Below are 57671 nucleotides of genomic sequence, written 5' to 3' on the forward strand. Positions count from 1 at the left end.
GCGCGGCACCGCCTATCGCGGTTACTTTATCGACATCGGCATTCCCGACGATTTTGCGCGCGCCGACCGCGAATTGCGGGACAAGCTGCGGCGGCCGGCCGTGTTTTTCGATCGCGACGGCGTGCTCAACCATGATTCAGGATACACTTTCGAGGCGCACAAGCTCGAATGGATCGAGGGCGCACGCGAGGCCGTGAAGGCCGTCAACGACGCCGGCTATTTTGCCTTCGTCATCACCAATCAATCTGGAGTCGCACGCGGCTATTACGAGGAGCATCACGTGGTCGCGCTGCACCGCTGGATGGCGGACCAGATGGCACTGATCGGCGCGCATGTCGATGCGTTCGAATATTGCCCCGATCACCCTGAAGGAACCGTCGCGCGCTATTGCCGCACTAGCGACCGGCGCAAGCCGGCGCCGGGCATGATCACCGATCTCGCGCAGCGCTTTCGGATCGACATGACGCGCAGCATGGTGATCGGCGACAAGCCGAGCGACATCGAAGCCGCTCGTGCAGCCGGCCTCGCCGGCCACTTGTTCGAGGGCGGCAATCTGGAGACCTTCGTGAGACAGCGCCTCATCCCGGCCGGCCAAGCCTAGGCGCGTATCACGAAAACTGCTGCATCCCCCGGCATTTGGCAGCTTTCCAGTGCTGCTCTGTTGCGCGCAACCGCCAGTGTGCTATAGCGCACATCTTCTTGTGAACACAGGCTTAATCGCCTTCTGGGGTCCGGCATGGCAGATCTAAGTGGCGCCCGCGTCCTCGTTACCGGCAGCGACGGCTTCATCGGTTCGCATGTCGTCGAGGAGCTGGTGAAGGCCGGGGCCCGCGTCAAGGCGATCGTCTACTACAACTCCTTCAATTCCTGGGGCTGGCTGGACACGGTTCCCGCCGACATCATGAAGTCGGTGGAGGTGGTCGCCGGCGACATCCGCGATCCGCATTTCATGATCGCAACCGCCAGCGGCTGCACCGACGTGCTACACTTGGCGGCGCTGATCGCGATCCCCTTCTCCTACGTTGCGCCCGACTCCTATGTCGACACCAACGTGAAGGGCACTGTGAATGTGCTTCAGGCGGCGCGCATGGCTGGCGTGCGGCGCTTCGTGCAGACCTCGACCAGCGAGGTCTACGGCACGGCGCAGATCGTCCCGATCAAGGAGAACCATCCGCTGGCGGGCCAATCGCCCTACTCCGCCTCGAAGATCGCGTCCGATCAGATGGCGCTGTCGTTCCACGCCTCGTTCGACATGCCGGTCGTTGTGATCCGCCCGTTCAACACCTTCGGCCCGCGGCAGTCGGCGCGCGCGGTGATCCCTACCATCATCAGCCAGATCGCGACCGGCAAGCGCAAGATCCGTCTCGGCGCCGTCAGTCCGACGCGGGACTTCTCCTTCGTCACCGACACCGCGCGTGGCCTCATCGCAGGCCTCAGCGCGCCGGCCGAGCAATGCGTCGGCCAGACCATCAATCTCGGCAGCGGCTTCGAGATCTCGGTCGGTGCGACCGTCGAGATGATCGCCGATGTCATGGGGACCACGATCGAAATCGAGACCGACGAGGCGCGCCTGCGTCCCGCCAACAGCGAGGTCGAGCGGCTCTGGGCCGACAATTCCAAGGCACGCCAGCAGCTCGGTTGGAGCCCTGAATTCGGCGGTGTCGAGGGCATGCGTCGCGGCATGGTCAAGACCGTCAACTGGTTCACCAATCCCGCAAACCTCAACCGCTACAAGGCTGACGTCTACAATGTCTGAGGTGATGGTGGACAGTGTCGTGACCAGCTCAGACTTCAAGGCGGAGACGATCGTGGACGCCGTGCGGCACGCGGTGGGAACGCCGAACGGCGTCCTCGGCCTGCACGAACCGGTGTTCGCCGGAAACGAGATTGCCTACCTCGAAGAGTGCATCAAGAGCACCTTCGTTTCCTCGGTCGGCCCCTTTGTCGATCGGTTCGAGCGCATGCTGGAGGAGCTCACCGGCGCCAAACGTGCGGTCGCCGTCGTCAATGGCACGGCCGCCTTGCATGCCTGCTTCAGACTCGCCGGCGTCGAGCCCGACGACGAGGTCATCTCGCCAGCGCTGACCTTCATCGCGACGACGAACGCGATCGCTTATTGCGGCGCAAGGCCGCATTTCGTCGACAGCTCGCTTGCCACGCTCGGCATGGATCCCAACGCCCTCGCGGTGCGCCTTGGGGCGATTGCGGAGCGGACCGCAAGAGGCACGATCAATCGCGAGACCGGACGCCGCATCGCGGCGATCTCGCCGATGCACACGTTCGGGCATCCCGTTGCACTCGACGAGATCGCAGCCATCGCGCACGACTGGGGCATTGCGCTGGTGGAGGATGCCGCGGAATCGCTCGGCTCGACCTACAAGGGTCACGCCGTCGGATCGCGGGCACGGCTCGCGGCGCTGAGCTTCAACGGCAACAAGATCGTCACCACAGGCGGCGGTGGTGCCATCCTCACCAATGACGAGGAATTGGGACGACGCGCGAAGCATCTCACCACGACCGCGAAGCTGCCGCACAAATGGGCCTTCGTGCACGACGAGATCGGCTTCAACTACCGCCTGCCCAATCTGAACGCCGCGCTCGGCTGCGCGCAGCTCGAGCAGCTCGAAGGCTTCCTGGCGAGCAAGCGCCGGCTGGCGGCTACCTATGAACGTGCGTTCGCGCATGTCCCGGGGGTACGCTTCTCGCGGGAGCCGAAGGACACCACGAGCAACTACTGGCTGAATGCGATCCTGCTCGACGAGGCGCATGCCGAGCGGCGCGACGACGTGCTCACGGCGCTAAACGAAGCGGGCTTCGGCGCGCGCCCGGCCTGGACCCTGATGCACAGGCTGCCGATGTTCGCGCAAAGCCCCCGCGGCGATCTTTCCGTCGCAGAATCCATCGAACGCCGGCTGATCAACCTGCCCAGCAGCGCAAGCATCAGGCCTCGCGATGAGTAGTGGCGGACGAAAAATCTGCTTCGTCACCGGGAGCCGGGCCGATTTCGGGCTGCTGGTCTGGCCGATGCGTGCCATCCGTCAGACGCCAGGCCTAACGCTTCAGCTCATCGCCACCGGCATGCATCTCGCGCCGGAATTCGGCTACACCTTCAATGTCATCCACGAGGAGGGGTTTGAGGTCGACGAGCGCATCGAGACGCTGCTGAGCAGCGACAGCGGCGCCGGCGTCGCCAAATCGGTCGGACTCGGCGTGATCGGCTTTGCCGACGCCTTCACGCGGTTGCAACCAGATCTCGTGGTCGTGCTCGGCGACCGCTTTGAGATGTTCGCGGCCGCGCAGGCCGCAATGTTCATGCGACTGCCGATGGCGCATCTGTTCGGCGGAGACGTCACCGAAGGCGCCGTCGACGAATCCACGCGCCACGCCATCAGCAAGATGTCGCATCTCCATTTCACCAGCAATCAGGGTTCGACCCGGCGGTTGATGCAACTTGGCGAGCACCCGTCCCGTATCCATACCATCGGCTCGGTTGGCATCGACGCCATCAAGCATCTCGATCTGATGAACCGCGACGACATAGGCGACGCGATCGGAATGCCGCTCGGCGAACGCAATGCACTCATCACGTTTCACCCCGTCACAGTCGAAGCCGGGCGGTCGGTGGCCGAGCTGGACGAGTTGTTTGCTGCGTTGTCGACACTCGATCCCGCTTTCCGTCTTATCTTCACGCTCGCCAATGCCGATGCCGAAGGCCGCGCGCTGAACGAGCGGACCAAGGCCTTCGCGTCGGGCCGACCGAACACGATCGCGGTCGCCTCGCTCGGACAGCTCCGCTACCTCAGTCTGATGAGCCAAGTAGACCTGGTGATCGGCAACTCCTCGAGTGGCGTGCTCGAAGCACCTTCCTTCGGCGTTCCCACGGTGGATATCGGCGACCGTCAGAAAGGGCGTGAGCGCGCGGTCTCGGTGTTTCACGCCGCGCCCGAACGTGGCGCAATTGCCGCCGCCATCGCGGCGGGGCTCCAGCGTGGCCGCGAAGACACCGTCAACCCCTACGGCGACGGCGAATCCAGCCGGCGATTTGCCGACATTGTCGCTAAAATCCCCGATTTCAGGCGGCTTCTTGCCAAGGGCTTCTACGAACTTCCCGCAAGCGGAGCGCGGCCATGACGACGCACACGCTGATCATCGCGGAAGCCGGCGTCAATCACGACGGCAGCCTGGAAAAGGCGCTGGCCCTAGTCGATGCGGCAGCCGATGCCGGTGCCGACATCGTCAAGTTCCAGACGTTCAATGCGAAGGCATTGGCGGGCGGCGCGGCGAAGAAGGCCGACTATCAGCAGCGCACCACCGATGCCGGCGAGAGCCAGCTGGCCATGCTGAAGCGTCTCGAGCTGCCGCAGGCTGCGCATGATACGCTGATCGCGCGCGCCAAGGAGCGCGGCCTCGAATTCCTGTCGACGCCGTTCGATGATGCGTCGCTCGGCTTCCTCTTGTCGCTGAAACTGCCGCGGGTCAAGATCGGTTCGGGCGATCTCACCAATGCGCCGCTGCTCCATGCAGCGGCGAGGGCCGGCGCCATGCTGATCCTGTCGACCGGCATGGCAACGCTCAGTGAGGTCGAGGAAGCGCTGGGCGTATTGGCCCATGGCTATGCGCAGCGCAAGGATCCCGCAGGCGTCGCCTCATTCCGCGCAGCATGGCGCGATCCGGCGGCGCGCGCCGCGCTGGCGCGGCACGTCAGCCTGCTCCATTGCACGACCGAATATCCCTGCCCCATCGCCGATGTGAACCTCGCCGCGATGGCGACGATGCGATCGGCGTTCCAGCTTCCGGTCGGCTATTCCGATCACACCGATGGGTTCGAGATTTCGATCGCCGCAGTCGCGCTCGGCGCGGCCATCATCGAGAAGCACCTGACGCTGGATCGCGATGCGCCCGGCCCCGACCACGCAGCCTCACTCGAGCCGGACGATTTCAAGCGCATGGTCAGCGCCATCCGCAATGTCGAGGCCGCGCTCGGCGACGGCGTGAAGACGCCAAAGGAATCCGAGATCAGGAACGTCCCGGTGGCGCGCAAGAGCATCGTGGCGGCGCGCGCGCTGAGGGCCGGCGAGATCATCGGACCGGCCGACATCACGGCCAAGCGGCCGGGCACCGGACGGCCGCCTATCGATTATTGGTCCTTGATCGGAACAGCGGCGCCGCGGGCGCTCGAACCGGACGATCTGGTTTAACGACGAGGCTTTGCAGGAATCCCGCGCAGTACGGAGCCGGGCGGCCATGAAGCCGTGACGACAGAACCCATCGCCACCAGCGTATCATTGCCGAGAGAAATGTGATCGCGGACACGGCTGCCGAGCCCCACAAAGCTGTTGTCGCCGATCTCTGCCCCGCCGCCGATTACGGTTCCGGGAGACAGATGCGTGCAGTGCCCGACTCGCACGTCGTGCTCGACGATCGCGCCGGAATTGATGATGCAGTGATGGCCGATCATGCTGCGCGCATTGACGATCGCACCCGGCATGATGACGCTGCCTGCACCGATCGTTGCCGACGGCGAGACGAACGCGCGCGGATGAATTACCGACGCCCAGCGCTTGAGCTGCAGCCGGCCGACCATCTGCCGGCGCGCAGGCCCCGCCTGCATCGTTCCTATCCCGACCACGAAGGCAGCATCCGGATAGTTCGACGCATCGTCGTCGGTTCCGAGATAGCGCGCATCGCCCAATGTTCCCGGCTGGCGATCTAGAAAACCCATGACGTTGAACTGGCCCGACAGGAGAGCGGCCTCGTAGACCATGAAGGCATGCTCACCGCCACCGATGATGATCAGATCGTCCATCGCGATTCCCCTGCACCGATCAACCCTAGCGACCGGGCTGCGGCACTTCAAACCGCCCGGCCTGACCAGAAAAACACTAGGATTAACAAGGTCCGCGCCGGGGCCCCTGGCGGGGTTGACGCCGCCTCTCGCAGCCGCGATATAGCAGGCTCAGCCGTGGGCCGCCCCCAATATCTTGCGTATACGAGGCAGATTGCCATGAAATCCTGGCGCAAAGCCGTCGTCGGTACCCAGGCGACCGTGGGCGAGGCCATCGCCGCGATCGAGAGCGGAAGCATCCAGATTGCGCTGGTGCTCGACGACCAGAACCGTCTGCTCGGCGTGGTCACCGACGGCGACGTCAGGCGCGGACTGCTGCGCGGCATTCCCCTCACCGGACTTGCGACCGAGATCATGAACCGGGCACCGGTGTCGGCCCCTGCGACGTTGCCGCGCGAGGATCGCCTGCAGCTGATGCGGCAGAGGTCGATCAAGCAGCTGCCGCTTGTCGACGGGGGCGGCCATCTGGTTGTGGTCGAGACGCTCGATGAGCTGCTCGAACCGCGTCATTATCCGAACCCTGTGTTGATCATGGCCGGCGGGCTCGGTGAGCGTCTGGGCGCGCTGACGCGCGATGTGCCGAAGCCGATGCTCAATGTCGGCGGCCGACCACTGCTCGAGACGATCGTCCGTAACGTTGTGCAGCAGGGTTTTGCGAACATCTTCATTTCGGTCAACTACAAGGCCGAGACGATCAAAGACTACTTTGCCGATGGCGCCGCCTTCGGTGCCAACATCCAATACGTGCACGAGACCGAGCGACTCGGTACCGCCGGTGCGCTCGGACTGTTTTCGACTCCGCCGGATCTGCCGATGATCGTCACCAACGGCGACATCCTCACCACAATCAACTACGGAGCGCTTCTCGACTTCCACAACGGAACGCCGGCGGAAGCGACGATGGCCGTTCGTGAGCACAAGGTGCACGTCCCCTATGGCGTGGTTTCCACGTCGGAGGGCTTTCTCCAGACCATTCGCGAGAAGCCGACCGAGAGCTGGTTCGTCAGTGCCGGCATATATGTGATTGGAAGCTCCGTCTTCCGCCATGTCGCCCCAGGGGTCAGCATCGATATGCCGACCGTGTTGGAGCGCGTGATCGCCGATAAGGGACGCGTCGCCGTCTTTCCCATTCGCGAGTACTGGCTCGATATCGGCCGCCTGGAGGATTTCGAGCAGGCGCATGCCGAGTTTCACGAGGTCTTTCCGTGACCTCTACAACCGCCGTCGTGGTTGGCCTCGGCTCGATCGGCGCAAGGCATGCGCGGGTCCTGCACGAGCTCGGCCTTCGAGTCGCGACAGTCAGCCGGCGCGAAGGCGGCGACTACGGATCGATCGCGCAGGCCGTCGCGGCGGCGCATCCGGACTACGTGGTGATCGCTACCGAAACTGCACGCCATGCGGACAATCTGCAAGAGCTTGCGCAGATCGGGTTCCATGGCAGAGTCCTCGTCGAAAAGCCGCTGTTCGCAACACCGGCACCGGCCCCGAAATATCCCTTTGCCCATGTCAGCGTCGGATACAATCTGCGCTTTCACCCCGTGATGACGGCGCTGGCGGAAAGATTGCGCGGGCGCGACGTGATCACGGTCGGCGCCTATGTCGGCCAGGACATCAGGGACTGGCGGCCGGGCCGCGATCACCGCGCGACTGCATCCGCCACGGCCGATGCCGGCGGCGGCGTGCTGCGGGATCTCAGCCACGAGCTGGACTATCTTTTGTGGCTGTTCGGGCCATGGCATCGCGTCGCAGCGCTCGGCGGGGCCTCCGGAGCTCGCGACGTCGACGTCGACGACCACCTCGACCTGTTGCTGGATATGCAGCGGGCGCCATCGGTGCACGTCCACATGGACTATCTCGATCGCCAGGGCATCCGCCGCATTCGCGTCAATGTCGACGACGACACCATCGAGGCCGATCTCGTCGGCAGCCGTCTCACGGTCAACGGCAGGGCAACAGAGATCCCCAGCGAGCGCGACCAGAGCTATCGCGATATGCATGTCGCGGCGATGCGTGGCGCGAGACCGGTCTGCTCGCTGCCCGAGGCGCTCGGTGTCGTGCATCTGATCGACGCCAGCGAGCGCGCGCTGCGCACCAAGACCTGGGTATCGCCATGAGTGTCGTCTGCACCATCTGCGCGCGCGGCGGCTCTAAAGGCGTCGTCGGCAAGAACGCGCGAGACCTCCTGGGCAGGCCAGTGCTCGCGTGGAGCATCGCGCAGGCGCGCGAGACCGGCCTATTCGATGCGATCGCTTTCAGCAGCGATTCGGACGGCCTGCTCGACGCCGCGCTGAAGGCCGGCGCCGACATCGCGGTCAGGCGTCCCGACGAGATGGCGACCGATACCGCGCCAAAGCTGCCGGCGATCCGCCATTGTCTCGAGCAGGCGATCGCGCAAATAGGCACGACGCCGGAGATCTTCGTCGATCTCGACGTCACGTCGCCGCTCAGGCTGCCCTCAGACATCGCAGGTGCAGTGGCACTGCTGCGCGAGAGCGGCGCCCGCAACGTCATTACCGGGGCGCCGGCGCGGCGCTCGCCCTATTTCAACCTTGTCGAACAGCGCGCCGACGGCAGCGTCGGCCTCTCCAAATCGGCCGATCCCCCGGTTACGCGACGGCAGGATGCGCCTCGCTGCTTCGACATGAACGCGTCGATCTATGTCTGGCGCGTCGCGTCCTTTCTGGAGCAGCCCGCAGTGTTCTACCCGGACACGCGCTTGTTCGAAATGCCGGAAGAGCGCTCGATCGACATCGATTCCGATCTCGATTTTGCGCTGGTGGAACTGTTACTGCGCCAACGACTGCCGGCCTGAGGAGGCTCAAGCGATGACCACGAGCTTCAAGGCTCTGTTCGATCTGACCGGGCGCACTGCCGTCGTCACCGGCGGGTGCGGTATCCTGGGGCGCCGCTTTGCCGATGGCCTTGCCGAGTTCGGCGCCAACGTTGCGATCGTCGATCTCGATCAGGCCGCAACCGATGCCGCGGCAGCCGACGTCGCCTCACGCCATGCCGTGCGCGCCGGGGGCTACGGCTGCGACATCACCAACCCTGATGCGGTGCGCAACACGGCCGATGCGATCGAGGCCGACCTCGGACCGGTCTCGATTCTGCTCAACAACGCGGCCAGCAAGACCCGCGACGTGGACGCCTTCTTCGCGCCAGTCGAGGAATTCTCGCAGAAGACCTGGCGCGAGATCATGGCTGTCAATCTCGACGGCATGTTCACCGTCGCGCAGGTGTTCGGCGGCCGAATGGCCGAGCGCGGCTACGGCTCCATCGTGCAGACCGCATCGATCTACGGCCTGATGGCCCCCGACCAGCGTATCTACGAAGGCTCCGAATATCTCGGCCGCGCCATCAACACGCCCGCGGTCTACACGGCGTCCAAAGCCGGCGTTATCGGCCTGACCAAGCACCTGGCGACCTACTGGGCAGCGAAGGGCGTTCGCGTCAACACGCTGACCCCGGGCGGAGTCGAGAGCGGACAGAATGAGACCTTCAAGGCGCGCTATGGTGCCCGTATCCCGCTTGGCCGCATGGCCCGCGCCGACGAGATGGTTGGGACGATACTGTTCCTGGTGTCCGACGCGGCGTCCTACGTCACCGGCCAGAACATCGCCGTCGATGGCGGCCTGAGCGCGTGGTGAGCCGGGCCATGCCATGCTGAAGCGCCTTGTCCAGAACACCGTGGTGTCGGCGATCGTCTTCGGACTTGTCGCCGTCCTCGGCGTCATCGTCATCCCGATCATCATTCGCACCTGGGGCGTCGCCGAGTTCGGATTGATCGTTCTGACGCGCCTCTTCCTACCGTCCGGGCTGATCGGGGTCATCGATTTTGGCCTGGCGGAAGTGACCACGCAGGTGGTGGCGCGCGCCAGGGAGCACCGCGATTGGCGGCTGGCCGGCGGTCAGCTCCTGTTGCTGACGGTGGTCTCGCTGCTGCTGGCCATCGTGCTCAGCGCTGCGATGTGGCTGACGGTGCCGTTAATCGTTGCTCAGTTCAAGGTCGAGCCGGCTCACGCCGCGAGCTTCACCAACATGCTGCTCGCGACGGCGGCGAGTAACCTCGTGCTGTTTCCGGCGCTGGTGTGGGAAGGCGTCGTCAAGGGCTTCGAACGTTACGGGCTGCTGCGGCTCTGCGAATTCTTGACAACCCTGCTCTACGTGGGCGCCACCATCCACGCTGCGCGATCCGGGCAACCCTACGAGGTGGTGACTTACTATTTCCTCGGCAGCGGCTTGTTGCGCGCGCTGATCCTGCTCGGCGCCTCGATCGCCGCGCTCAGTCGCACGCGGATCAGGCTGTCGGTACCTGTCGCGGCGGTCAGCCGCGAGGTGATGACGCGCTGCATCCTTGTGATGCAGGGCAAGTTGATCGGCGGCATCATTGCGCCGATCCAGCCGTTCCTGATCGGCATCTATATCGGTCCGCAGAGCGTCGGCATCTATGATACGCTGGTCAGAATTCCGCGGCTCGCCAAAGTGGTCGCGAGCCTGCTCATCTCGGCGATGCTCCCGGTGGTCAGCCGGCTTGATCAGCGCGACAACCACCGCCAGTTCAACCGGTTTGGTGAAACGGGCATCATGATGCTGCCGATCGTAACCGTGCCGCCCTTGGTCGCGGCCGCGGTGATGTCACCCGCGATCATGCATATCTGGATCGGACCGCAGATTGTTCCTTACGCCCACTGGATGGGCCTGATGTTCGTGGTCACGATGTGCTTTCAATATGTGATCTTCGGTAACACGCTGTTCATGACGCGCACGAAGGTTCAGGGGCGGCTGAACATGCTGATGATGATCCATCTGGCGGTCTGGGCGGTTGTGACCCTTGCGGCCGTCAACGTCTTGTCCGAGCGGGCCTTCATTCTCGGACAGACCATTGGAACCGCAGCGATCGTACCATGGCAGCTCATGATCTTCGTCAAGGAACTCGCAATGGATGCGAAGCGCTTCTGGGTTGCCATCCTGATCCACTGGACGATCCTTGCGATCGCTGCGCTTCTGCTCGCCGCCATCCTCTATTTCGCGCCCGAGCCGGGGATCGTCACCCTGACGGGGCTGATGGGTGCGTTTTGCGCCGCCACATGGGCAGCACAATACTTCCTGGTCCTGAGCGAGGATCAACGCGGCCAGATTGGCTCTCTTGGACGGACCTATTTCGGCCGAAAGGGCGTCTCACCGGCCACACTTTAGGGTGGCAAAGGAGGGCGCCTTGAGGTTAAAGAGACTTGCTTTCCTGCGATCGGGCAACCCCACATGACGACCATCGATGCCGGCGTGAAAACACCGAAGAAGCAGAAGATCAACCAGTTTCGGCGCCTGTTGTGGCACATCAACCGGACGGATCTCGGCTGGGTCACCAAGGCGGCCCTGACAACTCTGCAACCGGGCGCACGGGCAAAGCGCGTCGCACTGCTCAATCAGCTTCCCTCGAAAGCGGAGTGGAGCGAGGCAAGCCGGAAGCTCGACCGGGAGGGCTACGTCGACGTATCCACGCTGGTGGACCGCGGCCTTGCTGAAGCGGTCGCGGCAGTCGCGGACAACAAGGTGAGCCGGCTGAACGAGCTCTCCGACAAACAGCAGCTCGGTCACAAATCCTTCTGGGTGAGCCTCCTGGACGAGGATCTCGTCGACGGTGCTTTCGCGACCGACCATCCCTTCGTTCGCTATGCGCTGCAGCCGGCGGCGCTGCGCATCATCGGCGATTTCATGCGTGATCTGCCGCAACTCTCCGACGTACTGCTGACGCTGTCCCAGCCGACTCCGAACCAAGCGCTGAGCTATTCCCAGCTCTGGCATCTCGATCACGACGACAAGCGTGTCTGCAAGCTCTTCATCTACCTGACCGACGTCCGCGACACCGCCGACGGTCCGTTCACGTTCATTCCCGCCGGCCCCTCCAGGCCGTTCCGAAACACGCTGAAGAGCCACATGAACGATGCGACGGTGTTCGCCAAGACCGGGCCCGACGCGGTCAAGGAGATGGTTGCGCCGCGCCTGTCGTCCTTCATCGTCAATACGGCCCGCTGTCTGCACATGGGAAGCCGGATCCAGTCCGACCACAGCCGCCTGCTCTACACCGCGACATACATCCAGCAGCCGCGCATCTATCCCGAACCGCGCCCGCGCTTCCGGGCGAGCGGAGCCCTGACGGACGTCGAGCGCGCCGCGATGCGCCTGTGAGCCGCACCTGCCTGGAGCTCACATCTTGCGCATAGGCCTGGTGGTCGATCACCCCAAGCGTGACCTGCCGGGGGCAGTCATGCTCGGCTATCAATTGGCGCGGCGCGGCGTCTCCGTCGTGCTGGTGCCGATGTACGAGCAAGCTGTCGACGTTCCGCGGCTTGGGCTCGACGCGCTCGTCGTCAACTACGCGCGTCCCGTCAATCTCGATCTGATGCGCAGCTTTGCGCGGGCCGGGCTCGCATTGTACGTGCTCGATACCGAAGGCGGCGTGCTCGCGGAAAAGGGCGGCAACTCGCCGCGGGCAATGGCCGCCCACATCAAGGACAGCGGCTACGCCGACATCCTGGCGGGCTATTTCTTCTGGGGCAGCCGGCTGCACGAGGCCTTCCTCGCGGCCGGAACCATGAAGCCGGAGCAGCTTCACCTCACCGGATGCCCGCGCTTCGACTTTGCGGCGCCGCGCTGGCGCGCGCTGCTCGATGGCGAACCGCGCGACTACCTGCTGGTCAACGCCAATTTCCCATTGGTCAATTCACGCTTCACCGGCAAGCCGGGCGGCGAGCGCGAAGCGATGGTGCGGGCCGGCTGGGATGGGGCCTATGTCGATCGCTTCATCGCGGACCTGAAGCAGGTCTTCGCCAACTATCTCGCCGAGATCGACCGGCTCGCCGCGGCGCGGCCCGATCGCACCATTCTGGTGCGTCCGCATCCCTTCGAGAGCGAGGAGGTCTATCGCAACGCGCTTGCGCGCCACGCCAACGTCCTGATCGACGGCAGCGGCAGCGTACTCGACCGCATCCGCAATGCGGCCGCGGTCGTTCATCTCAACTGCGGCACGGCCGTCGAATCGGTCCTGCTCGGAAAGCTTCCGCTCCAGCTCGAATATCTGAACACGCCGATCACCGCCGGACATGCAGCGCTGCCCGCGCGCGTGAGCAGGCCGGTCGCCTCGTTCGAGGAGCTGCTTGGCGCGATCGACCGCATCGAGCGCGAGACCGAGACATTCGATTTCGCCCGGGTTCATGCCGCCGATATCGAGGCCTTCTTTCATCTCAACGACGGGCAAGCCGCCGAACGCGTCGCTGATGTCCTGACGCACGCTGGGGCGACGCGCCGGCCCTACGTGTCGTTGCTGGCGACCGTGAAGGGCACGCGCGACAAGCCGAGTGTCGGTCAGATCGTCAAAGGCGCTGCCAGCGCCGCGCTCGGATCGGCCGTGACGGAACGGCTGCGCAGCCGGTTCAACCCGGCCCGGCGTGACAAGCAGATCGGGCCGGTCTTCGTCAAAACCCTGCTGCAGCGTATCGCAACTCATGACCGTGCGAGCCCGGCGCAATTCACCGCAAGACGCGCGCACTGCGCGACGACAGGCCTGCCGCTCGCGAGCATCGCCATCGAACCCGCCCGATAGAGTCATGACCACATCCGCAAAGACCATTCTCATCACCACGCTTGCCGAATACCAGACCCGGTTCTGGATTCCGGTCGCGCAGCGGCTGCGTGCGGCAGGCAACGACGTCGAATTGCTCGCCTTTGACGATCGCAGCGCCGAGATGTCGGCGGCAGAAGGCGTGCCGGTCACGAACATGTATCGCGACGGCCTCAAGACCGGTCCGTCGCCCGACGATCGCCGCGCGTTCGACGCGCGCGTCGTCGCCTACGGACTCGACGGGACCAATTTCCTGTTCAGCCATGAGCGGTTCACGTTCGGCATCCGCGACACCGCCGCGCTTCGCCGGCGGTTCATGATCTATGCCAACGCGATGGAGGCGTTGCTCGACCGCCTGGACACGCAGGGCAAGCGCGTCGAGCTGGTTCAGGAGCTCGGGGGCTTCCTCTCCGTCATCGCGAGCTTCTACGCCGCCAGGCGTCGCAACATCCGCAACTGGTTCATCGAGCCATCGTTCTTTCGTGGCCGGATGTATTTCACGCCCGACAGTCTCGCCGCGCCCGACGTGATGCCGACACCGGCGGATACGGTGTCGGCAGAGGTACGCGCCTATCTCGACGACACGCTGAAGCAGCGGGCGATCGTCATCCCCAAAAAAGACCAGCATCATTATTCGGCGGCCTTCAAGAAGGTCGTGAACCTGCGCAACGCCCGCCGCCTCTCCGAAAAGCTGTGGGACCAATTCGCGCTCGGTAAGCATCAGGAGTTCGGACACAATCTGCGTCACGCCCGCGTGCACGCGGCGATGGCGCTCAACGCGACGCGGCTGCGCAAGCTCTACAAGCCGATCCCCGGGGCGCCCTTCGTCTACTATCCATTCCACGTTCCGGCCGACATGGCGCTGACGCTGCGCTCGCCCGATTATCTCGACCAGGTCGCGACCGTCGATTTCCTGCTGCGGACGATTCCGGACTCGCATGTGCTGGTGGTGAAGGAACACCCCGCCCAGATCGGTGCGATCTCGGCCGATCGCCTGTTCGAGCTGGCGCGCCGCTTCGACAATTTCGTGTTGCTGCCGCCACAGACCAACAATTACACAGTGCTCAACCGCGCCGATGCGGTCATCTCCGTCAACAGCAAATCGGGCGCCGAGGCCTTGCTGCTCGGCAAGCCGGTCGTGGTGATGGGCGATGCGTTCTATCGCTCCTGCCCGCTGGTCTACGCGGTCGACCGACTGGCGGACGTGCCCGCGCGGCTGCGCGAGGCGCTCTCCGCCGGCCCATTCGATCCAGCCAAGGGCGCACCCTATTTCGAATCGGCCTGGCGCAAGTCTTATCCGGGCGAACTCTATATCAGCGATCCCAAGCTGCTCGACACGTTCGCGGCCTCCTTGTGCGCCGCGATCGCCGAGCCCGCTCGCGCGCATTGAACGGACCCGTCATGCCGCTCGTCTCGATCATCACCCCATCCTGGAACGTCGAAGGTCTGATCGAGGAGACCATCCGCTCGGTGCAGAGCCAGAGCTTCTCCGATTGGGAGCTCCTGATCGCCGACGACTGCTCGACCGACAGGACACCGCAGATCATCGCTGACATCGGCGAGCGCGATCCCCGCGTCAAGCTGATCCGGCAGGCGAAGAACGGCGGGCCGGCGCTGGCGCGCCAGGCCGCGATCGACCGGGCGCAGGGCCGCTATCTCGCCTTCCTCGACAGCGACGATCTGTGGCTGCCCGAAAAGCTGGAGCGGCAGCTCGCCTTCGCGAAGGCGAAGCAGGCGGCGCTGAGCTACACCGCCTTCCGCCGCATCAACGAGACCAGCACCGTCACCGGACGGCTGATCGAGGTGCCGGCCTCGCTCACTTACGGGCAACTCCTGAAGAACACCGCGATCGCGACTCTGACCGCGATGGTCGATCGTGAGATCTCAGGCCCCATCGCGATGAAGAACGAGGGTTACGACGATTTCTGCCTGTGGCTCTCGATCCTCAAGCGCGGCCATACCGCATACGGCCTCAACGAGGATCTTGCTCGTTACCGCGTCAGGGGGTCCTCAGTGTCGAGCCGCCCGATGCGCTCGGCCAAATGGGTCTGGCAGATCTACCGCAATGTCGAGCACCTCTCCCTGGTCCGATCGGCCTGGTGCTTCGGCCATTGGGGCGTGCGGGCCTGGTTGAAGCGGCGGGAATTCTAGGCTGATCGCGGCCCCCCCGGCGCGCCCACCGTGTAAAAAGCGCGAAAACAACCCCATGCGCAGTAGAGGTGTTTAGATACCTCGATCCAAGGCATTTGGCTATTGGCGAGTCCGGCCGTTGCCGATACCACTCAGCCGCTCCCTTGCGAACAATCTGGAACCGATCATGCCGTTTGAAAACTACAGGAACAGCCGCATCCTCGTGACCGGGGGAGCCGGGTTTATCGGATCGCACCTTTGCGAGCGACTGCTTAGTTCGGGAGCCGAGGTGGTGTCCGCGGACAATTATTTCACAGGCAGCCGGCGCAACATTGCGCATCTGATCGCAAATCCGCTGTTCGAGGCTGTCCGGCACGACGTCACCTTCCCGCTCTACATCGAGGTGGACGCGATCTTCAACCTGGCCTGCCCGGCCTCGCCGATCCACTACCAGCGCGATCCCGTGCAGACCACCAAGACCTCGGTGCACGGCGCCATCAACATGCTGGGGCTCGCCAAGCGACTCAAGGCGCGCATCTTCCAGGCCTCCACCAGCGAGGTCTATGGCGATCCGCTGATCCATCCGCAGACCGAGGATTACTGGGGCAACGTCAATCCCATCGGCATCCGCTCCTGCTACGACGAAGGCAAGCGCTGCGCCGAGACGTTGTTCTTCGACTATTGGCGTCAGCATGGCCTGCCGATCAAGGTCGCGCGCATCTTCAACACTTACGGCCCGCGCATGCAGCCCAACGACGGTCGCGTGGTGTCGTCCTTCATCGTCCAGGCGCTCAAGGGCGAGCCGATCACCGTGTTCGGCGACGGCGGTCAGACCCGCTCATTCTGCTATGTCGACGACCTCGTCGAGGCCATCATGCGGTTGATGGTGAGTGCAGAAGACGTCACCGGACCGATCAATCTCGGCAACAATTCCGAGTTCACCATCCGCGAGCTCGCCGAGAAGGTCATCAAGCTCACCGGCTCGCGCTCCCGGCTCGAGTTCAAGCCGCTGCCGCAGGATGACCCGCGTCAGCGCCAGCCCGACCTCGCCAAGGCGAAGGCTGTCCTGAACTGGGAGCCCAAGGTCGCGCTCGAGGACGGGCTGAAGGAGACGATCGCCTATTTCAAGCACTCGCTCGAAATCGCCTGATCCGGCTCGCAACGTCTCTCGTCCGCAGCGAGCCTGTTCGCCATCAGCGAGCCGTCCGACATCATCAGCCATCTCCGATCGCGGCTGACTCGAAGGCCGCACTGGCGTCAAGCGAGCAGCAAACCGCTGCCGTGCAGATCGTGGAGAAGGTCAACGGGGCTGACGGGTACGGGAACATCCTGATTTACCACCGCCTCAGCGGGCATCGACGGCGCGGACGTGACCTCCGCGCCAACCCACCCGGGCATCGGATCTGGCGCCTCCGGCGGGCCGGACAGTGGCGCCTCATCGAACTTGAACACGAGAGCACTGTCACTGGGCGGCGCAGCGCCGACGGCGCCATCGCCGTTGAGATCCTGCTGGAGCGTCGGCTCCAGGGCTTTCAGAGACGGATCGGACCCGAGCACTTCGGAGGCCGCGGCGAGCGTGCTCAGGAAGTTGCCGTTGCTGTCCGTGCTCCACACCGAATAATGCTGGTTCGATGAACTCTTCCAGACGACGTCGTAGCCGCCGCCCGCTACCTGCTCGGCGCCAATGACCGTCCACACGCCCCAATTCGCCGCGACCACCGCAGACCCTGCATATTTCAGGACAGGTCCGGTGCCGCTCGAGATGCTGTTCAGGTGGTAGTTGTCGCCGGACAGGACTACGCTGGTCGACCCGAACGTCTCGATCGTGGTGTCACTGACGGCCGGCACGCCAATCGTGCCATCGCCATTGAGATCCTGCTGGAGCGTCGGCTCCAGGGCTTTCAGAGACGGATCGGACCCGGGCACTTCGGACGCCGCGGCGAGCGTGCTCAGGAAGTTGCCGTTGCTGTCCGTGCTCCACACCGAATAATGCTGGTTCGATGAACTCTTCCAGACGACGTCGTAGCCGCCGCCCGACACCTGCTCGGCGCCAATGACCGTCCACACGCCCCAATTCGCCGCGACCACCGCAGACCCCGCATATTTCAGGACAGGTCCGGTGCCGCTCGAGATGCTGTTCAGGTGGTAGTTGTCGCCGGACAGGACCACGCTGGTCGACCCGAACGTCTCGATCGTGGTGTCACTGACGGCAGGCACGCCAATCGTGCCATCGCCGTTGAGATCCTGCTGGAGCGTCGGCTCCAGCGCTTTCAGAGACGGATCGGACCCGAGCACTTCGGAGGCCGCGGCGAGCGTGGTCAGGAAGTTGCCGTTGCTGTCCGTGCTCCACACCGAATAATGCTGGTTCGATGAACTCTTCCAGACGACGTCGTAGCCGCCGCCCGACACCTGCTCGGCGCCAATGACCGTCCACACACCCCAATTCGCCGCGACCACCGCAGACCCCGCATATTTCAGGACAGGTCCGGTGCCGCTCGAGATGTTGTTCAGGTGGTAGTTGTCGCCGGACAGGACCACGCTGGTCGACCCGAACGTCTCGATCGTGGTGTCACTGACGGCCGGCACGCCAATCGTGCCATCGCCATTGAGATCCTGCTGGAGCGTCGGCTCCAGCGCTTTCAGAGACGGATCGGACCCAAGCACTTCGGGGGCCGCCGCGAGCGTGGTCAGGAAGTTGCCATTGGCGTCCGTGCTCCACACCGAATAGTGCTGGTTCGATGAACTCTTCCAGACCACGTCGTAGCCGCCGCCCGACACCTGCTCCGCGCCAATGACCGTCCACACACCCCACTTTGCCGCGATCACCGCAGATCCCGCATATTTCAGGACAGGTCCAGTGCCGGTCGAGATGCTGTCCAGGTGGTAGTTGCCGCCAGACAGAATCACGCTGGTCGCCCCGAACGTCTCGAGCACAGTCGTCGTCAGGCTGGCGCTACCGGCCGTGCCATCCGCGAACCGGAAATACTCGACCGCGGCAACGGTATCGGTGCCGTCGGGTGAGCCACCGCGCAGGTCAGTCAGGGTGAAGGTCTGTGCCGCCGTGTTGTACGAAATCGTATAATTGGCTTGGCCGCCCGAATACACCGCCGTGTCGGTGCCCGAACCGCCATTGATGGTATCGTTCCCCGCACCGCCGGTGATCGTATCGCTGCCGCCACCGCCGTTCAGCATGTTGGCGATGGCATTGCCAACAATCGTATCGTTGCCGGACCCGCCGATGGCGTTGTCGATGTAGGAACGCGCATCGCCATTGTAGAGATAGGCGTTGTAGACGTTGCCCGACGCGTAATGGCCATTGCCGAGATAGGCCAGCTGCACGGAGGAGAACACCGACGAGGCGCCGGGATTGAGATTGATGCTCAGGCCCGTCGTGTAGTTCGACAGGTCGTAGGTATCGACGCCGCCGCCATCCCAGACGGTCTCGTAGATGCGGTTGGCCGAGCCGCCGACGCCTCCGCCCGGTGCGAGCTGCCCGACCCCGTTGATGAACTCCTGCCCGGTGGTCGGATTCCAGGTGTAGACGGTGTTGCTGCTCTGGGTCGCGAAGTCCGCGCCGTACATGGTCTGGAGCGCGAGGATATCGTTGGCCATGTAGGTCTGCGGATACCCGTACGCTTCGTTGGTGTAGCCGCTCGTGGTCGAAGCGCCGACATAGCTGCGATAGCTCATGACGGTGTATTCGCTGTCGTCATGCGCGCTCGGCACCGCGACGTTGGCGGGGCCACCGGTCTCCTGGCTGTGTTTGAGACCCACGGCATGGCCGAGCTCGTGCAGCGCGGTGGTGAAGTAGTAATTGCCGAGCTTAGCCAGCGAGAAATCGTATTGGGTGCCGAACCAGATGTCGCCGCCGGACGCATAATTGCCGGGATAGTAGGCGTAGGCGGTCGGATTGGCCGCCGGCGACTGCGCGATCATGATATCGGCACCGTTCGTGCCGGCATATTGGATGTCGGCGTTGGTGTAGCTGAGGATCAGTCCGATTGCGTAATTGATTGCGGCCTGTATCTGCGTGGGTGCCGAGGCAAAGCCCGAGGTGGTCGGCTCGCTGCTGCCACCGTAATAAGGATTGGAATAGTCGCTGGGTGCGTCGGGAAAACTATAGGTGATCGCGCCGGACCATTTATAGCCCGACAGCAGGCCGTCGATTTCGGCGTTATTGGTGGCACTGACGTAAACAGCGGTGGCCAATCGACTCTCCAGAGCAAAGCGTCGCAAATTCGCGGCGAAGGCACATGATTCTAGCTTGAGAGTTAAACGTTTGGTTTAATTTGGGCAGCGGCGTTCGTTCCATTTCATAAGGACTCGTCAGCCATCAAATTCCGTAGTCCTACGGACAGGAACAAGAGCTTGGTTCCCACGGCATCGTCATTTGCAGGCTTTCATGAGACGACGTTCATCCTCGGCCGGTCTGCTGGGAGCGCTGATGACGCTCGCCGGATTCGGTCACATCACCCTCGGAGGACTGCCCGTCATGGTGCAAAACGCCAACGCGGATGACAACGGCAAGGCGGCGCGCGCGCCCTCCATGCCAATGGCCCGCGATCCTGCCGTCGCGGTGGCAGAGGAATACGAAGCCGCCCGCCGGAAGGGAACGCGGGAAGCCTTCGAGCTCTTCATTGCGCGCCACGGCGACGATCCCTCGGCCGAGCAGGCGCGCGCGGAACTGAAGCGCCTGTCGCGCTGAGCCTTTGCGCAGCGCAGCAAAGCCGCGTCAGGCATGGCATTTCGGCAGGCAGCATCCGCATTGGACCAGGGTTGCCGCAAGGGCTTTCGGCACTATGGTAGCCCCGCAATCTGTCCCGGAGCCGCTCAAAATGCCCTTTCCGCATGCCTCGGAAGCCCTGTCGCGTTTCACCGTGCTCGACCTGACCCGCGTCCGTTCTGGGCCCACCTGCGTGCGGCAGCTCGCGGACTGGGGCGCCAATGTCGTCAAGATCGACGCACTCACCGAGGATGCCGGCGGTGAGCAGCCGGGCGGCCCCCGGCGGGGTTCCGACTTCCAGAATTTGCACCGCAACAAGCGGGCGATGACGCTGAACCTGAAGGACGAGCGCGGACTCGCCGTATTCAAGCGCCTGGCCGCCAAGGCCGACGTCGTGGTCGAGAACTTCCGTCCCGACGTGAAGAAGAAGCTCGGCATCGACTATGACAGCCTCGCCGCGATCAACCCGCGCATCGTCTATGGCAGCATCTCCGGCTTCGGCCAGGACGGCCCCTACCATAAGCGCCCCGGCTTCGATCAGATCGCGCAAGGCATGGGCGGGCTGATGTCGATCACCGGCGCGCCGGGCGGAGGCCCGATGCGGGTCGGCATTCCGGTCGCCGACCTCACCGCCGGCCTGTTCTGCGCCATGGGCATCCTCACCGCGCTGCTCGAACGCGAGGTCTCCGGCAAGGGCCAGTGGGTGCAGACCTCGCTGCTCCAGGCCCAGATCTTCATGCTCGACTTCCAGGCCGCGCGCTGGCTGATGGAGAAGGAGGTCGCCCGGCAGGCCGGCAACAACCACCCGACCAGCATCCCCACCGGCGTGTTCAGGACCTCCGACGGCTACATAAACATCGCGACCACCGGCGGGCGGATCTGGGAGCGTTGCGCGCAGGCGATCGGTGCGCCGGAGCTCTTTGGCCACCCCGACTACGCAACAGCCCCTGCCCGCTCCAAGAACCGTGATGCCCTCAACGCCGAGATCGAGAAGCGCACCGTGACGAAGTCGACCGAGACCTGGGTCCGCGAACTCAACGACGCCGGTGTGCCCTGCGGTCCCATCTACGCCATCGACCAGATGTTCGACGACGCGCAGGTGAAGCATCTCGGCATTGCGCAGGACGTGCCGAACGACGAGGGCCGCCATATCCGCCTGATCGGTCAGCCCGTGACGCTGTCGCGCACGCCGAGCAGGATGGTGGCGCGGCCGCCGGAATTCGGCGAGCAGACCGACGAGGTGCTGAAGGAGTTCGGTTTCGGCGCCGACGAGATCGCGGGGCTCAGGGACGCCAAGGTGGTGTGAGTATCGCTGACTTTGACACCATCAGCCCTTCGGCCGTTGAAGCACGAAGCCTCTCTGGTGCGCTCCCTCTCGCGCTTGCTTGCGGGACGGGGCTGGGAAGAGGATGCTTCCGCAATGGGACGATCCCCAAGAGGAGAAAGTCCTCACCCGGCGCGCGGGACGATGCTTCGCATCGCCCGGAACGTGCCGACCTCTCCCGCAAGCCAAGCGGGAGAGGTGAACGACCCGCCGCAATCAATTCAACCTAGGGCAGTCCGGCTTATTGCGATGTCGCTCTCGCCCCCTGTGTCAGTCCGACACGAGCAAGCACACCGTCGATGACCGGCCAGAACAGCAGCACGATCGCCAGCGTCGTGATCGAACCGACCAGACCGTTCGACCAGAACACCTTCAAGGTCCCGCCGGAGCCGATCATCGACAGGCGAAAGGCATCCTCGGCGCGGTTGCCCAGCACGAGCGCGAGGGTGAACGGCGCCAAGGGAATGCCGATCTTCTTGAAGACGTAGCCGACTACGCCGAAGCCGAGCATCAGCCAGATGTCGAACATCGCGTTCTGGATCGCATAGGCGCCGATCGCGCAGGACACCACGATCATCGGCGCCACCGCGGCAAAGGGCACGCGCAGGATCGAGGCGAAGATCGGCACTGTCGTCAGCACAAGGACGAGACCGACGACGTTGCCGAGATACATCGAAGCGATCAGGCCCCAGACGAAGTCCTTGTGTTCGACGAACAGCAGCGGTCCCGGATTGAGCCCCCACACCATCAGGCCGCCGAGCAGGATCGCAGCAGTGCCCGAGCCGGGGATGCCGAGCGCAAGCATCGGCAGCAGGGCCGAGGTGCCGGAGGCGTGCGCTGCCGTCTCCGGCGCGAACACGCCCTCGATGCGGCCCTTGCCGAAGCTTTCGGGCTCCTTGGCGAAGCGCTTGGCGAGGTTGTAGCCCATGAACGAGGCCGCGATCGCGCCTCCGGGGGTGATGCCGAGCCAGCAGCCGATGAAGGAGGAGCGCAGCAGCGTCACCCAGTATTTCGGCAGGTCCTTCCAGACGCTGAGCACGACGCGCAGCGAAATGCCCGCCGCATGCCCCCGCAGCGCCAGCCGCTCCTCCATCGTCAGCAGGATCTCGCTGATGCCGAACAGGCCGATGACGGCGACCAGGAAGTTGATGCCGCGAAGCAACTCGGGCGAGCCGAACGTCATCCGCAGATTGCCCGACACGGTATCCATGCCGATGCCGGCCAGCAGCAGCCCCAGCGACATCGAGATGACCGTCTTGTGCTTGGCCTCGCGCCCGAGGCCGACGAAAGAGCAAAAGGTCAACAGATAGACCGCGAAAAACTCCGGCGGGCCGAACTTCAGCGCAAAGGACGAGATCATCGGCGCAAGGAACGTGATCAGCAGCACCGCGACCAGCGAGCCGATGAAGGAGGAGGTGAACGCCGCAGTCAGCGCCTCCGCCGCCCTGCCCTGCTGCGCCATCGGATAGCCGTCGAATGTGGTCGCGACCGACCAGGCTTCGCCCGGGATGTTGAACAGGATCGAGGTGATCGCGCCGCCGAACAGCGCGCCCCAATAGATGCAGGACAGCATCACGATCGCCGAGGTCGGGTCCATCGTGAAGGTGAGCGGCAACAGGATCGCGACGCCATTGGGGCCGCCGAGCCCAGGCAGCACGCCGACGAAGATGCCGAGCACCAGCCCGACCATCATCAACACGAGCGTCTTCCATGTCAGCAGGACGGCAAAGCCGTGGAGCAGGAGCCCGAGAGCTTCCATCGCGCGCGCCCGCCTAGCGGCCGAGGGCCGCTTCGAGCGGCCCTTTCGGCATGATGACGTCGAAGGCGATATCGAAGGTGACGAACATGATCGCCGTGAACACAACAGCGGTGAGCAGCGACTTCCACAGCGCGATCTTGCCGACGAGCCGCATGAAGCCCGCGATCAGGAGGAAGCTCGCGACATAGAGGCCGAGGAACTGCGTCGCCAGGCAGAATAGCAAGGTCGGCACGAACACCGCCAGCACGCGCCGGCCCTGCGCACGCGTGACGAAGGACTCGCGCGCGGCGCGGTGCGAAACCAGCGCCGCGACCAGGCCGTAGAGGCTGCCGCCGCCGAGGATGATGGAGAGATAGAACGGGAAGTAACCGGGCTCTGGCCCGGTCGCATCCCAGGACGCGCCGGTGCGCCAATTGTCGTAGCCGAGCGTGACGGCGAGCGCGAGCAGGAGGAGGCAGACCACGATCTCGATCGTGCTGGAGGAGACGACGGAGGGGGAGTCGTCCTCGGGAGCGGTCGGATCCTCGACGATGATTTCAATATCGGTTTGGGACATGGGCTCTGTAAGGGACGCAGTGCGTCAATTCTCCCTCTTGCCGCTTGCGGGGCCGCGACGAGCGACACTCGCGCTGAGAGGGCTGGGATGAGGCGAAGTCTCCGCAGGGAGGTGAAAGTCAGACTCGCGGAGAGAGCCCCTCACCCCGACCCTCTCTCCGTAAGAACGCGGAGAGGGAGAAAAGAGCGCTACTTCGCGACGAAACCGGCTTCCGTCATCAGCGACTTGTTCAGCGCATCGTCCTCCTCGAGGAACTGCAGCATGTCCTTGCCGGTGAGGAAGATCGGCTTCAGCGCCTGCTTCTCCATGTATTCCCTGTATTCCGCGGTCTGTGTCACCTTATGGAACAGATCGACATAGAACGCCTGCTGCTCCGGCGTGACCTTGCCGGGCAGGAACATCGCGCGCAGCATCAGATACTGAACGTCGACGCCCTCCTCCTTGCAGGTCGGAATGTCGGCCCAGGACTGGGTGTCCGTCACCTTGCTGGTGTAGGAGATGCGCTCCTTGTCGAACACGCAGAGCGGGCGTACCTGGCCAGCGCGCCAGACTTCGAGATTTTCAGATGGATTGTTGACGTTTGCTTCGGTGTGGTTGCCGACCAGCTGGGTCGCGGCCTCGCCGCCGGACTTGTAGGGCAGATAGGAGAATTTCGCGCCGGTCTTCTGCTCCAGGAACACGGTCAGCACGTGATCCTCGCGCTTGGAGCCGGTGCCGCCCATCTTGAACGGCGCGCTCGCGGCCTTCGCGGCTGCAACGAACTCCTTCACCGTCTTGGGACCCGCACTGTTGTCCCAGAGAACGAACTGATCGAGCGCAACCACGGAAACCGGGGTCAGCTCACGCCAGTTGAAGGGGATCTTGGCCGATAGCGGCAGCATGTAGATGAGCGAATAGGCGATCAGCACCTTGTTCGGGTCGCCCTCGCTGGATTTCATGTACATCAGCGCTTCCGCGCCCGAAGCACCGCCCTTGAGCGAGACGACCATCGGCTGCTTCATCAGATTGTTCTTCTGGATCGCGGCCTGCATCATCCGCGCCATCTGGTCGGAGGCGCCGCCCGCGCCCGCCGCAACCACAATCTCGACGGGCTTCGTCGGTTCCCAGCCGGCGATGGCCGGCGTGCTCAACAACAGCGCCACCGCGGCGCCGACGGTTTTCACTGGAATTCGCACGAGTTTCGCCCCCTGATGTTTTTTTGGCTTTATAGTGCGGAGAATTCTATCCCTGCATTGTGCGGACTAATATTGACGAGTTCAAGCAGACTGGCAATTCAACGCATATGACTTTCGACTGACGAAGCCGAAAGCTCATGACGCTTCTACCTGCCCTTCCAGATGGGCGTCCGCTTGTTGAGGAAGGCGTCCATGCCTTCGCGGAAATCTTCGCTCATATAGGCCTTCAGGATCAGGTCCTCGCCCTCCTCGCGCGATAGCGTGCGACGGATGCGGCGCACCGCTTCCTTGGTCGCTTCCAGTGTGAGCGGCGCGTGGCTGGCAACGAGCTTTGCGGTCTCGTCGGCGCGACGTTGCAGCGTCTCCACGTCGGGCACGACCTCGTTGAGCAGGCCGAGCGCCAGCGCTTCCTGCGCCTCGACGAGGCGCGCCTTGAAAATCATGTCCTTGGTGCGAGCGGGGCCGACCAGCGCGACGACGCGGCTGATGTTGGACATCGACAGGCAGTTGCCGAGCGTGCGCGCGATTGGAAAACCCATCCGCGTCGTCTCGGTGCCGATGCGCAGGTCGCAGCAGGCCGCGATGCCGGCGCCGCCTCCGGTGCAGGCTCCGGCAATGGCCGCAATCACCGGAACGCGGCACTGCTCGAGCGTGCCGAGCACGCGGTCGATCCGCGCTTCGTAGTCGAGCGCATCCTGCGCGGTCTTGAAGGCGCGAAATTGCGAAATGTCGGTGCCGGAGGCGAACGCCTTGTCGCCGGAGCCGGTCAGGATCAGCGCCTTGATCGAACGATCGGCGTTGATCTCCTGGCAGATCTCCGCCATGCGGTCATACATGGCGAAGGTCATCGCGTTGCGCGCCTGCGGGCGGTTGAAGGTGATCCGCGCGATGCCGTCCGTGACGGAGTAGAGCAGGTCTTCATTGGCGGTCGTCGGTGCGTTCATCGCGCAATCTCTTTCTTCAAGTTAGATGGATCAAGCCACCTGGGCCTTGGCCATCGGCACCGCGTCGCGTCCCTTCAGGACGTCCATGGCCGCCAACACACCGCCGCTCCGGTGCGGGATCTTTGCAAGATCCAGGCCCATCTCGACGCCGGCAAGCGTGCCCATCAGCATCAGATCGTTGAAATGGCCGATATGACCGATGCGGAAGACCTTGCCCTTGACCTTGTTCAGGCCGGTGCCGAGCGACATGTCGAAGTTCTCCAGCACGACCTTGCGGAAGGCGTCGGCATCGTGACCTTCCGGCACGCGCACACCGGTCAGCGCCGGCGAATGCGCGGCGGGATCGGCGCACTGTGTTTCCAGGCCCCAGACCTTGACCGCAGCGCGCGTCGCCGCGCTGTGGCGCTTGTGGCGGGACCAGACGTTCTCCAGCCCCTCCTCTTCCAGCATCCTGACCGCTTCGCGCAGGCCATAGAGCAGGTTGGTTGCGGGCGTGTAGGGGAAGGTTCCGAGCTTGTTGAAGTTGATGACCTCCTGCCAGTCCCAATAGGAGCGCATGCCGGGATTGGCCTTGGCCGCGGCAAGCGCCTTCTCGGAGACGGCGTTGAAGCCGAGGCCGGGCGGCAGCATCAGGCCCTTCTGCGAGCCCGCGACCGAGACGTCGATGCCCCAGGCATCGTGCTCATATTCCATCGAGCCGAGGCCGGAGATGGTGTCGACCATCAGCAGCGCCGGATGGTTCGTGCGGTCGAGCAGCTTGCGCACGTCCAGCGGTGGCGTCACGCAGCCGGTCGAGGTCTCGTTGTGGACGACGCAGACCGCCTTGATCGTGTGCTGCTTGTCGGCGGCAAGGCGCTTCTCGATCTCGGCGAGATCGGCGCCATGGCGCCAGTCGCTCGGAATGAAGTCGACGTCGAGCTTGAACTTGTCGGCGATGCCGCGCCACAGCACGGCGAACTGGCCGGTCTCGCACATCAGGACCTTGTCGCCTGGCGCGAACACATTGACCATCGCCGCTTCCCAGGCGCCGGTGCCGGACGAGGGGAAGATGATCACGGGCTGCTTGGTGCGGAACACGCGCTGCATCGCAGCGAGAACGGCGAAACCGAGCTCGGCGAACTCCGGACCGCGATGGTCCAGCGTCGGCATGTCCATCGCCCGCAGCACCCGGTCGGGCACGTTGGTCGGTCACTGGAATCTGTAGGAAATGCCTTCCAGTATGCACGGTCATCGGCGTCCTTCCCGGTCTAGCCTTGGTTTTGGTGGGCGCCGAATAGCACCATTTGACCGGCTTGTCCTCTCCTCCAAAACGGGCCGTCCGCGCAAAACGGCCGGCCTGCCCCCTCCACCGCCGCGCGTCGCGACCACCTTACGTGCCGACGATCTTCAGATGCGGCGAGGCATTGCCCTGCGGGCGCTGCTCCAGGAGCTTCATCGCGACGTCGACACCGCCGGAGCGATGCGGCACGCCAGCGACCGACAGGCCCATCTCGACGCCGGTGAGCGCGCCGAGCAACGTCAGCGCGTTGCATTCGCCGAGGTGACCGATGCGAAAGACCTTGCCGGCGACCTTCGACAGGCCCGAGCCGAGCGACATGTTGTAATTGTCGAGCACCACTTTCCGGAACTGATCGGCGTCATGCCCCGGCGGCATCAGCACCGCGGTGAGCACCGGCGAGAACTCGGAGGGCTCCTGGCAGAGCACTTCGAGACCCCAATGGTTGACGGCGGCCCGCGTCGCGGCTGCCAAGCGCTGATGCCGCGCAAAAACATTGTCGAGTCCCTCCTCGAGCAGCATCGTGATCGCCTCGCGCAGGCCGTAGAGGAGGTTGGTCGCGGGCGTATAGGGGAAGAAGCCCTTGGCATTGGGCTTGAGCATCTCCTCCCAATCGAAATAGGAGCGCGGTATCTTGTTGGTCTTGGACGCGGTGAGCGCCTTCTCCGAGATCGCGTTGAAGCCGAGGCCGGGCGGCAGCATGAAACCCTTCTGCGAGCAGCTGACGCTGACATCGACCTTCCACTCGTCGTGGCGATAGTCGACCGAGCCGAGCGAGGAGATGGTGTCGACCATCAGCAGCGCGGGGTGGCCCGTGCGGTCGATCGCGGCGCGGATCTCGGAGATGCGGCTGGTCGCGCCGGTCGAGGTCTCGTTGTGCACAACCATCACGGCCTTGATCGCGCACGCGGTATCCTCAGCTAGCTTGGCCTCGATCACCGCGGGATCGGCGCCGCGGCGCCAGTCGCCTGGGACGAAATCGACCTCGACGCCGAAGCGCCCCGCCATCTGCCGCCACATGGCGGCGAAATGGCCGGTCTCGACCATCAGCACCTTGTCGCCCGGCGACAGCGTATTGACGATCGCTGCTTCCCAGGCGCCGGTCCCCGATGAAGGGAAGATCACCACCGGCCCCTTGGTCTGGAAGATCTTCTGGCTGCCTTCGAGGACGGTCCGACCGAGTTCGCCAAATTCGGCGCCGCGGTGATCAATGACAGGCATATCCATCGCGCGCAGGACGCGCTCGGGGACCGGGCTCGGGCCCGGAATCTGAAGGAAATGGCGCCCCTGATGCATGAAAACTCCCTGTCGGCGGGTTATGGCCGGCTCCGCCGGCCATTTTGCATTCATTTTTTGTCAATTCAATCGAAATCTGGTATTCGATTGTGAACATCGACGCAACCAAACGGGCAAACTACTGTACTCCAAATGAAATCCACGATTCCCGACACCGGGGCCCCGATCACCCCGCCAACCGGCAACGGCGGCGTCCGCCAGGAGAACCGTCACGAGGCCTCGCTCCATGGCGAGACCCTGCTGCGGCTGCGCGACTACGTGGTTGAAGGCAACATTCCCGAGGGCGGGCGCGTTCCCGAGCGGCAGCTCTGCGAGATGCTCGGCATCTCCCGCACGCCCCTACGTGAGGCGTTGAAGGTGCTCGCCGCCGAGGGGCTGATCGAGCTGTTGCCCAACCGCGGCGCGCGGGTGCGCCAGCTCAGCCAGCGCGACCTCGAAGAGCTGTTCGACATGATGGCAGGGCTGGAGAGTCTCGCCGGACGCCTCGCCTGCGAGGCCATTACGGATGCGGAAATCACCGCGATCGAGCAGCTGCATTACGAGATGTACGGCCATTATCTGCATCGCGACATGCACTGCTATTTCCAGACCAACCAGCGCATCCATGAGAGCATCGTCGCGGCCGCGCGCAACGAGACGCTGAAGACCGCCTACGCCAACTTTGCCGGCCGCATTCGCCGCGTCCGCTACTCCGCCAATTTCGCCCGCAAACGGCAGCGCTGGGCGGAAGCGATGCGCGAGCATGAGGCCATCCTCGATGCGCTGCGCCGCCGCGCCGCAAGCGAGCTCAGCGACATCCTATTCCAGCACCTGCGCAACAAGCGGACGGCGGCGATCGAGCACCTGACCGAGCCCCGAGAGGACGCGCCGGCCTCGCCCTGAGGGCGTCCGGCTTGCTCATTTTGCATTCACAATATAATCGGTCAGGAACCATAATGAATAACTCAGCAAGGCTGAGCCTTACTGGGTCAGTCCGGGATCAGGGATGACGAACGCCTCCTCGCTCGAACGGCGCCTGCGGTCGGAATTGACCGGTGACGTCCTGTTCGACCCCTTCAGCCGCGGCCGCTACGCCACCGACGCCTCGTTCTATCAGATCATGCCGACAGGCGTGGTCGTCCCCAAGACCATGGACGAGGCCTTGCGGGCACTGGCGATCGCCCGTGACGAGGGGCTGAAGGTCACCCCCCGCGGCGGCGGCAGCTCGCAATGCGGCCAGACCGTCAACGACGGGCTGGTGGTCGATCTCTCCAAGCATCTGAACCGGATCCTGTCGCTCGACATCGAAGCCCGCACCTGCGTGGTCGAGCCCGGCATCGTGCTCGACGACCTCAACCGCCAGCTCAAAAAGCACGGCCTGTGGTTTCCGGTCGACGTCTCCACGGCCTCCCGCGCCACCATCGGCGGCATGGCCGGCAACAATTCCTGCGGCGGCCGCTCGCTTCGCTACGGCACGATGCGCGACAACACGCTGTCGATGGAGGCCGCCCTCGCCGATGGCACGCTGAGCCGTTTTGGCGAGGTCGCGCGCGATCTCTCCGACCTCGAGGCCGGCGACAGCACCCGCGCCCTGTTCCGCGACATGCTCGACCTTGGCACCCGCGAGGCCGACGAGATCGCCGCGCGTTTCCCAAAGGTGCAACGCCGCGTCGGCGGCTATAATCTGGATGCGCTCGTGCCGCGCAACGCGCCGAACAACATGGCGCATCTCTTGGTCGGCTCGGAAGGGACCCTCGCCTTCACCACCAAGGTCGAGCTGAAGCTCTGGCCCGTGATCCGCAACAAGGCGCTCGGCGTCTGTCATTTCGGCAGCTTCTACGAGGCGATGGATGCGGCCCAGCATTTGGTGAAACTCAAGCCGATCGCGGTCGAACTGGTCGACCGCACCATGATCGCGCTCGGCCGCGAAATCGCGATGTTCCGGCCCATTATCTCGGCCGCCATCAAGGGCGATCCGGATGCCGTGCTGGTGGTCGAATTCGCGGAGGAGGACCAGTCGGACAATCTGGCGCGGCTCAAGCAGCTCGCCGAACTGATGGGGGACCTCGGCTTCGGCTGGAACAACGACAAACGCAAATGGGGGGGCGTGGTGGAGATCACCGAGCCCGCGCTGCAGAGCGGCATTGCCGATTTCCGCGCCGCCGGTCTCAACGTCATGATGTCGATGAAGCAGGAGGGCAAGCCGGTCTCCTTCGTCGAGGACTGCGCGGTGCCGCTGCCGCACCTGGCCGACTACACGGCACGGCTGAATGAGGTGTTTGCGAAGCACGGCACCAGCGGCACGATGTACGCCCACGCCTCCGAGGGCTGCCTGCACGTGCGTCCGGTGCTGAACCTGAAGCTGGAGAAGGACGTCAAGGCGATGCGCGCCATCGCCGAAGAGGCCTTCGCGCTGGTGCGCGAATACAAGGGCTCGCATTCCGGCGAGCACGGCGACGGCCTGGTGCGCTCGGAATTTCACGAGACCATGTTCGGCGAGCGCCTCGTCTCCGATTTCAGGCACGTGAAGCAGCGCTTCGATCCCGATGGCGTGCTCAATCCCGGCAAGATCGTCGATGCGCCCAGGATGGACGACCGCTCGCTATTCCGCTTCAAGCCCGACTATCGCGTCGCCGAGCTGAAAACAAAACTCGACTGGTCGGCCTATCCCGGCGCGGGCGGCGGTTTCCAGGGCGCGGTCGAGATGTGCAACAACAACGGCGCCTGCCGGAAGCTCGAGGGCGGCGTGATGTGTCCGTCCTACCGCGCCACGCGCAACGAGAAGGACGTCACGCGAGGGCGTGCGAACACTTTGCGCCTCGCGATCTCCGGCCAGCTCGGCGCCAGTGCGCTCGCCTCCGACGAGATGATGGAAACGCTGAAACTCTGCGTCTCCTGCAAGGCCTGCCGCCACGAGTGCCCGACGGGCGTCGACATGGCCAAGATGAAGATCGAGGTGCTGGCCGCGCGCGCTGCCACGCACGGCCTGACGTTGCGGGATCGGCTTGTGGGCTACCTCCCGCGCTATGCCGGACTCGCCTCGCGTTTCGCGCCGCTGGCCAATTTGCGCAATCGCAGCCCGCTCTTGCGAAAGCTGTTCGAGCACTTTGCCGGCATCAGCGCGCGCCGCGCCCTGCCCGCCTTCCGCAGCGATGTGTTCGTGCCGCCCGCCGACAGCGTCGGGCCTGAGGGGGGCCGCGAGGTCGTGCTGTTCACTGATACTTTCAACCGCATCTATGAGCGCGAGAACCTCGACGCTGCGCTGCGCGTGCTCGCGGCCGGCGGCTATCGCGTGCACATGCCGAAGCCGGTGAGCGGGAGCCGCCCGCTGTGCTGCGGCCGCACCTTCCTGTCAGCCGGTCTCGTTGACGAAGCCAGGGCCGAGCTCGACCGGCTGGTGGCCGCCTTCGCTCCTTTCGCGGCGCGCGGCGTGCCGATCGTCGGCCTCGAGCCGAGCTGCCTCTTGACGCTGCGCGACGAGCTCGCTTCGTTGCGCAAGGACAACGACGCCAAGGCCGTCGGCGCCCACGCCCTCACCTTTGAGGAATTTCTGGTGCGCGAGGCCGAGGCCGGCCGGCTGCAACTGCCGCTCGGCACCGTCGCCGATAAGGCCATTGTGCATGGCCATTGCCATCAAAAGTCCTTCGGCGCCTTCAAGCCGGTCGAGCAGGTGCTGCGCCTCGTCCCAGGCCTGAAGGTCGAGACCATCGAGTCCAGCTGCTGCGGCATGGCCGGCGCCTTCGGCTACGGCGCGGACACCTATGACGCCTCGATCGAGATGGCCGAGCTGTCGCTGCTGCCCGCCGTGCGGCGCGCGGACCAGGATACGCTTGTCGTCGCCGACGGCACCTCGTGCCGGCACCAGATCCACGATGGTGCGCAACGCGAAGCGCTTCACGTCGCGCGCGTGCTGGCGATGAGCCTCGATCGCGCCGAAACCCATTCCTCCTCTCAAGCTGCAAAGGAACCCAGCCATGGCTGACCTCACGCTCGATACCGCCCGCAAGATCCTCGACGCCGCCTTCGCGAAAGCCGGCGAGCTCAAGCTGAAGCCGCTGGTCGTCACCATCCTGGACGCGCGCGGCGTGCTCAAGCTCGCAGCCGCGCAGGACGGCACCAGCCTGATGCGCGCCGAGATCGCGCACGGCAAGGCCTATGGCGCGCTCGCCATGGGCATGGGTTCGCGGGCCCTGTTCCAGCGTGCGCAGGAGCAGGCGTATTTCATCGACGCCGTGAACACGATTGCAAAAGGCGCGCTGGTACCGGTCCCCGGCGGCGTGCTGATCATGGACGGCACGACGCTGCTCGGCGCGGTGGGCGTGTCGGGCGATACGTCGGACAATGACGAGGCCTGTGCGGTCGCGGGTATTCAGGCCGCGGGGCTAAAGGCGAACGCGGGCTGAGATCGTCATTCCGGGGCGCGCCCACTTGGCGCGAGCCCGGAATCCATTTCTCCATTTCGCGTGCTGCACGATGGATTCCGGGTTCGCGCTACGCGCGCCCCGGAATGACGGCGGGGGATGCGGCTACATTCTCGTTGAAATCGGACTGAGCTGGTAAACCCTGCTCTCGTGTCCCGGACGCAGCGCAGCGCCTTAGCGGTGGGGTGCAGAGCCGGGGCCCATGTCGCTACATGTCCCCGTGCCGCCCTGGGTCCCGGCTCTGCGCAGCAACGCTGACGCGTTGCGGCGCGTCCGGGACACGAGAGCGGTGCCCTCCCCTACCTCCCGGTCCAAACCGGCTTGCGCTTCTCGCTGAACGCCTTCAACCCCTCCTTGGCGTCTTCGGTCATCGCCAGCAGCGCGATCTGGCTTTCGGTATAGGCGATGCTCTCGTCGAACGACATCGAGGCGATCGCGCGCATGGCGTACTTGCCGCGACGGATCGCGGTCGGGGATTTGTCCACGATGCGCCCGATCAGCCAGTCGACCTTGGCATCTAACTCGGCGGTGGGCACGACGTAGTTGAGGAGGCCCGCGGCCTGCGCGGCCTTGGCGTCGAACGGCTCGCCCGTCAGCGCCCATTCATTGACGAGACGAGGCGGCGCGATGCGCTGGAGCAGGCTCAGCACCTGCATCGGGAATACGCCGACCTTCACCTCCGGCAGGCCGAAGACGACGTGGTCGGCGGCAACCGCCATGTCGGTCATGCACAAAAGCCCCATGCCGCCGGCCATGCAGACGCCACCGACCCGCGCAATCGCCGGCTTGGTCGCGTTCTGTGACAGGCGCAGCAGGTCGGCATAGTCGACGTTCGGCTTGGAATGATCCATCGCGAACGCCGCGCCGGAGTTCTGCAGGTCCGCGCCCGCGCAGAACGCCTTGTCGCCCGCGCCCGTCAGCACGATGACGCGGACGTCCTTGTCGTCATGCGCATCGCGATAGCCTTTGCTGATGCCGGCGATGACGTCGCCGTTCAGCGCGTTGCGCTTCTCCGGCCGGTTGATGGTGATCCAGAACGCCTGCCCGCGCTTTTCGGTGATGACAGCTGTGGTGTCGGTCATGGCACGCTCGCTTCCTTAGCTTCCGTTTGCCGCCATTTGCGGCAGCTCGGGCGAGAGGTGCAAGCGCAAACTGTCACGCGGCGCCGCTTTAGCGCCTCGACGCAAATTGCGCGGCGATCGCCGGGCGCGCTCAGGCGTCCGCTTTCCTGATCCAGACCTTGTTGTCGTGGAATGCAGCGCCGCCGATCGGGGCGATGGTGTCCGCACCCGTCAGCATGTTGATGCCGCGGCCGCCGACATGGTTCTTGTTCGGGTGAACGGACTCCGCAATCAGCACACCGCGCCGCACGCCCTCGAACAGCGTCGCGGCCAGCGTGGTCTCGCCGCGGCTGTTGCCGAGCGTCACCGCATCGCCGTCGGCAATGTCGAGCGCGGCCGCATCCAGGGGATGGATCATCACGCTCGCTTTGCCTTCGCGCGCCTGAGAGGACGGCGTCTCGTTGAAGGTGGTGTTGAGGAAGCTGCGCGAGGGACTGGTGGCGAGCCGGAATGGATGGGCCTGGTCGGTGTGCTCGATCACGGCCCAATGGTCCGGCAGATCAGGCATCTTGTCGAAATCGCCCATGGTCTGGCCGAACGGCGGATGCGCCCAGTCCGCCTTGAAATGGAATTTCCCGTCGGCATGGGCGAAGCCGTCGAGATAATGCGAGGTACGGAAATCCGGTTGCAGGTCGCGCCAGATGTCGGCTTCGAGGCCGGCAATGTCGCCGTGGTTGCTGAGCTTCAGCGTCGCGTCGATCAGTTCGCGGGGCGTCATCTCGAAGCCCGGATGCCTGGCACCGAGCCGCGGCGCCAGCGCCTGCAACACCTCGTGGTTGGAGCGGCATTCACCGGGCGGGTCGATCAGCTTCGGCCCGACCGAGATGTGCTGGTGACCGCCGCCGTAGTAGAGATCGTCGTGCTCCATGAACATGGTCGCCGGCAGCACGATGTCGGCCATTTGCGGCGTCTCGGTCATGAACTGCTCGTGCACCGCCACGAACAGATCCTCGCGCGCAAAGCCCTGCCGAACCAGCGCCTGCTCCGGCGCCACCGTCATCGGGTTGGTGTTCTGGATCAGCATCGCCTTGACCGGGCCCTTGCCCTGCAGGGCTTCGGCATCGCCGCTGAGGATGCGGCCGATCTGCGACTGGTCGAGCGCGCGCGTCGACTTGTCGATGGCCTCGTGGGCTTCGATGATGGATTCGTTGAAATGCCACAGCGCGTAATTGTTGAAGAAGGCGCCGCCGCCTTCATACTGCCAGGCGCCCGTCACCGCGGGAATGCAGAGCGCCGCATGCATCTGCGTCGCGCCATTGCGGGAGCGTGTGAAGCCGTAACCGAGACGCAGGAAGGTCCGCTTGGTTTCGCCGACGGCCTTGGCGAACGCCTCGATCTCCGCCACCGGCACACCGCAGATCGCGGAAGCCCATTCCGGCGTGCGCGTCTTCAGATGAGCCTCGAGCTCGGCCGGGCAATCGGTATACTTGTCCATATAGGCGCGGTCGGCATAGCCGTCGCGGAACAGGACATGCATGACGCCGCAGGCGAAGGCGCCGTCGGTGCCGGGGCGCAGGATGATCTTGATGTCAGCCTGCTTCATCGTCTCGTTGTCGTAGATGTCGACCGCGGCGATCTTCGCGCCGCGCTCCTTGCGGGCACGGGAGGCGTGCGTCATCACGTTGACCTGGGTGTTGACGGGGTTGGTGCCCCAGATCACGACGAGATCGGACAGCGCCATCTCGCGCGGATCGACGCCGGCGATCTTGCCTGTGCCGATCGCGAAACCGATGCGCGCGACGTTGGCGCAGATGGTCTGATAGAAGCGTGAATATTTCTTCACATGGGTGAGACGGTTGAGGCCGTCGCGCATCACCAGCCCCATGGTGCCGGCGTAGTAATAGGGCCAGATCGATTCCGCGCCAAACGCGCGCTCGGCCTGGTTGAAGCGCACCGCGATCTCGTCCAGCGCCTCGTCCCACGAGATCCGCGCGAACTGCCCGGAGCCCTTCGCCCCCGTTCGGCGCAGCGGATACGTCAGCCGTTCGGGGTGATGGATGCGCTCGGCGTAGCGGGCAACCTTGGCGCAGACGACGCCGGCCGTGTAGGTCTGCTTTTTCGAACCGCGGACGCGGCCGATGCTGCGGCCCTCGACGACCTCGACGTCGAGGGCGCAGGCCGAGGGGCAATCATGCGGACAGGTCGAATGGCGGATTTCGATCTTGGCGTGCTGGTTCATGTCCTCGTTCGTAACACCAAAATACCTGCCAGCCGAGGGCATTTATCCGGCAAGGGCCATGCGATTTGCTCAAAGCGCACGCGCCGCAGGTTCCTGCTGCGACCGCGAAGGAGGCCCGCAGTTGGCCGTTACATGCAGGTGCAATCCGAGCTGCGCCTTCGCTATTTGTGCAACTGGGTAAGGCCGGTCGGCGGGCCGTCGACGGCCGTCCAGCCACCGTCGACGAACAGCGTGCTGCCGCTGACATAGCTTGCGGCGTCCGAAGCGAGATAGGCCACGGCGGTCGCGACCTCGTCGGCGCTGCTCCAGCGGTTGAACACGGTGTGGCCGGCATAGAGATTGTAGATGTCGGGCCGCTGCTTGAACGGGCCGGTCAGGGCGGTCTCGGCGATGCTCGGTGCGATCGCGTTGACGCGCACGCCGGCATGGCCGACCTCGGAGGCAAAGCCCTTCACCAAGAGGCCGATCGCCGCCTTGGTCGAGCCGTAGACGCCGAGGCCCGGCTCGATGGTGACCGCGCGCACCGAGGAACAGGCGATGATGCTGCCGCCCTTCTGCGCGACCATGATGCGGCCGAAGGCCTGGAAGAAGAAGACCGTGCCCTTGACGTTGAGGTTGAGGACGCGGTCGAGATCCTCCTCGGTGTAGTCGAGGATGGTCTTGCGGATGTTGAGCCCGGGTGTCGTCACCGCGATGTCAAGCCGCGGAAACTTCTGCATCACGGTCTTCGCCAGCGCGTTGACGTCCGCAGCGCTCGCGGCGTCGCAGCTCGCTGCTTCCGCCCAGCCGCCCTTGTCACGAATGCCGGCGGCGGTCGCCTCCGCCGCATCTAACGCGCGATCGGCGCAGACGACGCGGGCGCCGAGATCCGCAAGCGCCTCGGCCGACGACTTGCCGATGCCGGATGCGGCGCCGAGAACGACTGCGGTCTTGCCGGTGAGATCGAAGAGCTTGCGATAGTCCGTCACTGATAGTGTCTCCCAGGTACTGCTATCCCTTGTAGCCCATCAAGAGGCGCGGCAGCCACAGCGAGAATGCAGGGACGTAGGTCACGAACATCAGTGCTGCGATGAGCGCAGCATAGAACGGCAGGATGGTGCGCATCACGGCACCGACCGAGATGCCGCCGATGGCGCACCCCACGAACTGCGTGGTTCCGACCGGCGGCGTGTTGAGCCCGAGGGCGCAGTTGATCAGCATCAGCATGCCGAACTGCACCGGATCCATGCCCGCCTTCATCGCGATCGGCAGGAAGATCGGGGTGCAGATCAGGATGGTCGCCGCCATGTCCATGAACGTGCCGAGCACGAACAGAATGATGTTGATGAGCAGGAAGATCATCCAGGGCTGCGTCGACACCTTGCTCATCATCGCGCCGGCGAGATCCGCCACCTCGTAAAGCCCCATCAGGTACTGGAACATGGTGGAGACGCCGATCAGCAGCAGCACCACGCCCGTCGTCTTCACCGCCTTGGCAGCCGCCCGCAGGAAGTTGCCCCAGGTCATGGTGCGGTAGATGAAGAAGGTCAGCAGGATCGTGTAGGTGACTGCGACGGCCGCCGATTCAGTTGCCGTGAAGACGCCGGAGAGGATACCCGCCAGGATGATGCCGACGATCAGAAGACCCGGCAGCGCAGCCGCGAGCGAGCGGAACACCTCGGCCCAGCCCGGGAACTTGCCGGCCGGATAGCCGCGCTTCACCGCGACCGCGTAGGCGGCGACCAGCATGCACACCATCAACACCAGCGCCGGCAGGAGGCCGGCGGCGATCAGCGCGCCGATCGAGACCTTGCCGCCGGCAGCCAGCGCATAGATGATCATGTTATGGCTGGTCGGCATCAAGGCTCCGACCAGCGAGGCATGGGTGGTGACGTTGACGGCGTAGTCGGTGTCGAACCCTTCCTTCTTCATCATCGGGATCATCACCGCGCCCATCGCCGACACGTCGGCCACGGGCGAGCCCGAGACGCCGCCGAACAGCGTGCAGGCGACCACGTTCGACATGCCGAGCCCGCCGCGGATGTGCCCGACGAGGTTCTTGGCGAGCTGCACGATCTTGTCGGCGACGCCGCCGTGCAGCATCAGCTCACCGCTGAAGACGAAGAACGGAATGGCGAGGAAGGAGAAGATGTTCATCCCCGACATCATCTGCTGGAAGATGACGGCGACCGGCAGGCCTTCGTAGAGGATGGTGCAGATCGCCGACAGACCGATCGCGAAGGCGACCGGTACGCCGAGGATCAGAAAGCCGAAGAAGGTGGCGCCGAGGATGATCAGTTCCATGAGGGGACGACCTCTTCGCCGCGCAGGAGAGCGATAATGTGCTCGATCGAGAAGGAGATGATCAGGACGCCGGAAGCGATGAGCGGCACGTAGCGGATGACTTCAGGCAGACCGAGATTGGGGATCTTCACGGTGCCGACCGACGCGCCCAGGATCCAGCCGTTATAGGCCATCGCTAGGCCGAACACGGCCACCAGCACGTGGATCACGATCTCGATCTTCTCCCGCATGTGATCGGGAACCATGACCAGCAGACTGTCCATACCGATGTGGCCGGCATCGCGTACGCCGACCGCGGCGCCGATCAGCGTGACGTAGAGGATCAGGACCAGTGCCAGGTTTTCCGTCCAGGTCGGACTGGAGTTGAGCACGTAACGTCCGAACACCTGGTAGAAGACGATCGTGACGATCACGAGCAACCCGGTCACCGACAGATACATCCCCGCGCGCGCGACAGGAGCATTGATCCGCGACAGCAGGCCGGTGGAAGGGCGCGCCGCCACGGACCCCAGTTCGTGGCTTGCGACGTGTGGGTCTGTCATGCCGCGCCTCCTCGCGAGGGTCCGGTGTCACCTCGCAGCGACGCCGGACGAGTTCCCCGTCGTCGTTTACTTCGTGTCCTGGATTCGTTTGACGAGGCTCTGGAGCTTCTCGTCGCCGGCGAATTTCTGGTACACCGGCTTCATCGCATCGACGAATTCCGCCTTGTTCGCGATCGTGACGACCTGAACGCCGGCGGCCTCGACGGTCTTGCGGGATGCCTGCTCACGCTCGTCCCAGAGCTTGCGCATGACCGGCACCGATTCCCTGGCTGCCTTGCGGATCATGGCCTGATCGTCCTTGCTCAGCGTGTCCCAGACCTTCTTCGAGATCACGAGAACTTCCGGAGCGAGAGAGTGCTCGGTAATGTTGTAGAACTTGGCGGCCTCGAAGTGCCGCGAGGATTCGTAGGACGGCCAGTTGTTCTCGGCAGCGTCCACGAGGCCGGTCTTGAGCGCGGTATAGACCTCGCCATACGGCATCGGCGTCGGGTTGGCACCGAGGCTCTGGATCATGCCGACCCACAGGTCGGACTGCTGGACGCGAATCTTCAAACCCTTCAGATCCGCGAGCGATTTGACCGGCGCCTTCACGGTGTAAATGGATCGGGCGCCGCTGTCGTAATAGGCAAGACCCACCAGGCCAGCGGGCTCCATCGCCGCCAGGATCTCGTCGCCGATCGGCCCGTCGAGGACGGTGCGCATGTGCTGCGTATCCCGGAAGACGAAGGGCAGGCACAACGCGATGGTCTCAGGCACGAAGTTGTTGAGCGGCGATGCGTTGATCCGCATCATGTCGAGCGCGCCGATCTTGAGCTGCTCGATCGTGTCCTTCTCGGAGCCCAGGGCGCCATTCGGAAACACCTTCACGCCGAGCTTGCCGCCGCTCGCCGTCGCGAGCTGCTTGCCCATGAACTTGACGGCCTCGACGGTCGGATAGTCGGCGGGATGAATGTCGGCGGAACGGAAGTCGCGCGCGGCCGCCAGGGGCGCTGAAACCGCCAGTGCAACGGCTGTGATGATGCCGGTGAGTGTCCTCATCTGGGCTTTCCTCCTTGATTGATTATGTCGTTATCGGGGCAGATGCTCAGGCCGCCTTGGGTCACTCCCCTTCTGGTGTGAAGTCAAGCGCCAATGTCGTCCCTAGGGCGGGCGGCATTCTCTGTCCAAGCCAAATCCGGCATCGATCAATGCAGGAGTTGCATCGATCTGGCGCAGTTCTTGGAGACGACGGACCGGGTTGACGTCGCCGGCACGTGACTTGACCCAACCAATGGAGGCCCCTCAAGATACCGGAGATTCCGGACCATCTCGAGGGATGCCCATGCCGCGGAAGCTGATCGATATCTCGGTGCCGCTCACAAACGACGTGACCGCCGATCCGCCGGGCAATCACCCGACAATCCAGTATATCGATCACCAGCAGGGGCTGCCGCGCATGCTGCAGTTCTTCGCGGGCCTCAAGGCGCAGGATCTGCCGGACGGCCAGGGCTGGGCCGTCGAGCAGGTCTCGCTCTCGACACACAACGGGACGCATCTCGATGCGCCCTGGCACTTCCATCCCACCATGAACCGCGGCGAGCCATCATGGACCATCGACGAGGTACCGCTCGACTGGTGCTTCCAGCCCGGCGTGAAACTCGACTTCCGGCATCTGCCCGACGGCTACGTGGCAAGTGTGGACGACGTCGCGAAGGAGCTCAAGCGCATCGGGCACACGCTGTCGCCGCTGGAGATCGTCGTCGTCAACACCAGCGCCGGCGCAAAATTCGGCAAGACCGAGTACGTCAATTCCGGCTGCGGCATGGGCTATGAAGCCACCATCTACCTGCTCGAACGCGGCGTGCGGCTGACCGGCACCGACGGCTGGAGCTGGGACGCGCCGTTCGTCTACACCGCGAAAAAATACGCCGAGACAAAAGATGCCGGCCTGATATGGGAGGGCCACAAGGCGGGACGGCACATCGGCTATTGCCATCTCGAGAAGCTGCACAATCTCGACCAGCTGCCGTCGACCGGATTCACGATCTCGTGCTTTCCGGTGAAGATCGAGCGCGCGTCCGCGGGCTGGACCCGCGCGGTCGCCATCATCGACAATTAGGTCAGGGGCGTCACTCGCCGTGAAGGCCGCTCTCGGCGAGTTCACGCAGTGCGTCCGTATCCAGCACCACGATGGCGCCGTGCTCGAGGCGGACCCAGTTACGTCCGGCCCAGGCGCGCAATTGCTTGTTGATGCTCTCGCGCGTCATCCCCACCATCTCGCTGATTTCCTGCTGCGTGATGGCGAGCGTGCCGCTTCCGGAATCGAGCTTGCGCTCTTCGGTGAGACCGAGCAGCGCACTCGCGAGCCGGCCCGGCAGATTCTGGAGGATCACCTGCTCGACCTGCTGACTGGTCCATCGCAGACGCGCGCATAGCAGCTCGATGAATTTCATCGCCAGCGCCGGCTGGCTCCTGACGAAGGGCAGGAAGTCCCGGCGGTCGATGACGTAGAGCTCGCAATTGGTGTTGGCGGTCGCGTCCGCCGACCTGGGAGCGCCGTCGAGCACCGCGATCTCGCCGAAGATTTCGCCCGGACCGATCAGATTGAGGATGGCGTTCCGTCCGTCGGGCGACGAGGACGAGATCTTCACTGTCCCCGCGACCACCGCGAACAGGTTGTTGCCGGGATCGCCCTTGGCGGCGATCGTTGCGCCGCGCTTGACGGTGGTGTGCTTGGCGTAGCGGCAGAGCTGATCGAGCGCCTCCGGCTCCAGATCCGCGAAGATCGGGTGCTTGCGTAGAACCGATAATTTGCTGCCCGCCGACTGTCGGGGATCGCCGGTCTTGTCCTGAGGCACGCCGCGGGGCTCCTAAGACTACGAGGCACTGGGTTCCTGCGTAGTCAACGTTATCAGGCTTTTCAACCGGAAAGCACGCGCGCGATTTGAGGCAAATGCCACGATAAGGCCGGGTACAGCCGAAAATTCACATCCAAAGGATGCGCAGATGTGTATCGATCCATGCAGAGTTGCAGGCAGCGCAAGCTGTGATTGCGTTGAGCTGCCGCCGAGGGCCAGCGCCGGCTGCGCCAGACTCGGCGGGCTGTGAGCCAGAAAGCGGACGAGGACCTGAGGCGTGTCAGCGCTTGGAATCGGGATCGAGCCGACCCGCGCTGGTTTGCCGGTCTGCCCAAGCCAGAACGACGGCGAATGCGACGAAGATCACGACGACGACAACGGTCACCAGCAACGCGTCAGCGGGCATCATGCTCCTCCCGGATTGTTCGTGCCATTATTTTGCGGCGCCGGGCCCGCGTCATTGATCGGGATCAAACGCCCCGAGGGCGTCGTGGACAGGAGGTCAGGCTGCCGCCATGGCCTCGACGCGAGCCGGATCGAGCAGGCTGATGCCACCCTGAATGATCTCGATCACGCCCTGACGCTCCAGTTTGGTGAAGGTGCGACTCACGGTTTCGATGGTCAGGCCGAGATAATCGGCGATGTCCTGACGGCTCATCGGAAGCGGCACCGTGTCGGAGAGCCCCTTGAGCGCGACCAGCCGCTCGCGCCAGCCGAGCAGAAAGGTCGCGACCTTCTCGTCGGCCGAACGTCGGCCGAGCAGGACCATATGGTCGCGAGCCTGGCTCAACTCGCGAATGGCCAGCTCATTGATTCGCCTGAGCAGCTGCGGCCGATCCTCGATGAAACGGGTGAAGGGCGCTTTTGCGAATTGGCACACGGTCACCGCGCCGATGGCATCGGCCGAGAAGTTGTGCCGGCCGGATAGATTCATCCCCAGAAAGTCACCGGGCAGGGCAAAACCGACGATCTGCCGCCGGCCGTCGGGCAGCAGCTTGTACAGCCGCATGACGCCTTCGAGAACGTTGTAGAACGAGGTCGTGATGTCCTCCTCGGAAAACACGGTCTCGCCCGAGCTAAAATGGACGCGGCGGCCGAGATGCTCGAATTCCCTGAGCTCGGCCGCATCCAGCGACGAACAAACCGCAGCTCCGCGGACGGCGCAATCGTCGCAAAAATGTCCGTTCGGCTCAATCGTGACCACGGAAGGCTTCATCCACCGCTCCTCGCGCCGGCTGTCCCCGACACCAGGCCGACTCTACCGCGCGGCTGCATTTTACTGCATCGCGCCACAGCCGATTGACTCAGATCAATTTTGAGTGGCATCCCAGTCTTATTCTGCCTCCACAGTTCGACGGGATCACCTTTCCATGCTGCAAAGCGCACTGCGTCACGGCCTGATAGGGCTGCTTCTGATTACGCCTGCGCTTGCGGCCCCGACCGCCGAACAACGCGGCAAGGCTTTTGCACGGGCCAATTGTGCACGCTGTCACGCCATCGACCGCGTCTCCAGAAGTCCGGTCGAGGCCGCGCCTCCGCTACGGACCCTGCATCGCCGCTATCCGATCGACAGCCTTGGTGAGGCGCTGGCCGAGGGGATCTACACCGGTCATGCCGACATGCCGGTCTTCGAGCTCAATCCGGACCAGATCCACGACCTCCTGTCCTACCTGAAAACGCTGGAATAGTCGGCCTCACACAGTCTGCACGGTCCATCCGATCAGTTCCTTGACGATGCGCGCGAAGGCCGCATCGAAGGCGGCGACGGCCGCAGCCGGCTCGACCTTGTCGAGCCTTTCGCTGGTCTCAATGAGGCGCGAGGCGATCACCTTGCCGTTCTTGTCGATGATCCGCGCCGACAGTCCGATCTCGGCCCGAGTCTCACCCTCCGTGGCGATCCGGAAGCGCCGGATATCGATCAGAAGCTGGTAGTCCGCCTGCCCGAGGTCCGTCGTGCGCAGCGGGGCGTGAGCGATGTCGTAGTTCTCGAAGCTGTCGATCAGGCGCGCCTGCACCAATTTCGGAATGCTGTCAGCCCAGAGGAAATCCCCAAAGGCCGGCCTGTCCCCGGCGGGCGCAAACAGCATCCGCTGGGTCTGCAGCATTGCGACCGCTGTCGGTTCGGGAATCGCCAGTGAGGAGGACAGCGTCTTGCCGGCCGGCCCGAGGCTCCGCGGTGTGTGCAGGTCGTAGGTGACCTTCTGCGCGGGCATGCCGCCGCCGGTCATCTTCTCGAGTCCCGCCAGAATGCCGTCGATCTTGCCGGTGTTGCGCGCGAGCCCGTCGGAGAAAGTCTTGAAATTCGCAATGGTGTCCTTCAGGGGGCCGGAATTGTCCTGAAGCACCGTGTCGACCCGCCGCAGCGCGTCGCGCGCCGCCTGCGTCATGCTCTGGCCGGCGCCCGCCTCCGCAATCAAGGTCAAGGGCTCGCCGGATCTGGCGACGATCACGCCGCCCTCCAACGTCACCACGGGCACGCCGGTGAGGCCCTGGAATTCGAGGCCGACCTTGGTGTCGGAACGGACCGGCGTCGCAGTGGCAACCGAGATCGTCGCATTGACGAAGCGCGGGTTGTCCGGCGCGAGCCCGAGCTGGGTCACCTCACCAACGCGAATGCCGTTGAACAGCACGCCGGCGCCGACCAGGAGGCCGGGCACCGGCCCCTGGAATTGCACGTGGTAGTTCGTGCGCGGCCCGACGCCGCCGGTGTTGTTCAGCCAATAGACGAAGCCGAACACCGCGAGGATCGCGGCCAGCACGAAACTGCCGATCAGCACGTAGGGAGCGCGGGTTTCCATCTCTCATCTCATCTCGTGTTGCAGCATCTGCGAGCGCTTGCCGTGGAAATAGGCGCGCACCCAGGGATGCTCGGATTGCAGCAATTGGCGCATCGGCCCGATCGCCACGATCTTGCCGTCGGCGAGCGCGGCGACGCGGTCGCAGACCGTGGTCAGGCTCGCGAGGTCATGGGTCACCATGAACACGGTCAGCTCCAGCGTCCTTTGTAGCGTCTTGATCAGCACGTCGAATTCGCCGGCGGCGATCGGATCGAGGCCCGACGTCGGCTCGTCCAGGAACAGGATCGGCGGATCGAGCGCGAGCGCACGCGCCAGCGCCACGCGCTTGGTCATGCCGCCGGACAGCTCCGCCGGATATTTGTCGGCGTCCTCGGCGCGCAGGCCGACCATTTCGAGCTTGGCGATCGCGATCTCGTCCATCAGCTCCTGCGACAGGACGAGATTCTCGCGGAGCGGAAACTGGACGTTCTGGCGCACCGTCAGCGAGGAGAACAGCGCGCCTTGCTGGAACAGGATGCCCCATGCCATCGCTGCGCCTCGACCGTCGCCGCCCGCGGATTGCCCCATGACCTCGATGGTCCCGCCACGGCGCGGGATGAGGCCGATAATGGTCCGCATCAGCACCGACTTGCCGCCGCCGGATGCCCCCACAAGCCCGAGGATCTCGCCCCGGCGAACGTCGAGCGACAGATGGTCGAGCACGGTCTGACGACCGAAGCCGACCACGAGGTCACGGACGCGAATCGCGAACTCGTCTTGCGGTCCGTCCATCGTCACATTCCGATCGAGGCAAAGAAGACGGCGAACAGGCCGTCGAGCACGATCACCAGGAAAATCGACTTCACGACCGACGTCGTAGTCTGCCGCCCCAGCGACTCCGCGCTGCCCTTGACGCGCAATCCCTCGCTGCAGGCCACGATCCCGATCACCAGCGCCATGAACGGCGCCTTCAGGATGCCCACCTCGAAGTGGGTGACCGAAATGGCCTCATGCAGCCGCGCGATGTAGATCGCCGGCCCCATGTCGCCATAGAACTGGGCAACGAGGCCGCCGCCATAGAGCGCGGCAATGGATCCGATGAAGGTGAGGATCGGCAGGGCAATGACCAGGGCTGCAACGCGCGGCAGGATCAGGACGTCGACGGGATCGAGCCCCATGGTTGAAAGCGCGTCGATCTCCTCGCGCATCTTCATCGAGCCGAGCTCGGCGGTGTAGGCGCTTCCCGACCGTCCCGCGACCATGATGGCGACGATCAGCACGCCGAGCTCGCGCAGCACCAGGATGCCGACCATGTCGACGGTATACGACTCCGCGCCGAATCTGCGGAAGTGGAAAAAGCCCTGCTGCGCGATGATGGCGCCGATCAGGAAGGTGATCAGCCCGACGATGGGGATCGCCTGCCACCCGATGCGGTAGAGCTGATAGACCAGTGACGTCAGCCGCAGCGAACGCGGCCGGCGCAGCACGCCGATCACGGCCATGAACAATGCGCCGAGCATCTGGAGAAAGATCGTGATGTCTTCCCGCGCCCCGACCGTGGACTTGCCCAGATCGCCCAGCCTCGCCAGAACCGGATTGGGCGCGGCCGCCGGGGCCGGTGTGTGGCGGTTGACCTGGCGCACCTCGTCCAGCAGCCCGCTGAAATGATCGGCGACGCCGACGAACTCGGCCGATCGGCCGGATGATGTGGCCCTGCGCGACAACTTCTCCAGGACCCAGGCGCCGAGCGTGTCGAGCGCGCTGACGCCCGACATGTCCAGGGTGACGGCCCGCGACCGATCGACGTCGGCTCCGACCGACCGGGACAAGGTTTCGAGCATCACCACGTTGGCGGCAGTCCAGGGCCCTTCAGGGCGCAATTTCAGCTCGTCGCCGGACGGCGTCGCGAGCAACAGCGGTTCGTGGTTCACGCTTCCACCTCGTCGGGACAATCGGTCCCCATTCAGCCGGCATTTCTAGGCCAGCATGTGGCGGCCGGATTGACCTGTCTCAAGACCCGAACACGCCCCGCCTCTTGACGCAAATCAAGCGCGATCGCACGGCCGGGTCTTAGACTCACCTCGATTCAACAAGGATACCAGATCCATGTTCGACAATGACAGGATGGGCGAAGAACTGCGGGCGTTGAAGGTCGACGTCACACGCCTGCTGAGCACCGCCGGCGAGGAGATGTTCGAGAACTCGAAAGACCGCGCCGAGGCACTCGCCGATCAGATCAGGGCAGCGCTCACCGAACTCGGCGAGACCGTCGAACAAGAGCAGGAGCAGCTCCAGGGTCTCGTTGCGGAGCGTCCGATCACATCGCTCGCCTCCGCCTTCGCGCTGGGCGTGGTTGTCGGCTTCATGTTGAGGAGACACTAGGTGAATACCGAGAATATCGTCAAACATTTGCGCGTGCTGCGGCGCACCGACAGGATCATCGCGGACATCAGGCTGCGCCATCTGCTGATCGGTCTCGGCCTGCGCGCCTTCGCGGCGCTGATCGCGGCGTTCGGGCTCCTGATGCTGGAGCTGTCTGCCTATTTCGCGCTGGTGCAGATCTGGAGCGCAATTGCCGCAGCTGCCATCCTCGGCGCCGTCAATTTTGTCATCGCGACCGTTCTCTTCGTGATCGCCGGCCGCGCTCCGTCAGGACGTGACATCGAGCTTGCCAACGAAATTCACGGCGCCTCGATCGAAGCTCTCCAGGTCGAGGCGCGCGCGCTCCAGGCCCAGGTGTCGGGCGCGGTGCATCATCCGCTCAGCACGATCGTGCCGGCGCTGCTGCCGCTGATCGCGATCATCATCAAGAACTTGCGGACGACTGCCAAGACGTCCGCGGATGCGACATCGGCTGAGGTGCGCTCCTGAAGTCCCGCGCCTTACGCTGACGCAGCCCTCCGGATCATGCTCCAGCGTCCACTCAGAGCTTCAACTTGACGTGGCAAATATCGGGTTCGGCCGGATCCGGCTTGACCTCGAAGCCGAGCTGCCGGCACATGTCGAGCATCACGATGTTCTCCTGGAGCACGTCGCCCGATATCATCTTCAATCCTTCCGACCGCGCATAGTCGATGATCAGCTGCATGAGGGCCCAGCCAAGCCCCCTGCCCTTGAGGTCGGACCGCAGCATGATCGCGTATTCGCCGCTCTCGTAGATCGAGTCCGAATGGAGCCGGACCGCGCCGACCATTTCGCCGGTGGACTCGTCGTATGCGATGAAGGCCATCGCGCGCGCATAGTCGAGCTGGGTCAGGCGTGCGATGAACTCGTGGGTGAATTCCTTCATCGGTGCGAAGAACCGCAGACGAAGGTCATGCGCCGTGACGTGGCGCAGGAATTCGTGAATGGTCGGCTCGTCCTCGGGCCGCATGGGCCGCGCGAAGATGCGCCAATCGTCCTTGAGCTTGAGGCGGCGCTCCCATTGCGACGGATAGGCGCGAACGGCGAAATTGGCCGCGCCGGAACCGGCAAACTTCCGCTGCGGTGGCCCGACGGCGACGCGGGCATCGACCGCGGTCACGCCGGTTTCATCCGCGAGCAGCGGATTGATGTCGAATTCGTGGATCTCGGGAATGTCGGCCGCCATCTGCGCCAGCTTGACCAGCACCATGGCGACGGCGTCCGGCTTCACTGCCGGCACGTCCCGGTAAGCGCGTAGCAGCCGCGAGACGCGCGTGCGCTCGATCAGGTCGCGGGCCAGCTGCAGATCCAGCGGCGGCAGCGCAAGCGCCTTGTCGTTGATGATCTCCACCGCCGTCCCGCCGCGGCCGAAAACGACGACCGTGCCGAAGGTCGGATCGTCGGCGAGGCCCAGGATCAGCTCGCGCGCTTTTGCCTTGACGACCATCGCCTGGACAATGACGCCGCCGATGCGCGCCTCCGGACGCAGCTTTCTCGCGCGCGCGATAATGCCTGTGGCAGCCCCTCGGACTGCTTCAGGCGTGGTCAGGTTGAGAACGACGCCGCCGACGTCGGATTTGTGGACGATGTCCCGCGACATGATCTTCAGCACGACGGTGTCGCCCTGTGCGAAGATGTCGTTCGCATAGGCCACCGCCTGCTCGACATCGGTCGCCGCATAGGTCGGCACCATCGCGATGTCATAGGCTTCGAGCAGGCGCTTGATCTCGACCGGCTCGAGCCATTCGCGGCCATCCGCGACCGCGGCGGTGACGATCTGCCTCGCTCCCCGGGCGTCCGGAACGAAAGTATCAGGCATCGCGGGAGGAACCTGACTCAGCTCCTCCACCACTTCGCGGTGCCGGACCAGATGCATGAAGCCGCGCACGGCGTCGTCCTCGGTCGGATAGTTCGGCACACCGGCGCTGGAGAGTGTCTGAATGATGTGCTGATCGGCTCCAACCCAGGCCGCCAATACGGGCTTCGCCCAGCTGCGGTGCTGCTCGCGGTATTTTCTGACGAGCTCCGTCACGGTCGTGGCGATCTCGGCGGCCGAGGCGATCGCCGTTTGCACGTTGAGGACAAGGATTGCGTCGTTGTCACGGTCGGCCAGCAGTTCCTCCAGCGCCACCGCGTAGCGCGAGGCGTCGGCATCGCCGACGATGTCAACGGGATTTGCACCGGACCAGGTCGCAGGCAGCGCTGCATCGAGCTTCTTGCGCGCCTCGGCCGAGATTGTTGCCGGAATTCCTCCGAGCTCGACCAATCGATCGATAGCAAGGACGCCGATGCCGCCACCATTCGTGAGGATGGCGAGACGTTTTCCCGCAGGCGACTCGACACGGCCGAGTGTCTCGGCACAATCGAACAGCTCACGCAGATCAGAGACCCGCAGGACACCCGCGCGGCGGAACGCTGCGTCGTAGACAGCGTCGGCGCCGGCGAGCGCACCGGTGTGGGTGGCAGCCGCCTTCGCGCCCTGCGCCATGCGGCCGGACTTCACCACGACGACGGGCTTCACGCGCGCAGCGGCGCGCGCCGCCGAAATGAACTTGCGCGCGTCCTTGATGGCCTCGATGTAGAGCAGGATCGCACGGGTCTTGTGATCCATCGCGAAATAGTCGAGCAGATCGCCGATATCGACGTCGATCTGATCGCCGATCGAGACGATGCCAGAGAAGCCGACGCCCCGCGGCGCGGCCCAATCCACCATGCCGGCGGCAATTGCGCCCGATTGCGAGATCAGCGCGAGGTTACCCGCCCTTGGCATGTGCGCGGCGAAACTGGCATTCAGGCTGACGCCGGGCATCATGATGCCGAGGCAGTTCGGCCCGATCAGCCGCATGCCGTATTTTCGGGCAGCACTGCTCGTCGCCTCGTGCAGCGATCCCGGTCCCTGGCCGAGCCCGGCCGAGACGATCAGCGCGCCCGCAGACCCGCGACGCCCGGCTTGGTCGACAATGCCTGGAATCTCGCCCGCAGGGGCGGTGATGACCACGAGCTCCGGCACGAAGTCCAGCCTGTCCAGGCTCTTCACCGCCGCAAAGCCGCCGATCTCGGCATGGCGCGGATTGACGAGGCCAAACCGCCCCTTGAATCCGGCCTTGCGAATATTCTCCAGGACGGCGCGTCCCACGGACGCCGGACGGGCGCTCGCCCCGACAAGCGCAACCGAGCGCGGCGACAGCAGATTGTTCAGACGATAGATTGACATGAAAGAAAATGCGCCCGGTCAGCAGCGGTTCCGATGGTTGACGATCAAGCCGAAAGAAGGAGCCTAGTATGAGATCATAACCCAGCACGGTGGCTGGCCAATGACGGTCTTCGTCACACCGCCCCAGACGATCTCGTTCAGGCGCGAATGATGATAGGCGCCCATCACGATTGCATCGATGCCGTGGGAATTGGCCCAGCTTCCCAGTACCTTGCCGATCGATCTGCCGCCGCCCTTCGCCGTTTCGAACGAGGCATAGATCCCATGTTCCCTCAAATGATCGACGAGAGCCGTGCCGGATTGCACGACCGCCCCAGTCTTATCCTCCGCCACGGTCACCACGTGAACCGAGGTGGCAGCCCGAAGAATGGGCAACGCGTCGCCGACGGCGCGCGCGGCGCGAGCAGAGTGATCCCAGGCAATCATGACGTTCTCGAATTCAGGCCGAAGTTCGTCCGCGAGATGTTCGGGACAAAGCAGAAGCGGCCGGCCCGATCCGAACAAGAAGGCTTCGACAACGCCTTCTGTCCGGCTGTCGTGCGGCCTCACGGGAACCAGCGTGAGGTCGCTGAAGCGGGCATGCTCGGCCAGGATCGCCCCGATCTGATCCGCAGGCACCCTGCCCGATCGGCTTTGGGCGCGAATGTTGGCGCGCGAAGCTGCATCGGTGAAAGCATTCAGGAGCTGTCGCATGTTGCCGGCCTCGGGGCTGGCGTGCTCGGAATCGCGAACGTAAGGCAGCATCACCTCCGGCCGCTCGAAGACTTCTTCCTCGAGCGCGAGCGCGGTGATCCTGGCGCCGAGATCGGCGGCAACGGCCACACATTTCTCTATCGCAACCAGGGCCGGTCCGCGCGGCTGGCCGACAAGGGGCAGAAAGACGTCCTTGATGGGCATCCGCATTCTCCTAGGCCGCCACGATAGGCCGGCGCTCGTCGAGGCGCTTGATCCTCGTCAAGAACAAACTCTATCCGGTCACCCGGGAACAGGCGTTGACCGGCATCAAGGACTGGTCGCTTGGTCATTCTATGAATAATTCAATCGGAGCGGTTCGCCCCGGAGAGACTCATGCGTGCGATGGTGTTGCCGGCTCCACGAGCGCGGCTCCAGATGGAGGAGCGGCCTGACCCGATTCCGGGCGAGGGCCAGCTCCGGGTGAAGATCAGTGCCTGCGGCGTATGCCGGACCGATCTTCATCTCGTCGATGCCGAGCTGCCCGATATTCGCTATCCGATCGTGCCAGGCCACGAGATCGTCGGCCGGGTCGACCTCGTCGGCCCGAATGTGGCAACACATGTGCCTGGTGACCGGGTCGGCATTCCCTGGCTAGGCTTCACCTGCGGAACGTGTCGGTTCTGCCGGGAGGGTATGGAAAACCTGTGTGACGCACCGCTGTTCACGGGCTATACGCGCGACGGCGGCTACGCAACCCACACCATCGCGGACGCACGCTACGCTTTTCCGCTCGGTGAGGCCGGGAGCGACGTGGAGATTGCACCGCTGCTGTGCGCAGGGCTGATCGGCTGGCGATCGCTGGTCCTGGCCGGCCCGGCCGACCGGCTCGGTCTCTACGGCTTTGGCGCGGCCGGCCACATCATTGCGCAGGTCGCGGTTTGGCAGGGACGATCCGTCCATGCATTCACGCGACGCGGCGACGCCGCTGCACAAGGCCTCGCACGTCGTCTCGGCGCGGTCTGGGCGGGGTCATCGGACGAAGCGCCCGACGAGCCGCTCGACGCAGCCATCATCTACGCACCAGCCGGCGAGCTTGTCCCGGCCGCGTTGCGCGCCGTCCGCAAAGGCGGGCGCGTCGTATGCGCCGGCATCCACATGAGCGACATTCCAAGCTTTCCGTATGACTTGCTCTGGCAGGAACGGCAGTTGGTCTCGGTCGCCAATCTGACCCGGCAGGATGGCCTCGATTTTCTAAAGGTCGCCCCGCAGGCCGGCGTGCGCACTGAGACGACGGCGTTTTCGCTCGATCAGGCCAACGAGGTTCTGGCCATGCTGCGGAATGGCCAGATCCTCGGCGCAGCCGTGCTGACACCGTGATGGTGCTTCGGATGCCCGCTTCGATCAATGATGAAACGGCGGCCCAGGAGCGCATCTTCCAGATGCTGACCAACCATCCCGGCGTGACGCGGATCGACACGCACGGAGCCTCGGTGTTCCTGGACGCAAAGCGCGCGCTGAAGATCAAGCGCGCCGTCCGGTTTCCCTTCCTCGATTATTCGACACTCGAGAAGCGCAAGGCGGCCTGCGAGGAGGAGATCAGGACCAACCGGCCGCTGGCGCCGCAGATCTATCACGGCGTCGTGGCGATCACGGAAGAGCCGGATGGATCTCTCAAGGTCGACGGCGCCGGCCGGCCGATCGAGTATGCGGTCGACATGTCGCGCTTCGACGAGAACAGGACGCTGGATCATCTGGCAAAGGCCGGCCCGCTGGAGGCGAAGCTCGCCTCGGCTGCCGCTGACGCAATCGTCGCGTCGCACGCGGCGGCGACACGCGCCGATGGAAAAGCCTGGGTCTCATCGATCCCCGCCCTGATCGAAGGCAACGGCGACGGTCTGCGGGACGGCGGACATTTCAACGCGGAAGACATCGAAAAGCTCGGCAAGGCCTCGCACGAGGCGTTTCTACGTATCCGCCCCCTGCTTGCAGAGCGCGGCAGGCAGGGCTTCGTGCGCCGCTGTCATGGCGATCTGCATCTTGCAAACATCGTTCTGATCGATGATCGGCCCGTGCTGTTCGACGCCATCGAGTTCGATGCGCAGATGGCAACGGTCGACGTACTCTACGATTTCGCGTTCACCCTCATGGACCTGTTGCAGTACGATCAACCACGCGCGGCAAATATCGCCCTGAACCGCTATCTCGCCACGACACCGGCCGACAATCTCGACGCGCTCTCGGCCCTGCCGCTGTTCATGTCCATTCGTGCGGCGATCCGCGCCCAGGTGGCCCTGGCGCGGCTGAAGCGGCCGCATTCCGATGGCGCAGGCATTCTCGACCAGGCACAGCGCTATTTTGACCTCGCCGGGATGCTGATCCGTCCTCCTGCTCCGCGTCTGATTGCGGTCGGGGGGCTGTCCGGCACCGGAAAGACCGTTTTGGCGTCCGCGCTCGCGCCGTTCGTCGCGCCGCAGCCGGGAGCCGTCGTGCTGCGCAGCGATCTCGTCCGCAAGCAGATGTTCGCGGTCGAGGACACGCACCGCCTGCCGCCATCCGGCTATGCGCCGGAGGTCACGGCCCGCGTCTACGACACCCTGGCCCAGCACGCCCGGCGCGTGCTGGCGCAAGGCCATTCGGCAATCATCGACGGCGTATTCGCCCGCGAGGACGAGCGCGACGCGATCGCCGCGCTGGCGCGCGAGCGCAACGTGTCGCTGAACGGTCTATTCCTGGTCGCAGACCTCGCGACCCGGCAGGCGCGGATCGGAAGTCGCAGGGGAGACGCGTCGGACGCCACGCAAGAGGTTGCCGCGCTGCAAGAGCACTATAATATCGGCCATGTCGGCTGGGCGACCATCGATGCATCCGGGACAGAAGAGCAGACGCTCCAGAACTGCCGGAACGCGATCGCTGAGGAACAAACAACGCAATCTGATTGACGCGGGCAAGGATGTCGCGACCCACCACAAGCTCGAGGGCGACCACGCATGCAAAGCCGGCAACGCGACGCAATGCCCTGCCCGGCCGCCTCAGCCCCGGCATGGCCTGCGACACGGCTTTCCGGATCATCGCCCGTCGTCACCTCGATGCCGTGATCGCTCAGCACGACGGCACGTGCCGCGGCGATCCCGAAGCCCTGCACCAGATCCGGATCGCATTGACGCATCTGCGTACTGCCATCCGCTTCTTCTCACCGATGGTCGATGATGCCCTGCGGCCGAACGTCTGGGCCGAACTGAAATGGCTGAACAGTCAGCTCGGCATGGTGCGGGACCTCGACGTCGCGATCGAGCGGGTCGTCGCCGAGAGTAGTGACGAACTCGCCGTGGTCGCCGAGCTTCAGCAATGGGACGAGAAACGCGCCGAGAGCCATCGGCTGCTGGCGCGTGCGCTGCAATCGGCACGGTACCGCCGCCTGGTCGAGCTGACCTCGACATGGATCGAAAGTGGCCCCTGGTCGACCCGGCGCAGCAAGGAAGCCGTTCGATTGCGCCGCAGCACGCTCGCCGACCACGCGACGGAGCGGCTGACCGAGTGGGAGACGACGCTGCTCAAGAAGGCACGAAAGCTCCGCAAGCTCGACATCGAGAAACGCCACAAGCTGAGGCTTCTCAACAAGCGGCTGACCTATTCGATCGAGTCGCTCCAGGACCTGTTCGTCGAGGAAACGCTGGCGCAACAGAAGTCCATTCTCAAGCAATTGCGCAGGGCGCAGCGGTCGCTCGGACAATTGAACGACGATGCACGAGGACGAGCGCTGGCAGCGTCTTTGAACGGCGCCGGCCTCGATATCGGTAGTCGCTTCCACGATCGCAAGCGGGAAAAGAAGCTGCTGCGAACGGCCTCGGAGGCGTATCGGAAGCTGGACAAGGCCAAGCCCTTCCGCTCCTCGGACCTCGCGCCGAGCTCCGAGCCGCAGGTTTAGGTGTGGACGTAGTCTCCCGGAGCATCCGGGAGGCCAGGGACGTCTCCAAGCCCGATCTGCGGCGGATTGCAGGGTGCGCCGGAGCGCGCCGCCAGCCATTTGGCCCATTCCGGCCACCACGACCCTTCAACTCGCGGAGCCAACTTCAGCCATTCATCCGCACCAACATAGGGCGCATCAGCAGCCTTGGTCAGCACCTGATAGCTGTGGCCGGGCTCCTGCGGAGGCGCAACGACACCGGCATTGTGACCGCCGCTGGTCAACAGGAACGTCACGTCGGCATCGACCTGATAGTGGACCTTGTAGACGGATCGCCATGGCGCCACGTGATCGGCGAGCGTGCCGACCACGAACATCGGCGCGTGGATATCGGAGAGCGAAATGCTCCTGCCTCCGACGAGATAGCGCCCTCCCGCCAGATCGTTGTCGAGGAACAGCTTGCGCAAATACTCCGAGTGCATGCGATAGGGCAGCCGCGTGGCGTCGGCGTTCCAGGCCATCAGGTCGCTCGGCGGTGCGCTCTCGCCCATCAGATAGTCATGTGACAGCCGCGACCAGATCAGCTCGTTTGAGCGCAGCAACTGGAACGCGCCGGCCATCTGCGTCGTGTCGAGATAACCGCGCTGCCACATCATGTCTTCGAGAAAGGCCACTTGGCTCTCATTGATGAAGAGCGTCAGCTCTCCGGCCTCGGTGAAGTCGGTCTGGGCTGCCAGGAGAGTGACGGTGCCGAAGCGGCTATCACCGTCCCGCTCCATCGCGGCGGCGGCGATGGACAGCAATGTGCCTCCCAAACAATATCCGAGCGCATGGGTCTTCCGACCCGGCATGATCAGACCAATCACGTCCAGGGCCGCCATGACGCCCAACCTGCGATAATCATCGAAGGCGAGATCCCGATCCCTCGCATCCGGGTTGCGCCAGGAGATCGCGAATACGGTGAAGCCTTGACCGGTCAGAAATTTGACCAGCGAGTTCTGCGGCGACAGATCGAGGATGTAGTATTTCATGATCCAGGCCGGCACGATCAGGATCGGCTCGGGCCGCACCTGCGCAGTCGTCGGATAGTACTGAATCAGCTCGATCAGCTCGTTGCGGTAGACGACCTTGCCAGGTGAAACCGCCACCGTCTTGCCGACCACGAACTGCCCGTCGGCCAATTTCGAGTTGGAGAGCAGGCGCATCACGTCGCTGCACCAGTTCTGCCAGCCGAAGACGAAATTCTCCCCGCCGCTCTGGAACGCCTTCTCCAGCACCTTCGGATTGGTCGCAGCAAAGTTCGACGGCGCCAGCATGTCGAGCATCTGGCGCATCGAGAACTCGACGATAGCTTCATTTCCGTGCGAAACGCCGCGTACGCCCGTCGCAGCATCGCGCCACCAGCGCTCTCCGAGCAGAAACGCCTGCGCCAGCAGGTTGAACGGCGCGAGCTCCCATTGCGGTCCCCTGAAGCGGCGATCGCGTTCCTGCGGCTGGATCACGGACCACGGCTTTTGCCCCGGTGACATCGCGTGCGCAGCGGCTTCCGCGAGCCTGCCGGTGTCGCGAACGATGTTGCGGGAAATCTCCATCTGGCGCTGCGGCGCCGCGGCCAGATGCGAGCTCCAATCGAGCCAGGCGAGCGACAGGGCAAGCGGCGAAATCCCGCCCGTGAACCGCGCCAGCATCGCGTGCAAAGCGCGGTCAAAAGGATATGGCTCAGATCCAGGCCGAGCACCGGCGGCGACCGGCATGTGTTCGAGCCTTTCGGTGTTCGCCGTCGAAGCTTCCGGACTAGCGATGGGATGGGTGGGGAGAACCTGAACCGACGGCTCTTCTGCCCGTGGAAATATCTGCACGACGCTCATGGTCAAATTCCTGCGGGCTCAGTTCAACGTCGGCAGCAGGATACGGCTCGGCCTCGACTACGTGTTGAGCTGCATCAAATCCGCCTCCGGATCACAATTGCTGCATCGGGATCGAACCATGTTCGCCGATTGACTTGAGTCAAACCGCACTGTGATACCCGAGCTAGGATTCGTGCATCGGAATCCCAACAAGCCAGCGGAGTTATCCATGCGCGCCCACCAGATCATGACCCGGTCGGTCATCTCGGTCACCCCCGACACCAGCATCGTCGAAGCGGCAAATATCATGCTGAAGCGGCATGTCAGCGGACTCACGGTGGTCGACGAGACCGGCAAGCTGGTCGGTGTCGTGTCGGAAGGAGATTTCATCCGCCGCAGCGAAATCGGAACCGGGCGCAAGCGCGGGCGCTGGCTGCGATTCATCCTCGGTCCCGGCAAATCCGCGAGCGACTTCGTCCATGAGCACGGACGCAAGGTCTCGGAAGTGATGACCGACTCGCCCGTGACGATCACGGAGGATACGGCGCTCGCGGAGATCGTCGATCTCATGGAGCGGAACAACATCAAGCGGCTGCCCGTCGTGCGTGGCGACAAGGTCGTCGGGATCGTATCCCGCGCCAATCTGCTGCAGGCGGTGGCGGGGCTCGCCCGCGAAGTGCCGGATCCGACCGCGGACGACGACCACATTCGCAGCCGCATCATCGATACCATGGAGAAGAACGACTGGTGCCCGTTCGGACTGAACGTGATCGTGCGCGACGGTATCGTTCACCTCAGCGGCGTCATCACCGAAGAACGCGCACGGCAGGCCGCGATCGTCGC

At 64.4% G+C, this 57671-nt stretch carries 50 protein-coding genes and 1 pseudogene (2 of these 51 running past the window's edge); 28 read left to right on the forward strand and 23 right to left on the reverse strand.

From position 1 onward, the window contains the following. The 5 genes from ABIG06_RS00745 to neuB all read left to right on the forward strand — a co-directional run. A protein-coding gene (locus ABIG06_RS00745) for an HAD-IIIA family hydrolase (protein WP_370140660.1) crosses the window boundary here: on the forward strand, positions 1 to 601 show its 3' portion. The gene continues 602 nt to the left of window position 1, outside the view; 601 of the gene's 1203 nt are visible here — the last part of the coding sequence; its start codon lies beyond the left edge, outside the window; it ends in the stop codon at positions 599 to 601. Positions 602 to 736: 135 nt separating this feature from the next. After that, the gene (locus ABIG06_RS00750; RefSeq protein WP_124163457.1) at positions 737 to 1756 is read left to right on the forward strand and encodes an NAD-dependent 4,6-dehydratase LegB; all 1020 of its coding nucleotides are present in this window, start codon (positions 737 to 739) and stop codon (positions 1754 to 1756) included. Positions 1757 to 1775: 19 nt separating this feature from the next. Then, the gene (locus ABIG06_RS00755; RefSeq protein ID WP_370140661.1) at positions 1776 to 2960 is read left to right on the forward strand and encodes a LegC family aminotransferase; all 1185 of its coding nucleotides are present in this window, start codon (positions 1776 to 1778) and stop codon (positions 2958 to 2960) included. Continuing rightward, entirely contained in the window at positions 2953 to 4131 is a 1179-nt protein-coding gene (gene neuC, locus ABIG06_RS00760; RefSeq protein ID WP_370140662.1) for a UDP-N-acetylglucosamine 2-epimerase, read from the forward strand. The genes ABIG06_RS00755 and neuC overlap by 8 nt, the downstream gene beginning before the upstream one ends. Continuing rightward, positions 4128 to 5198, forward strand: a complete 1071-nt coding sequence (gene neuB, locus ABIG06_RS00765; RefSeq protein WP_370140663.1) for an N-acetylneuraminate synthase — start codon at positions 4128 to 4130, stop codon at positions 5196 to 5198. Before neuC ends, neuB begins: the two co-directional genes overlap by 4 nt. Here the strand turns inward: neuB and ABIG06_RS00770 are convergent. Continuing rightward, positions 5195 to 5806: an acetyltransferase gene (locus tag ABIG06_RS00770; RefSeq protein WP_370140664.1), complete on the reverse strand. Its 612-nt coding sequence runs from the start codon at positions 5804 to 5806 to the stop codon at positions 5195 to 5197. The genes neuB and ABIG06_RS00770 overlap by 4 nt on opposite strands. Positions 5807 to 6004: 198 nt before the next feature. Here ABIG06_RS00770 and ABIG06_RS00775 point away from each other — a divergent pair, with 198 nt between their 5' ends. The 10 genes from ABIG06_RS00775 to ABIG06_RS00820 all read left to right on the forward strand — a co-directional run bounded on the left by ABIG06_RS00775 (position 6005) and on the right by ABIG06_RS00820 (position 16743). Next, positions 6005 to 7054 carry a nucleotidyltransferase family protein gene (locus ABIG06_RS00775; protein WP_199752333.1) on the forward strand — a complete coding sequence of 350 codons (1050 nt, stop codon included), beginning with the start codon at positions 6005 to 6007 and terminating at the stop codon, positions 7052 to 7054. Further along, the gene (locus ABIG06_RS00780) at positions 7051 to 7959 is read left to right on the forward strand and encodes a Gfo/Idh/MocA family protein (protein ID WP_370140665.1); all 909 of its coding nucleotides are present in this window, start codon (positions 7051 to 7053) and stop codon (positions 7957 to 7959) included. Before ABIG06_RS00775 ends, ABIG06_RS00780 begins: the two co-directional genes overlap by 4 nt. Next, complete coding sequence (locus ABIG06_RS00785) at positions 7956 to 8657, forward strand: acylneuraminate cytidylyltransferase family protein (protein WP_370140666.1); 702 nt, start codon at positions 7956 to 7958, stop codon at positions 8655 to 8657. The genes ABIG06_RS00780 and ABIG06_RS00785 overlap by 4 nt, the downstream gene beginning before the upstream one ends. A gap of 13 nt (positions 8658 to 8670) precedes the next feature. Continuing rightward, positions 8671 to 9492: an SDR family oxidoreductase gene (locus ABIG06_RS00790; RefSeq protein WP_370140668.1), complete on the forward strand. Its 822-nt coding sequence runs from the start codon at positions 8671 to 8673 to the stop codon at positions 9490 to 9492. A gap of 13 nt (positions 9493 to 9505) precedes the next feature. Continuing rightward, entirely contained in the window at positions 9506 to 11041 is a 1536-nt protein-coding gene (locus tag ABIG06_RS00795) for a lipopolysaccharide biosynthesis protein (RefSeq protein WP_370140669.1), read from the forward strand. Positions 11042 to 11104: 63 nt separating this feature from the next. Then, the gene (locus tag ABIG06_RS00800) at positions 11105 to 12031 is read left to right on the forward strand and encodes a hypothetical protein (RefSeq protein WP_370140670.1); all 927 of its coding nucleotides are present in this window, start codon (positions 11105 to 11107) and stop codon (positions 12029 to 12031) included. Positions 12032 to 12056: 25 nt separating this feature from the next. Next, positions 12057 to 13445 (forward strand): surface carbohydrate biosynthesis protein, encoded by a 1389-nt coding sequence (locus tag ABIG06_RS00805; protein ID WP_370140671.1) that lies wholly within the window; start codon positions 12057 to 12059, stop codon positions 13443 to 13445. 4 nt (positions 13446 to 13449) lie between these two features. Next, on the forward strand, positions 13450 to 14853 hold the full coding sequence (locus ABIG06_RS00810) for a capsule biosynthesis protein (protein WP_370140672.1): 1404 nt from the start codon (positions 13450 to 13452) through the stop codon (positions 14851 to 14853). An 11-nt stretch (positions 14854 to 14864) separates the two neighbouring features. Then, positions 14865 to 15614, forward strand: a complete 750-nt coding sequence (locus ABIG06_RS00815; protein WP_370140673.1) for a glycosyltransferase family 2 protein — start codon at positions 14865 to 14867, stop codon at positions 15612 to 15614. Between the two features lie 166 nt (positions 15615 to 15780). Continuing rightward, entirely contained in the window at positions 15781 to 16743 is a 963-nt protein-coding gene (locus ABIG06_RS00820) for a UDP-glucuronic acid decarboxylase family protein (protein ID WP_370140674.1), read from the forward strand. A gap of 107 nt (positions 16744 to 16850) precedes the next feature. On the opposite strand, the gene ABIG06_RS00825 is transcribed toward ABIG06_RS00820, so the two are convergent. After that, positions 16851 to 19802 carry a M10 family metallopeptidase C-terminal domain-containing protein gene (locus ABIG06_RS00825; protein WP_370140675.1) on the reverse strand — a complete coding sequence of 984 codons (2952 nt, stop codon included), beginning with the start codon at positions 19800 to 19802 and terminating at the stop codon, positions 16851 to 16853. A gap of 193 nt (positions 19803 to 19995) precedes the next feature. Here ABIG06_RS00825 and ABIG06_RS00830 point away from each other — a divergent pair, with 193 nt between their 5' ends. Further along, on the forward strand, positions 19996 to 20298 hold the full coding sequence (locus tag ABIG06_RS00830) for a hypothetical protein (RefSeq protein WP_424578057.1): 303 nt from the start codon (positions 19996 to 19998) through the stop codon (positions 20296 to 20298). 130 nt (positions 20299 to 20428) lie between these two features. Further along, on the forward strand, positions 20429 to 21622 hold the full coding sequence (locus ABIG06_RS00835) for a CaiB/BaiF CoA transferase family protein (protein ID WP_199752328.1): 1194 nt from the start codon (positions 20429 to 20431) through the stop codon (positions 21620 to 21622). A gap of 259 nt (positions 21623 to 21881) precedes the next feature. Here the strand turns inward: ABIG06_RS00835 and ABIG06_RS00840 are convergent, their stop codons facing one another. From ABIG06_RS00840 to ABIG06_RS00865, 6 genes and pseudogenes are all read right to left on the reverse strand, one after another. Continuing rightward, entirely contained in the window at positions 21882 to 23399 is a 1518-nt protein-coding gene (locus ABIG06_RS00840; protein ID WP_370140677.1) for a tripartite tricarboxylate transporter permease, read from the reverse strand. Positions 23400 to 23412: 13 nt separating this feature from the next. Beyond that, complete coding sequence (locus tag ABIG06_RS00845) at positions 23413 to 23955, reverse strand: tripartite tricarboxylate transporter TctB family protein (RefSeq protein ID WP_370140678.1); 543 nt, start codon at positions 23953 to 23955, stop codon at positions 23413 to 23415. A gap of 188 nt (positions 23956 to 24143) precedes the next feature. Beyond that, positions 24144 to 25130 carry a Bug family tripartite tricarboxylate transporter substrate binding protein gene (locus tag ABIG06_RS00850; RefSeq protein ID WP_370140679.1) on the reverse strand — a complete coding sequence of 329 codons (987 nt, stop codon included), beginning with the start codon at positions 25128 to 25130 and terminating at the stop codon, positions 24144 to 24146. A gap of 146 nt (positions 25131 to 25276) precedes the next feature. Next, positions 25277 to 26074: an enoyl-CoA hydratase/isomerase family protein gene (locus ABIG06_RS00855; protein WP_124163680.1), complete on the reverse strand. Its 798-nt coding sequence runs from the start codon at positions 26072 to 26074 to the stop codon at positions 25277 to 25279. 30 nt (positions 26075 to 26104) lie between these two features. Beyond that, a pseudogene (locus ABIG06_RS00860) lies at positions 26105 to 27305 on the reverse strand (pyridoxal-phosphate-dependent aminotransferase family protein). A 138-nt stretch (positions 27306 to 27443) separates the two neighbouring features. After that, on the reverse strand, positions 27444 to 28646 hold the full coding sequence (locus ABIG06_RS00865) for a pyridoxal-phosphate-dependent aminotransferase family protein (RefSeq protein ID WP_370140681.1): 1203 nt from the start codon (positions 28644 to 28646) through the stop codon (positions 27444 to 27446). A 132-nt stretch (positions 28647 to 28778) separates the two neighbouring features. Between ABIG06_RS00865 and ABIG06_RS00870 the strand changes: the two genes are divergently transcribed. From ABIG06_RS00870 to ABIG06_RS00880, 3 genes are all read left to right on the forward strand, one after another. After that, on the forward strand, positions 28779 to 29528 hold the full coding sequence (locus tag ABIG06_RS00870) for a GntR family transcriptional regulator (protein ID WP_370140683.1): 750 nt from the start codon (positions 28779 to 28781) through the stop codon (positions 29526 to 29528). 103 nt (positions 29529 to 29631) lie between these two features. Further along, positions 29632 to 32607: an FAD-binding and (Fe-S)-binding domain-containing protein gene (locus tag ABIG06_RS00875; RefSeq protein WP_370140684.1), complete on the forward strand. Its 2976-nt coding sequence runs from the start codon at positions 29632 to 29634 to the stop codon at positions 32605 to 32607. Then, positions 32600 to 33028, forward strand: a complete 429-nt coding sequence (locus tag ABIG06_RS00880; protein WP_036007469.1) for a GlcG/HbpS family heme-binding protein — start codon at positions 32600 to 32602, stop codon at positions 33026 to 33028. Before ABIG06_RS00875 ends, ABIG06_RS00880 begins: the two co-directional genes overlap by 8 nt. A gap of 317 nt (positions 33029 to 33345) precedes the next feature. Here the strand turns inward: ABIG06_RS00880 and ABIG06_RS00885 are convergent, their stop codons facing one another. The 6 genes from ABIG06_RS00885 to ABIG06_RS00910 all read right to left on the reverse strand — a co-directional run bounded on the left by ABIG06_RS00885 (position 33346) and on the right by ABIG06_RS00910 (position 40209). Next, positions 33346 to 34128 carry an enoyl-CoA hydratase/isomerase family protein gene (locus ABIG06_RS00885; RefSeq protein ID WP_124163685.1) on the reverse strand — a complete coding sequence of 261 codons (783 nt, stop codon included), beginning with the start codon at positions 34126 to 34128 and terminating at the stop codon, positions 33346 to 33348. A gap of 130 nt (positions 34129 to 34258) precedes the next feature. Continuing rightward, entirely contained in the window at positions 34259 to 36346 is a 2088-nt protein-coding gene (locus ABIG06_RS00890; protein ID WP_424578058.1) for a molybdopterin-dependent oxidoreductase, read from the reverse strand. 161 nt (positions 36347 to 36507) lie between these two features. Further along, entirely contained in the window at positions 36508 to 37314 is an 807-nt protein-coding gene (locus tag ABIG06_RS00895; protein WP_370140686.1) for an SDR family NAD(P)-dependent oxidoreductase, read from the reverse strand. A gap of 22 nt (positions 37315 to 37336) precedes the next feature. Next, positions 37337 to 38629, reverse strand: a complete 1293-nt coding sequence (locus ABIG06_RS00900) for a TRAP transporter large permease (protein ID WP_100232777.1) — start codon at positions 38627 to 38629, stop codon at positions 37337 to 37339. Then, entirely contained in the window at positions 38620 to 39171 is a 552-nt protein-coding gene (locus ABIG06_RS00905) for a TRAP transporter small permease (protein WP_370140687.1), read from the reverse strand. The genes ABIG06_RS00900 and ABIG06_RS00905 overlap by 10 nt, the downstream gene beginning before the upstream one ends. A 66-nt stretch (positions 39172 to 39237) precedes the next feature. Continuing rightward, a complete protein-coding gene (locus tag ABIG06_RS00910) occupies positions 39238 to 40209 on the reverse strand; it encodes a TRAP transporter substrate-binding protein (protein WP_370140689.1) in 972 nt (323 codons plus the stop codon). Between the two features lie 283 nt (positions 40210 to 40492). Here ABIG06_RS00910 and ABIG06_RS00915 point away from each other — a divergent pair, with 283 nt between their 5' ends. Continuing rightward, on the forward strand, positions 40493 to 41269 hold the full coding sequence (locus ABIG06_RS00915) for a cyclase family protein (RefSeq protein ID WP_370140690.1): 777 nt from the start codon (positions 40493 to 40495) through the stop codon (positions 41267 to 41269). A 10-nt stretch (positions 41270 to 41279) separates the two neighbouring features. Here ABIG06_RS00915 and ABIG06_RS00920 read toward each other — a convergent pair whose 3' ends face one another. The 3 genes from ABIG06_RS00920 to ABIG06_RS00930 all read right to left on the reverse strand — a co-directional run bounded on the left by ABIG06_RS00920 (position 41280) and on the right by ABIG06_RS00930 (position 43224). Further along, positions 41280 to 42008: a Crp/Fnr family transcriptional regulator gene (locus ABIG06_RS00920; RefSeq protein ID WP_370140691.1), complete on the reverse strand. Its 729-nt coding sequence runs from the start codon at positions 42006 to 42008 to the stop codon at positions 41280 to 41282. Positions 42009 to 42288: 280 nt separating this feature from the next. Further along, a complete protein-coding gene (locus ABIG06_RS00925) occupies positions 42289 to 42417 on the reverse strand; it encodes a hypothetical protein (protein ID WP_283811879.1) in 129 nt (42 codons plus the stop codon). A gap of 93 nt (positions 42418 to 42510) precedes the next feature. Then, a complete protein-coding gene (locus ABIG06_RS00930; RefSeq protein ID WP_124163692.1) occupies positions 42511 to 43224 on the reverse strand; it encodes a helix-turn-helix domain-containing protein in 714 nt (237 codons plus the stop codon). 154 nt (positions 43225 to 43378) lie between these two features. On the opposite strand from ABIG06_RS00930, the gene ABIG06_RS00935 reads away from it, so the two are divergent. Further along, positions 43379 to 43696, forward strand: coding sequence for a c-type cytochrome (locus tag ABIG06_RS00935; protein ID WP_124163693.1), 318 nt, complete (start codon positions 43379 to 43381; stop codon positions 43694 to 43696). A gap of 6 nt (positions 43697 to 43702) precedes the next feature. Here the strand turns inward: ABIG06_RS00935 and ABIG06_RS00940 are convergent, their stop codons facing one another. From ABIG06_RS00940 to ABIG06_RS00950, 3 genes are read right to left on the reverse strand one after another with little or no spacing between them, the layout of a single operon-like run. Continuing rightward, positions 43703 to 44806, reverse strand: a complete 1104-nt coding sequence (locus ABIG06_RS00940; protein ID WP_370140692.1) for an ABC-type transport auxiliary lipoprotein family protein — start codon at positions 44804 to 44806, stop codon at positions 43703 to 43705. Between the two features lie 3 nt (positions 44807 to 44809). Beyond that, on the reverse strand, positions 44810 to 45577 hold the full coding sequence (locus tag ABIG06_RS00945; RefSeq protein WP_199752408.1) for an ABC transporter ATP-binding protein: 768 nt from the start codon (positions 45575 to 45577) through the stop codon (positions 44810 to 44812). 2 nt (positions 45578 to 45579) lie between these two features. Then, the gene (locus ABIG06_RS00950) at positions 45580 to 46716 is read right to left on the reverse strand and encodes an ABC transporter permease (protein WP_370140693.1); all 1137 of its coding nucleotides are present in this window, start codon (positions 46714 to 46716) and stop codon (positions 45580 to 45582) included. A 175-nt stretch (positions 46717 to 46891) separates the two neighbouring features. Between ABIG06_RS00950 and ABIG06_RS00955 the strand changes: the two genes are divergently transcribed. After that, the gene (locus ABIG06_RS00955) at positions 46892 to 47167 is read left to right on the forward strand and encodes a hypothetical protein (RefSeq protein ID WP_370140694.1); all 276 of its coding nucleotides are present in this window, start codon (positions 46892 to 46894) and stop codon (positions 47165 to 47167) included. Continuing rightward, positions 47168 to 47656, forward strand: a complete 489-nt coding sequence (locus tag ABIG06_RS00960) for a phage holin family protein (RefSeq protein WP_370140695.1) — start codon at positions 47168 to 47170, stop codon at positions 47654 to 47656. It begins immediately after the preceding gene. Between the two features lie 52 nt (positions 47657 to 47708). Here ABIG06_RS00960 and ABIG06_RS00965 read toward each other — a convergent pair whose 3' ends face one another. Together ABIG06_RS00965 and ABIG06_RS00970 are read right to left on the reverse strand one after the other, a co-directional pair. Next, on the reverse strand, positions 47709 to 50402 hold the full coding sequence (locus ABIG06_RS00965; RefSeq protein WP_370140696.1) for a GNAT family N-acetyltransferase: 2694 nt from the start codon (positions 50400 to 50402) through the stop codon (positions 47709 to 47711). Between the two features lie 63 nt (positions 50403 to 50465). Beyond that, positions 50466 to 51299 carry a universal stress protein gene (locus tag ABIG06_RS00970; protein ID WP_124163700.1) on the reverse strand — a complete coding sequence of 278 codons (834 nt, stop codon included), beginning with the start codon at positions 51297 to 51299 and terminating at the stop codon, positions 50466 to 50468. A 171-nt stretch (positions 51300 to 51470) separates the two neighbouring features. Between ABIG06_RS00970 and ABIG06_RS00975 the strand changes: the two genes are divergently transcribed. From ABIG06_RS00975 to ABIG06_RS00985, 3 genes are read left to right on the forward strand one after another with little or no spacing between them, the layout of a single operon-like run. Further along, a complete protein-coding gene (locus tag ABIG06_RS00975; protein WP_124163701.1) occupies positions 51471 to 52454 on the forward strand; it encodes a zinc-dependent alcohol dehydrogenase family protein in 984 nt (327 codons plus the stop codon). Between the two features lie 11 nt (positions 52455 to 52465). After that, the gene (locus ABIG06_RS00980) at positions 52466 to 54016 is read left to right on the forward strand and encodes an AAA family ATPase (RefSeq protein ID WP_370140697.1); all 1551 of its coding nucleotides are present in this window, start codon (positions 52466 to 52468) and stop codon (positions 54014 to 54016) included. 11 nt (positions 54017 to 54027) lie between these two features. After that, positions 54028 to 55002, forward strand: coding sequence for a CHAD domain-containing protein (locus ABIG06_RS00985; RefSeq protein WP_370140698.1), 975 nt, complete (start codon positions 54028 to 54030; stop codon positions 55000 to 55002). Here ABIG06_RS00985 and ABIG06_RS00990 read toward each other — a convergent pair. Continuing rightward, positions 54999 to 56849, reverse strand: coding sequence for a PHA/PHB synthase family protein (locus ABIG06_RS00990; protein WP_370140699.1), 1851 nt, complete (start codon positions 56847 to 56849; stop codon positions 54999 to 55001). The genes ABIG06_RS00985 and ABIG06_RS00990 overlap by 4 nt on opposite strands. Before the next feature lie 208 nt (positions 56850 to 57057). Here ABIG06_RS00990 and ABIG06_RS00995 point away from each other — a divergent pair, with 208 nt between their 5' ends. Next, positions 57058 to 57671, forward strand: the 5' portion of a protein-coding gene (locus ABIG06_RS00995) for a CBS domain-containing protein (protein WP_124163704.1). 115 nt of this gene lie beyond the right edge of the window; the window shows 614 of its 729 coding nt (coding positions 1-614); the start codon lies at positions 57058 to 57060; its stop codon lies off the right edge, out of view.

Origin of the sequence: Bradyrhizobium sp. USDA 326 (genome assembly GCF_049739485.1) — a bacterium.
Classification (GTDB): domain Bacteria; phylum Pseudomonadota; class Alphaproteobacteria; order Rhizobiales; family Xanthobacteraceae; genus Bradyrhizobium.

Coding starts and splice junctions, on each gene's coding strand:
- ABIG06_RS00750 (WP_124163457.1), top strand. CDS start 737: ATGGCAGATCTAAGTGGCGCCCGCGTCCTCGTTACCGGCAGCGACGGC.
- neuC (WP_370140662.1), top strand. CDS start 2,953: ATGAGTAGTGGCGGACGAAAAATCTGCTTCGTCACCGGGAGCCGGGCC.
- neuB (WP_370140663.1), top strand. CDS start 4,128: ATGACGACGCACACGCTGATCATCGCGGAAGCCGGCGTCAATCACGAC.
- ABIG06_RS00770 (WP_370140664.1), bottom strand. CDS start 5,806: ATGGACGATCTGATCATCATCGGTGGCGGTGAGCATGCCTTCATGGTC.
- ABIG06_RS00775 (WP_199752333.1), top strand. CDS start 6,005: ATGAAATCCTGGCGCAAAGCCGTCGTCGGTACCCAGGCGACCGTGGGC.
- ABIG06_RS00785 (WP_370140666.1), top strand. CDS start 7,956: ATGAGTGTCGTCTGCACCATCTGCGCGCGCGGCGGCTCTAAAGGCGTC.
- ABIG06_RS00790 (WP_370140668.1), top strand. CDS start 8,671: ATGACCACGAGCTTCAAGGCTCTGTTCGATCTGACCGGGCGCACTGCC.
- ABIG06_RS00795 (WP_370140669.1), top strand. CDS start 9,506: ATGCTGAAGCGCCTTGTCCAGAACACCGTGGTGTCGGCGATCGTCTTC.
- ABIG06_RS00800 (WP_370140670.1), top strand. CDS start 11,105: ATGACGACCATCGATGCCGGCGTGAAAACACCGAAGAAGCAGAAGATC.
- ABIG06_RS00810 (WP_370140672.1), top strand. CDS start 13,450: ATGACCACATCCGCAAAGACCATTCTCATCACCACGCTTGCCGAATAC.
- ABIG06_RS00815 (WP_370140673.1), top strand. CDS start 14,865: ATGCCGCTCGTCTCGATCATCACCCCATCCTGGAACGTCGAAGGTCTG.
- ABIG06_RS00820 (WP_370140674.1), top strand. CDS start 15,781: ATGCCGTTTGAAAACTACAGGAACAGCCGCATCCTCGTGACCGGGGGA.
- ABIG06_RS00830 (WP_424578057.1), top strand. CDS start 19,996: ATGAGACGACGTTCATCCTCGGCCGGTCTGCTGGGAGCGCTGATGACG.
- ABIG06_RS00835 (WP_199752328.1), top strand. CDS start 20,429: ATGCCCTTTCCGCATGCCTCGGAAGCCCTGTCGCGTTTCACCGTGCTC.
- ABIG06_RS00840 (WP_370140677.1), bottom strand. CDS start 23,399: ATGGAAGCTCTCGGGCTCCTGCTCCACGGCTTTGCCGTCCTGCTGACA.
- ABIG06_RS00845 (WP_370140678.1), bottom strand. CDS start 23,955: ATGTCCCAAACCGATATTGAAATCATCGTCGAGGATCCGACCGCTCCC.
- ABIG06_RS00855 (WP_124163680.1), bottom strand. CDS start 26,074: ATGAACGCACCGACGACCGCCAATGAAGACCTGCTCTACTCCGTCACG.
- ABIG06_RS00865 (WP_370140681.1), bottom strand. CDS start 28,646: ATGCATCAGGGGCGCCATTTCCTTCAGATTCCGGGCCCGAGCCCGGTC.
- ABIG06_RS00870 (WP_370140683.1), top strand. CDS start 28,779: ATGAAATCCACGATTCCCGACACCGGGGCCCCGATCACCCCGCCAACC.
- ABIG06_RS00875 (WP_370140684.1), top strand. CDS start 29,632: ATGACGAACGCCTCCTCGCTCGAACGGCGCCTGCGGTCGGAATTGACC.
- ABIG06_RS00880 (WP_036007469.1), top strand. CDS start 32,600: ATGGCTGACCTCACGCTCGATACCGCCCGCAAGATCCTCGACGCCGCC.
- ABIG06_RS00885 (WP_124163685.1), bottom strand. CDS start 34,128: ATGACCGACACCACAGCTGTCATCACCGAAAAGCGCGGGCAGGCGTTC.
- ABIG06_RS00890 (WP_424578058.1), bottom strand. CDS start 36,346: ATGAACCAGCACGCCAAGATCGAAATCCGCCATTCGACCTGTCCGCAT.
- ABIG06_RS00900 (WP_100232777.1), bottom strand. CDS start 38,629: ATGGAACTGATCATCCTCGGCGCCACCTTCTTCGGCTTTCTGATCCTC.
- ABIG06_RS00905 (WP_370140687.1), bottom strand. CDS start 39,171: ATGACAGACCCACACGTCGCAAGCCACGAACTGGGGTCCGTGGCGGCG.
- ABIG06_RS00910 (WP_370140689.1), bottom strand. CDS start 40,209: ATGAGGACACTCACCGGCATCATCACAGCCGTTGCACTGGCGGTTTCA.
- ABIG06_RS00915 (WP_370140690.1), top strand. CDS start 40,493: ATGCCGCGGAAGCTGATCGATATCTCGGTGCCGCTCACAAACGACGTG.
- ABIG06_RS00925 (WP_283811879.1), bottom strand. CDS start 42,417: ATGATGCCCGCTGACGCGTTGCTGGTGACCGTTGTCGTCGTCGTGATC.
- ABIG06_RS00930 (WP_124163692.1), bottom strand. CDS start 43,224: ATGAAGCCTTCCGTGGTCACGATTGAGCCGAACGGACATTTTTGCGAC.
- ABIG06_RS00935 (WP_124163693.1), top strand. CDS start 43,379: ATGCTGCAAAGCGCACTGCGTCACGGCCTGATAGGGCTGCTTCTGATT.
- ABIG06_RS00940 (WP_370140692.1), bottom strand. CDS start 44,806: ATGGAAACCCGCGCTCCCTACGTGCTGATCGGCAGTTTCGTGCTGGCC.
- ABIG06_RS00945 (WP_199752408.1), bottom strand. CDS start 45,577: ATGGACGGACCGCAAGACGAGTTCGCGATTCGCGTCCGTGACCTCGTG.
- ABIG06_RS00955 (WP_370140694.1), top strand. CDS start 46,892: ATGTTCGACAATGACAGGATGGGCGAAGAACTGCGGGCGTTGAAGGTC.
- ABIG06_RS00965 (WP_370140696.1), bottom strand. CDS start 50,402: ATGTCAATCTATCGTCTGAACAATCTGCTGTCGCCGCGCTCGGTTGCG.
- ABIG06_RS00970 (WP_124163700.1), bottom strand. CDS start 51,299: ATGCCCATCAAGGACGTCTTTCTGCCCCTTGTCGGCCAGCCGCGCGGA.
- ABIG06_RS00975 (WP_124163701.1), top strand. CDS start 51,471: ATGCGTGCGATGGTGTTGCCGGCTCCACGAGCGCGGCTCCAGATGGAG.
- ABIG06_RS00980 (WP_370140697.1), top strand. CDS start 52,466: ATGCCCGCTTCGATCAATGATGAAACGGCGGCCCAGGAGCGCATCTTC.
- ABIG06_RS00985 (WP_370140698.1), top strand. CDS start 54,028: ATGTCGCGACCCACCACAAGCTCGAGGGCGACCACGCATGCAAAGCCG.
- ABIG06_RS00990 (WP_370140699.1), bottom strand. CDS start 56,849: ATGAGCGTCGTGCAGATATTTCCACGGGCAGAAGAGCCGTCGGTTCAG.